The organism is Coprococcus sp. RTP21428st1_C9_RTP21428_210409 (assembly GCF_040227395.1).
Classification (GTDB): Bacteria; Bacillota; Clostridia; order Lachnospirales; family Lachnospiraceae; genus Coprococcus; species Coprococcus aceti.
Genome location: NZ_JBEHVV010000001.1, coordinates 77610 through 125907, shown reverse-complemented (window position 1 = coordinate 125907; position 48298 = coordinate 77610). Strand labels below are relative to the sequence as shown.

At 45.0% G+C, this 48298-nt stretch carries 43 protein-coding genes and 2 tRNA genes; 9 read left to right on the top strand and 36 right to left on the bottom strand.

Annotated elements, in window-relative coordinates; all coding sequences use genetic code 11:
• On the bottom strand, window positions 1-1321 hold a 1321-nt coding region (locus tag ABUA34_RS00530), incomplete at its 3' end, for a metallophosphoesterase family protein (protein WP_349822671.1).
• A 353-nt stretch (window positions 1322-1674) separates the two neighbouring features.
• Here ABUA34_RS00530 and pyrG point away from each other — a divergent pair.
• Window positions 1675-3291 (top strand): CTP synthase, encoded by a 1617-nt coding sequence (pyrG, locus tag ABUA34_RS00525; RefSeq protein WP_015533424.1) that lies wholly within the window; start codon window positions 1675-1677, stop codon window positions 3289-3291.
• A gap of 92 nt (window positions 3292-3383) precedes the next feature.
• Here the strand turns inward: pyrG and ABUA34_RS00520 are convergent, their stop codons facing one another.
• Together ABUA34_RS00520 and ABUA34_RS00515 are read right to left on the bottom strand one after the other, a co-directional pair.
• Window positions 3384-4010, bottom strand: coding sequence for an HAD family hydrolase (locus ABUA34_RS00520; protein ID WP_055147963.1), 627 nt, complete (start codon window positions 4008-4010; stop codon window positions 3384-3386).
• A 19-nt stretch (window positions 4011-4029) separates the two neighbouring features.
• Entirely contained in the window at window positions 4030-4350 is a 321-nt protein-coding gene (locus ABUA34_RS00515; RefSeq protein WP_022216728.1) for an ArsR/SmtB family transcription factor, read from the bottom strand.
• Window positions 4351-4541: 191 nt separating this feature from the next.
• Here ABUA34_RS00515 and ABUA34_RS00510 point away from each other — a divergent pair, with 191 nt between their 5' ends.
• Window positions 4542-4739 (top strand): DUF378 domain-containing protein, encoded by a 198-nt coding sequence (locus ABUA34_RS00510; protein ID WP_015533427.1) that lies wholly within the window; start codon window positions 4542-4544, stop codon window positions 4737-4739.
• Between the two features lie 55 nt (window positions 4740-4794).
• On the opposite strand, the gene ABUA34_RS00505 is transcribed toward ABUA34_RS00510, so the two are convergent.
• The 4 genes from ABUA34_RS00505 to ABUA34_RS00490 are packed head-to-tail and all read right to left on the bottom strand — an operon-like array spanning window position 4795 to window position 7977.
• Window positions 4795-5745, bottom strand: coding sequence for a CPBP family intramembrane glutamic endopeptidase (locus tag ABUA34_RS00505; protein ID WP_161172148.1), 951 nt, complete (start codon window positions 5743-5745; stop codon window positions 4795-4797).
• A gap of 4 nt (window positions 5746-5749) precedes the next feature.
• Complete coding sequence (locus ABUA34_RS00500; RefSeq protein ID WP_015533429.1) at window positions 5750-6130, bottom strand: RidA family protein; 381 nt, start codon at window positions 6128-6130, stop codon at window positions 5750-5752.
• Between the two features lie 42 nt (window positions 6131-6172).
• Window positions 6173-7222 (bottom strand): CvfB family protein, encoded by a 1050-nt coding sequence (locus tag ABUA34_RS00495; protein WP_308936789.1) that lies wholly within the window; start codon window positions 7220-7222, stop codon window positions 6173-6175.
• Window positions 7223-7257: 35 nt separating this feature from the next.
• Window positions 7258-7977, bottom strand: a complete 720-nt coding sequence (locus ABUA34_RS00490) for an acyl-[acyl-carrier-protein] thioesterase (protein WP_015533431.1) — start codon at window positions 7975-7977, stop codon at window positions 7258-7260.
• A 145-nt stretch (window positions 7978-8122) separates the two neighbouring features.
• Here ABUA34_RS00490 and ABUA34_RS00485 point away from each other — a divergent pair.
• Window positions 8123-8195 (top strand) — tRNA-Gln (locus ABUA34_RS00485).
• Window positions 8196-8414: 219 nt separating this feature from the next.
• Here ABUA34_RS00485 and ABUA34_RS00480 read toward each other — a convergent pair.
• Entirely contained in the window at window positions 8415-9266 is an 852-nt protein-coding gene (locus ABUA34_RS00480) for an amidohydrolase family protein (protein WP_015533432.1), read from the bottom strand.
• Between the two features lie 143 nt (window positions 9267-9409).
• On the opposite strand from ABUA34_RS00480, the gene ABUA34_RS00475 reads away from it, so the two are divergent.
• Entirely contained in the window at window positions 9410-10150 is a 741-nt protein-coding gene (locus ABUA34_RS00475) for an N-acetylmuramoyl-L-alanine amidase family protein (protein ID WP_015533433.1), read from the top strand.
• 74 nt (window positions 10151-10224) lie between these two features.
• Here the strand turns inward: ABUA34_RS00475 and ABUA34_RS00470 are convergent, their stop codons facing one another.
• The 7 genes from ABUA34_RS00470 to ABUA34_RS00440 form a co-directional block, all read right to left on the bottom strand.
• A complete protein-coding gene (locus ABUA34_RS00470; protein WP_117875354.1) occupies window positions 10225-11322 on the bottom strand; it encodes a GGDEF domain-containing protein in 1098 nt (365 codons plus the stop codon).
• Window positions 11323-11451: 129 nt separating this feature from the next.
• Window positions 11452-12024 carry an indolepyruvate oxidoreductase subunit beta gene (locus ABUA34_RS00465; RefSeq protein ID WP_055274042.1) on the bottom strand — a complete coding sequence of 191 codons (573 nt, stop codon included), beginning with the start codon at window positions 12022-12024 and terminating at the stop codon, window positions 11452-11454.
• Window positions 12025-12026: 2 nt separating this feature from the next.
• Window positions 12027-13769, bottom strand: a complete 1743-nt coding sequence (gene iorA / locus ABUA34_RS00460; protein WP_055147951.1) for an indolepyruvate ferredoxin oxidoreductase subunit alpha — start codon at window positions 13767-13769, stop codon at window positions 12027-12029.
• 175 nt (window positions 13770-13944) lie between these two features.
• The gene (locus ABUA34_RS00455; RefSeq protein ID WP_349822670.1) at window positions 13945-15783 is read right to left on the bottom strand and encodes a vWA domain-containing protein; all 1839 of its coding nucleotides are present in this window, start codon (window positions 15781-15783) and stop codon (window positions 13945-13947) included.
• A 118-nt stretch (window positions 15784-15901) separates the two neighbouring features.
• Window positions 15902-16612: an SH3 domain-containing protein gene (locus ABUA34_RS00450; RefSeq protein ID WP_022216723.1), complete on the bottom strand. Its 711-nt coding sequence runs from the start codon at window positions 16610-16612 to the stop codon at window positions 15902-15904.
• A complete protein-coding gene (locus ABUA34_RS00445) occupies window positions 16609-17127 on the bottom strand; it encodes an RNA polymerase sigma factor (protein WP_015533439.1) in 519 nt (172 codons plus the stop codon). Before ABUA34_RS00445 ends, ABUA34_RS00450 begins: the two co-directional genes overlap by 4 nt.
• 89 nt (window positions 17128-17216) lie before the next feature.
• The gene (locus ABUA34_RS00440; protein ID WP_349822669.1) at window positions 17217-18158 is read right to left on the bottom strand and encodes a hypothetical protein; all 942 of its coding nucleotides are present in this window, start codon (window positions 18156-18158) and stop codon (window positions 17217-17219) included.
• A gap of 180 nt (window positions 18159-18338) precedes the next feature.
• Here ABUA34_RS00440 and ABUA34_RS00435 point away from each other — a divergent pair, with 180 nt between their 5' ends.
• Window positions 18339-19058 carry a GTP pyrophosphokinase gene (locus tag ABUA34_RS00435; protein WP_015533441.1) on the top strand — a complete coding sequence of 240 codons (720 nt, stop codon included), beginning with the start codon at window positions 18339-18341 and terminating at the stop codon, window positions 19056-19058.
• 124 nt (window positions 19059-19182) lie between these two features.
• Window positions 19183-19256, top strand: a tRNA-Arg gene (locus tag ABUA34_RS00430).
• 124 nt (window positions 19257-19380) lie between these two features.
• Here the strand turns inward: ABUA34_RS00430 and ABUA34_RS00425 are convergent.
• The 3 genes from ABUA34_RS00425 to ABUA34_RS00415 all read right to left on the bottom strand — a co-directional run bounded on the left by ABUA34_RS00425 (window position 19381) and on the right by ABUA34_RS00415 (window position 21699).
• Complete coding sequence (locus ABUA34_RS00425) at window positions 19381-19809, bottom strand: hypothetical protein (protein ID WP_004853714.1); 429 nt, start codon at window positions 19807-19809, stop codon at window positions 19381-19383.
• Between the two features lie 71 nt (window positions 19810-19880).
• Window positions 19881-20648: a hypothetical protein gene (locus ABUA34_RS00420; protein WP_055147939.1), complete on the bottom strand. Its 768-nt coding sequence runs from the start codon at window positions 20646-20648 to the stop codon at window positions 19881-19883.
• Window positions 20649-20787: 139 nt separating this feature from the next.
• The gene (locus ABUA34_RS00415) at window positions 20788-21699 is read right to left on the bottom strand and encodes a hypothetical protein (protein WP_349822668.1); all 912 of its coding nucleotides are present in this window, start codon (window positions 21697-21699) and stop codon (window positions 20788-20790) included.
• Between the two features lie 346 nt (window positions 21700-22045).
• Here ABUA34_RS00415 and ABUA34_RS00410 point away from each other — a divergent pair, with 346 nt between their 5' ends.
• The gene (locus ABUA34_RS00410) at window positions 22046-22276 is read left to right on the top strand and encodes a hypothetical protein (protein WP_349822667.1); all 231 of its coding nucleotides are present in this window, start codon (window positions 22046-22048) and stop codon (window positions 22274-22276) included.
• Window positions 22277-22340: 64 nt separating this feature from the next.
• Here the strand turns inward: ABUA34_RS00410 and sstT are convergent, their stop codons facing one another.
• The 13 genes from sstT to ABUA34_RS00345 all read right to left on the bottom strand — a co-directional run bounded on the left by sstT (window position 22341) and on the right by ABUA34_RS00345 (window position 40428).
• A complete protein-coding gene (sstT, locus tag ABUA34_RS00405) occupies window positions 22341-23591 on the bottom strand; it encodes a serine/threonine transporter SstT (RefSeq protein WP_349822666.1) in 1251 nt (416 codons plus the stop codon).
• 247 nt (window positions 23592-23838) lie between these two features.
• Window positions 23839-24954 carry a 5-methyltetrahydropteroyltriglutamate--homocysteine S-methyltransferase gene (locus ABUA34_RS00400; protein WP_349822665.1) on the bottom strand — a complete coding sequence of 372 codons (1116 nt, stop codon included), beginning with the start codon at window positions 24952-24954 and terminating at the stop codon, window positions 23839-23841.
• 131 nt (window positions 24955-25085) lie between these two features.
• Window positions 25086-26930 (bottom strand): ABC transporter ATP-binding protein, encoded by a 1845-nt coding sequence (locus tag ABUA34_RS00395; protein ID WP_349822664.1) that lies wholly within the window; start codon window positions 26928-26930, stop codon window positions 25086-25088.
• A 3-nt stretch (window positions 26931-26933) separates the two neighbouring features.
• Complete coding sequence (locus ABUA34_RS00390; protein ID WP_349822663.1) at window positions 26934-29126, bottom strand: ABC transporter ATP-binding protein; 2193 nt, start codon at window positions 29124-29126, stop codon at window positions 26934-26936.
• 439 nt (window positions 29127-29565) lie between these two features.
• Window positions 29566-29769, bottom strand: coding sequence for a FeoA domain-containing protein (locus ABUA34_RS00385; protein WP_022216311.1), 204 nt, complete (start codon window positions 29767-29769; stop codon window positions 29566-29568).
• Between the two features lie 283 nt (window positions 29770-30052).
• A complete protein-coding gene (locus ABUA34_RS00380) occupies window positions 30053-31078 on the bottom strand; it encodes a branched-chain amino acid aminotransferase (protein ID WP_004853734.1) in 1026 nt (341 codons plus the stop codon).
• 185 nt (window positions 31079-31263) lie between these two features.
• Window positions 31264-31818, bottom strand: coding sequence for a flavin reductase family protein (locus ABUA34_RS00375; RefSeq protein WP_349822662.1), 555 nt, complete (start codon window positions 31816-31818; stop codon window positions 31264-31266).
• Between the two features lie 136 nt (window positions 31819-31954).
• Window positions 31955-33094, bottom strand: a complete 1140-nt coding sequence (locus ABUA34_RS00370) for an SLC13 family permease (RefSeq protein WP_349822661.1) — start codon at window positions 33092-33094, stop codon at window positions 31955-31957.
• Complete coding sequence (locus tag ABUA34_RS00365) at window positions 33091-33636, bottom strand: domain HDIG (protein WP_022216309.1); 546 nt, start codon at window positions 33634-33636, stop codon at window positions 33091-33093. Before ABUA34_RS00365 ends, ABUA34_RS00370 begins: the two co-directional genes overlap by 4 nt.
• Window positions 33637-33752: 116 nt before the next feature.
• The gene (locus tag ABUA34_RS00360; RefSeq protein ID WP_161172142.1) at window positions 33753-35087 is read right to left on the bottom strand and encodes a glycerate kinase family protein; all 1335 of its coding nucleotides are present in this window, start codon (window positions 35085-35087) and stop codon (window positions 33753-33755) included.
• A gap of 178 nt (window positions 35088-35265) precedes the next feature.
• The gene (locus ABUA34_RS00355) at window positions 35266-37167 is read right to left on the bottom strand and encodes a fibronectin type III domain-containing protein (RefSeq protein WP_349822660.1); all 1902 of its coding nucleotides are present in this window, start codon (window positions 37165-37167) and stop codon (window positions 35266-35268) included.
• A 225-nt stretch (window positions 37168-37392) separates the two neighbouring features.
• On the bottom strand, window positions 37393-38883 hold the full coding sequence (locus ABUA34_RS00350; protein ID WP_349822659.1) for a helix-turn-helix domain-containing protein: 1491 nt from the start codon (window positions 38881-38883) through the stop codon (window positions 37393-37395).
• A gap of 165 nt (window positions 38884-39048) precedes the next feature.
• Complete coding sequence (locus tag ABUA34_RS00345) at window positions 39049-40428, bottom strand: MATE family efflux transporter (protein WP_022216305.1); 1380 nt, start codon at window positions 40426-40428, stop codon at window positions 39049-39051.
• 492 nt (window positions 40429-40920) lie between these two features.
• Between ABUA34_RS00345 and ABUA34_RS00340 the strand changes: the two genes are divergently transcribed.
• Window positions 40921-41775, top strand: coding sequence for an ROK family protein (locus ABUA34_RS00340; RefSeq protein WP_117875367.1), 855 nt, complete (start codon window positions 40921-40923; stop codon window positions 41773-41775).
• A gap of 63 nt (window positions 41776-41838) precedes the next feature.
• Here the strand turns inward: ABUA34_RS00340 and ABUA34_RS00335 are convergent, their stop codons facing one another.
• The 4 genes from ABUA34_RS00335 to ABUA34_RS00320 all read right to left on the bottom strand — a co-directional run bounded on the left by ABUA34_RS00335 (window position 41839) and on the right by ABUA34_RS00320 (window position 45602).
• Complete coding sequence (locus ABUA34_RS00335; RefSeq protein ID WP_015533458.1) at window positions 41839-42819, bottom strand: glycosyltransferase family 2 protein; 981 nt, start codon at window positions 42817-42819, stop codon at window positions 41839-41841.
• A 10-nt stretch (window positions 42820-42829) separates the two neighbouring features.
• Window positions 42830-43978 carry a glycosyltransferase family 2 protein gene (locus ABUA34_RS00330; RefSeq protein ID WP_055280094.1) on the bottom strand — a complete coding sequence of 383 codons (1149 nt, stop codon included), beginning with the start codon at window positions 43976-43978 and terminating at the stop codon, window positions 42830-42832.
• Between the two features lie 117 nt (window positions 43979-44095).
• Window positions 44096-44932 (bottom strand): undecaprenyl-diphosphate phosphatase, encoded by an 837-nt coding sequence (locus ABUA34_RS00325; protein WP_015533460.1) that lies wholly within the window; start codon window positions 44930-44932, stop codon window positions 44096-44098.
• Between the two features lie 157 nt (window positions 44933-45089).
• Window positions 45090-45602: a DNA-deoxyinosine glycosylase gene (locus ABUA34_RS00320; RefSeq protein WP_192934988.1), complete on the bottom strand. Its 513-nt coding sequence runs from the start codon at window positions 45600-45602 to the stop codon at window positions 45090-45092.
• A gap of 239 nt (window positions 45603-45841) precedes the next feature.
• Between ABUA34_RS00320 and ABUA34_RS00315 the strand changes: the two genes are divergently transcribed.
• Window positions 45842-47164, top strand: coding sequence for a sodium-dependent transporter (locus ABUA34_RS00315; RefSeq protein WP_118017645.1), 1323 nt, complete (start codon window positions 45842-45844; stop codon window positions 47162-47164).
• Window positions 47165-47292: 128 nt separating this feature from the next.
• Here ABUA34_RS00315 and ABUA34_RS00310 read toward each other — a convergent pair.
• The coding region (locus ABUA34_RS00310; protein ID WP_349822658.1) for an ATP-binding protein at window positions 47293-48298 on the bottom strand (1006 nt) is incomplete at its 5' end.

The following is a 48298-nucleotide window of genomic DNA, read 5'->3' as shown; positions in this document are numbered from 1 at the left end:
CCTGTGCCCATACCGAGTTAAGCTCACCCAGAACATCAGAGCTGACCTCGTAGTCATTTTGCAGGCTCATATATTCCCTGACCGCAGCGTCCGCCTCGTATGTCTGACATTTCATCCTGAGTATCTGTCTGACCTGTCTCAGTGTATCGTGATAAAGCTCCCTGCCCATTTTTCTGCCCGATCTTGCATACAGCCCCGACACCTCTATCATCATGTCGACCGCAAGTTTTATTCCGTCTCTGCTTTCAAGATCGGCAACATTCAGTTTATCGAGCAATCGGCCAAATTCTGTATTTTTGTTGGCTCTGGCGTATTCACTGTAGTCGGATCGTTCAAATCTCTCACCTTCCACCGCCAGGATTCTGTAATCCTTCAGCATGGATGATATATCGAAGTTCTTCTCACAGCCCGCCATACGGTTCAGGCATATGGAATATATATTGTCACATCCCTCAAGCTCCAGGATACCCAGAATGGCCTCCGTCAGAGCACCGTCCCTTGTATCGTTATCCACCGGATAATCAATTCTTTTATATTCTCTGACCGCAACAGGCACAAACTTAGTCGAAACCACTCCGTCAGACATTTCCCCATAGATATATCCATGTGCGCCTGTTGACTCTCTCGACACAGCCTCCGGACTTCCAGAATAATAAGCCTTGCCCGGAATCTTCATCTGATACTTCTGGCGGCCGCCAAACGCAATGTAATTAAATCCACTGGCACGCAGCCTGTTCCAGTCAACCGGCATCCGTCTCCGGTCACCCCCACATGCGATCAGCACATTACATACCGCTTCATCCTGCGGTTCTGCATCATCCACCACCCTGGCATCCATCTTCCTGTCAAAATAGCTCACGCCGTATATATCAACGTCCTTGTCCGGAAAATGAATATGATCCAGTGCCATGGTCGCCTGCTCATCCCTGACCGCTGTGTACCCCATATCTCCAGTCTGTTTGTCTCCAATCTGTCTTATTCCAGGGCTTCCGATCACACACACACGGGATTTGAAACCATAGTCAAGAAGCGGCGCATCACTTCCCAGATTATCCTGAAATCCAGCAGCATATATGACCACTGTATGCTTTAAGCTTCCAAATATCTCATCAAGCCATACAAGCTCTTCCTCAGATGGCTGATGGTCAAACAGATTGCCTGCAACCAGAAGAAAATCCACGTCAAGCTCCCCGGCACGTGCCACCACAGCCTCAAATGTCATGTATATTTCGTTTTTCCTCTCGCCGCTCCATACACACTCCCTGTCAGGCAGCGCGCCGAGCAGCACATCGGATATATGTATAAACGTTATCTTTTTCATCAATCTGTATATTCCAATCCCAAGCATGAAAATGCATTATAATCCGTATTTGTTATGTGTGAGCATGACGCACGCCCCACATTTACATACTCTTTTATAATTATATTAGTATATGTCGATACACGCAAGTGCAACGACATAATGTATGTCGTGCACAGGTGCGACAGCCTTCACGCATCAGTGTGCTTCATTATTTCATGTCATCTGACCCTAAAACGTTCATTTCAACAGCCAGAGCATTATTTTGCCAAGTTTAATTTGTTTTTAGCTTGTTTTTCTCAATTGACTTTTAGATATGGCTTGCTTATAATATGTTAATGTAGTTTTTTGAAGTATTAATGGAGGATATAATTATGGCAGTCAAGTATGTGTTTGTCACTGGTGGTGTTGTATCTGGACTCGGTAAGGGTATTACTGCTGCTTCTCTTGGACGTCTTCTCAAGATGAGAGGATATAAAGTCACAAGCCAGAAGTTCGACCCTTATATCAATATTGATCCGGGAACAATGAACCCTATCCAGCACGGCGAAGTTTTTGTCACTGACGACGGCGCCGAAACAGATCTGGATCTCGGTCACTATGAGCGTTTTATAGACGAAAGTCTCAACAAGAATTCTAATGTAACAACCGGAAAGGTATACTGGAGCATCCTTCAGAAGGAGCGCCATGGTGATTTCGGAGGACACACAGTACAGGTAGTGCCACATATCACCAATGAGATAAAAGACAGATTCTACAGAAATCCCGATGCAAAGGATACTGAGGTAGCGATAATCGAGATCGGCGGAACCGTTGGAGATATCGAAAGCCAGCCATTCCTTGAGGCTATCAGACAGTTCCAGCATGAGGTCGGTCCTAAGAACTGCATCATGATCCATGTAACTCTTATCCCTTATCTGAAGGCTTCAGGTGAGATCAAGACCAAGCCTACCCAGGCGAGCGTTAAGAATCTTCAGGGAATGGGTATTCAGCCCGATATCCTCGTATGTCGTTCCGATCTTCCTCTTGATCAGGGCATCAAGGATAAGATCGCACTGTTCTGTAACGTGCCGAGCAGAAACGTTATACAGAATCTTGACGTGGATGTTCTGTATGAGGTTCCACTTGCCATGGAGAAGGAGCACCTTGCCGATGTAGTATGTGAGTGCCTGGATATGGAATGTCCTCCACCTGCAGAACAGGCATGGCTCGAGTGGACAAGCATGATAGATGCATGGAAGCATCCTGAGAAGAATGTAAGAGTTGCTCTGGTCGGAAAGTACGTATCACTTCACGATGCCTATATCTCAGTAGTTGAGGCATTGAAGCATGCCGGCGTTGCCAACAAGGCAGAGGTTGAGATCAAGTGGGTCGACTCCGAGCTTGTAACAGAGGAGAATGTCGCTGAGATCCTCGGCGATATAGACGGAATCCTTGTTCCGGGCGGCTTTGGCGACAGAGGTATAGAGGGAATGATCACTTCTATCAATTACGCCAGAACACACAAGGTTCCTTACCTTGGACTGTGTCTCGGAATGCAGCTCACGATAGTTGAATTTGCAAGAAATGTACTTGGATATTCAGACGCCCACAGCTCTGAGTTCAATCCAAACTCATTCCACCAGGTAATCCACATCATGCCAAACCAGCACGATGTAACCGATCTTGGCGGTACCCTCAGACTTGGTTCATATCCTTGTGTGCTTGCAAAGGATTCAAAGTCATACCAGTTATACGGTACAGAATATATCCACGAGCGTCACAGACACAGATACGAGGTCAACAATGACTATCGTCAGGCTCTGACTGACAACGGAATGGAGCTTGTCGGACTGTCACCTGACGGACATATCGTCGAGATGATCGAGATTCCTGAGCATCCTTGGTTCATCGGAACACAGGCACATCCGGAATTCAAATCAAGACCAAACAAGCCACATCCTCTTTTCAAAGGATTTGTAGCAGCTGCACTTGAGCATATGGATAAATAATATATAGAGACAGGGAGTATATCAACTGCTGATATACTCCCTGTTTTTCTGTTTATTATGTTTTATAGCAGGTCTGTAAATGACCTTCCGGATCACTCCACCACGTCAAGAAGTTCCGCAAATGTATGGATCTCCGCATCCTTATCCTTCACACTGCCAAACCCGTATGCCGCGTGAATGAACTTTATCCCGGCAAATCTGGCACTGTCGCAGTCGCCCTGGATGTCGCCGACATATGCAGCATCCTCTATTCCATTCTTCTCCATGAGTATCTTTATACTCTCGCCCTTTGATACCTTTGTATCTCCCCAGCAGAGTATATCCTTAAAATACTTTCCAAACCCGTAATAATCAAGAAATGCCTCTATATATCCACTCTGGCAGTTGCTGACTATAAACAGCCTGTGTGATCCCGAAAGCTTCGCAATGGTATCCTCTACACCATCGTACAGAACGCCACCATGTTCACGGAGATACTCGTTCTCATAGTCTCCGCAGGCATCTATAAGCTGAGTCATTCTGTCCTCCGAATACGCTCCGAACAGCTTGTCGGCAATGGCATCCATAGGCATACCCATAACAGATTTGATATCGGCCTCTGTCACCTTCATGTCCACATCAGCCTGTCTTTCGAGGACTTCACTCCAGGACGCAGCCACATTTGCCGCGCTGTCCCACAGAGTTCCATCCATGTCAAATATAAGTGATTCTACCTTCATATTCTACCTCTCGTATATTCTATTCAAGTATATGGTCAACACCCTGTTTGATGATGGTCACAACGTGCTCATCGGCCAGGGAATATATTATATTCTTGCCCTCTCTTCTGCTTTTTATCAATTTGGCCTGCTTCAGCACCCTGAGCTGGTGTGAAATAGCCGATGCATTCATCTCCAGACGCTCTGCGATGTCTCCGACACTCAGTTCCTGCTTAAGCAGGGCGAACATGATGGATATACGTGTCGCATCGCCAAACACCTTGAACAGGTCTGCCAGATCTGCGAGATCCGACTGTTCCAGTTCATAACTGTCAAAAAAAATATTTTTATCTTCTGCCATATCTATGGTCCTTTCTGCTCCCAAACAAGCAACTCACGTGTTCCATTTGAACAAGTATTCATATGTAAATTTACTACACTTACTTTTTTGTGTCAAGTCACCTGAATCTCATGAATATTTAAAATGATAACTGCACACAATTACATCATACTGAAACGCCGCATTTGGCGCGATCATATTGGAGGTCAAAAATGAAAACATTAAATTGCATATGTCTCACACTGACCATAATCGGTGCTATCGTATGGGGCATTATAGGACTGTTCAGCTACAACATAGTGGACGGCATCTTCGGTGCCGGAACTGCATTTTCCAGAATAATCTATACTCTGGTGGGTGTTGCCGGACTGTATGCCATCTCCTTCTACTGGTTACTCAACAGGGATTAACGGCATTAATATGCAAATGCCCGCACCTATAAAAGTGCAGGCATTGTATTACATATCATAAAACAAATTCTGTTATTATCATAAATCCTATGCATACGCACAGTGCCAGAACAAGCGGCACAGATATGATCCTCGGTCTCTTGACCTCAGCGTTCCTGTTTCTTCTGAACATCGCCAGCATATCCATATGCCTTCCATTCAGGTACGCCAACAACACTATCATCGCCACAGCCGCACACAATCCCATAAATGCAAATGGAATATATATCAATATCGTCTGCTTGAGCTGATCTGCTGCTATTCCCTCAGAAGCCTGTTTCTCCACCATCTGCTTTAGCACGCTGACATGTGATGCTATATAGCTGATGATGACGGATATCTCATTAAAGCAGAAATGGGCATACATGGTCGTAAATATACTTCCTGTCGCCTCGGCAAGAAATCCCAGCATCATTCCCAGAACCATCGCATATGCCATCTGATTGAAATTCATGTGCATGGCTCCGAACATTATTCCTCCTATGATTATAGCCGCCAGTCTGCTGCCATATCTGTAGCTTCCCATTATGACGCCTCTGTAGGCAAGCTCCTCCACGATTCCCGGAGTGACCGCCATGAGAAGTGTTGACACCCACAGCTTATGATTCGACACAAGACCTGTTGCAAGCTCGGTAGTGGCACTCTCCACCCACAGAAGACTTATGGCATTTATGAGTGTCATAAGAGGCTCAAGAGCCACGACGAATGCCGGAACGATGATTATCGCCAGCCAGTGCGTCTTTTTCAGTCTGAGCGTTTCGCGCAGATCACATTTGCTTATAAGAATATATATGATCGTCGGCACGAATATCATGCTCTGGCTCAGGATCAGATTCTGAACCATGGTTATATGTGAGCCGATATTCGTCTTCCACAGGATCATAACAACACACAGATACACACATATCAGCGACAGGAAAAACCATGACGCTCCGTGTACCTTTCTCTGAACATTGTCCTGTCTCATACGCTTACTCTACTGTAGCGATGGCTTCTATCTCTATAAGCACATCCTTAGGGAGTCTTGCAACCTCCACGCATGAACGTGCAGGGAAATCGCTTGTGAAGAAGTCCTTGTAAATATCATTTATCTTGCCAAAATCATTCATATCCTTGATAAATACTGTTGTCTTCACTACCTTATCCATAGATGAGCCTGATGCCTCTATGAGATTCTTGAGATTGCCGATCGCCTGTCTTGCCTGTACAGTGACATCTCCCTCAACCAGTGTATTTGTCTCAGGATCGATAGGTATAACTCCTGATGTAAAAAGCATTCCATTCACGAGAACCGCCTGTGAATATGGTCCTATTGCCGCTGGTGCCTTTGGTGTACTTATTATTGTCTTCATGTTTTGTTCCTCCTGTTTTTTACTATTATATATGATGAACTATTACTCCTCATCCATCTCGCTCAGCTCCGCCATGAGAGCCTTTCTGTTGTTGCGCCTTCCACCATTGCTTCTGGTGAATTTCACAGTGCCTTTTCTGTCTGGCACGGGCTCCGGTGACCGTCTGGATACCGGCTTCTTCGTCTCAGGCTTTGCACGCTTCACAACATCGGCTTTGGTTGTTCCTTTTTTCGCAAGCTCTGCCCGCTCTTCCTCGGACAGTATCTCAATGTTCTTCTCTGTGATCCTTATCTTACCGTCCTTGAGGAGCTTGCCAACCGCCGTCTTAAATGCTCTCTTGCTTATTCCAAATTCCTTCTCTATCACCTTTGAATCTGCCTTGTCATTGAACGGGAGCACTCCATTATATGAATCGATGATATTCAATATCATCTCTGCATTCTCCCTGATCTGCATCTTTATCGGCTTCTGCATGGTGAGGTTCAGCTTGCCGTCTTCCCTGACTGACGCAACCCTGCCCTCAACGTGGTCGCCGGCATATATGGCACTGTGTATCTCCTTCTTCGGGATAAGTGCTGAATATTTGTTGTCCACAGCGACAAATGCACCATACTCGGAGCTGTACTCTATAACTATTCCCGATATAGCATCTCCCTGCTTATATGGGGAATTGCTGCTCAGATACTCATAAACCTTCATGGACACACACAGTCTGTCCGATTTGTCAGTGTACATTCTGACCAGATATTCATGGTTCTCTCTCACCGGGCCAACCTGCTCCTTAAACGGAAGCAGAATATCCTTTTCAAGTCCCCAGTCCATGAATGCACCGATCTTGGTAGTTCCCACACACCTGAGAACAGCCATCTTACCCATAGTTATATATGGAACATTCACAGTTGCAATGAGTCTGTCGTCAGAATCCCTGTATATGAACACGTTGATGTGCTCGCCTGTCTTTATGCCATTCGGGACCTGCTTTCTCGGAAGAAGCACCTCACTGTCAGAATCCGCACATCCAAGATACACACCAAATTCCTTTTCTCTCTTTACTATAAGATCATTCCATTCGCCTATCTTTATCATCGTCATACCGTCCTCTTAATTTTTTCTGTCGACACAGTATATCATATATCCTTACTGCTCCGTTCAAACTGGACAACACACCTTGTCCTGTCCTCTTCATCTGCCAGGATTATCTGAACATATCTGTCGTCAATAAACCTCTTTACTACTATAACATCATCTTTCACATATTGCATCTTATATTCCGCTCTGACTGCAATAATATCCGCAACATCATCCACGTATTCCTGGGCAAGAGCAATATACGCTTCATTATTCATATGATTGTTGGAGTCTATCTGATAAGACATGACCTTTCTGGTATCTATAGTCTCCGCATCGCCCAGCAGTTTTACCTTGCGCGGCGCATACTCCATGTCTATGGCAGGCTCCATCGGATATGCGTCTGACACCTCTTTGTCTATCTTGACAGGTCTCAGCCTCTCGGTGTCCATATAGCTCCAAATGGATGCCGCCTTAACTATGCGTTCTCCATTCTCGTCCAGTATATCTATATTTCTGAATCCCAGAGATGCCTTGAAATCATATGCCCACGTCCTGACCTTGATCTTCTCTCCCATCGCAGGATATCTGACCACCTCTATCTGCCAGGAAACCAGGAACCATGCTCTGTGGTGTTCTGCCAGATAATCCAGCCCTATGCCGACCTCCTCCGACTGCAGTATAGCACAGTCCTGGAAATAGTTCGCTATGGTCGCCATGTTGGATATCTTATTTCCACCAGTCTCACTATACCTGACTATCGCTTCATATGAATACATTACGCCACCTCCATGATGCTCATTTTACTATAATTTTATACCCTATTTAGAGGGCTATCGCAAGGCGAAAAATTTTTTTGAATTTTTTTAAAAAAGTGCTTGCATTATTCTGAGCTTTAGTATATACTACCATTTGTTGAGGCAATGGGCTATCGCCAAATGGTAAGGCACTGGACTCTGACTCCAGCATTTTCAAGGTTCGAATCCTTGTAGCCCAGCTATTAAGACTTGAGATTTATCTCAAGTCTTTTTTATTTCATAAACCGCTTCATATAATGATACTTACAGTGGGCAGTCCGCTCCACAGCACATAAAAAAGACATGTCGTTAGGCTCCGACATGTCTTTCGTGTATTACTATCTGTGAAAAATTTCATTGGCGTAACAAAAATGTAACACATTTTTAAAACATTATCAATAGGTTTTCGCGTATTTTTTCTAAAAATTCAATTTCAATCCAAGCAATTTTCGCGCATTATTCTCAAATATATTGTTTTTGTCCACATCTTCCAGATCAAGGGCCTCTATGTCCGCACATGACTGTTCCTGATCAGACCATGGGCTGTCCGTTCCGAACAGGATCTTGTCAGACCCGTGAGCTGCCACTATCTTCTTAAACATGTCACCATCAAGAAGCTGCCATCTGTGCGATGCCCCCTCCCGCCAGTCTATCTGTCCATAGGAAAATGCCGTGTCAAAATACACATCTCTTCCGCAAAGTCTGTTCAGCACGTCATCCCACATCTGCCATCCACCCATATGGGCAAGCACAAGCTTGTCAGGCCCAACCTCATCCAGCACCTCCTCCGCCATTGCAGGAGTGCAGTGAGTCACATCAGGAAGTCCTATGTCTGTTCCCGCATGTGTCACCACGATAAGCCCAAGCTCTGTGGCATAGCTGATTATCCTTTTATATCTTATATCGTTGAAAAAAGCCCCCTGGTAGTCAGGATGGATCTTTATCCCCTTCAGACCTTTGTCGCATATATCCCTGAGTATCTCTTTGTAATTGTCATTGTCGGGATGTATCCCTCCAAACGACCACACATGTGTCTCTGAAAAGCGCTCATTCTCCTCAACTGCGAATTCATTTATATGCTTATATTGTTTCGGAGACGTTGCCACCGGAAGTACCACAGACACATCCACATGTCTGCTCCTCATGTCATTCTCCAGTCCGTCAAGTGTGCCATCCGAATGTGCCCTTGTACCGGATCTGCTCTCCAGAAGCCCTACCGTCTTGGCTGCTATCCTGTCGGGATACGTGTGTGTGTGAAAATCTATTATCATAAATATTCCTCCTGTACATTTATACTGCGTAAGCGCAGAACACCTCTGCTGCGGCCATGCTGTTCACGTTCTCCATATCCACAGTTGAAAAACATCGGATTTTGAGGTATCTTTATCAAAGATATTTCCACGAAGGAGAAAACATGAGCAAACGAAAAAAGAAAATGACGCTGAAACAGATGCGTTCCCTCGTCGTCTTTTTGGTCGCCATAAACATCATACTATTATTGTGCATACTTGTCATGGGATTTTTTCTGGCAAAGGCACAGATCACCAAGGGGAAAGGACAGACTGTCATGCTCCAGAAGGCCAACGACACATACACGGTGTGTGTGGATGCTGGTCATGGAGGAAGCGATGTAGGCGCTGTGGGACTTGACGGAAGCTACGAGAAGGACGACAATCTCCGTCTTGCGCAGGAGGTTGCCAAAGCCCTGAAAAAGAGCGGCGTCAACGTCATAATGACCAGATCCGACGACAGCGACACACAGCTCGACTCCCGTTCAAAGATAGCAAACAAGGCCAAGGCTGATATCTTCGTTTCGCTACATCGCAATTCAACAGCCAACCCAAACACCACAAAGGGCATTGAGATATGGATACACAGCTCAGGATCTGAGCGCAGTTATGCGGCCGCAGATGACATTCTGAGCAATCTCGAGGAAGTTGGTATAACCGCCAACCGAGGGGTGCGAATCGGAACCCAGGGAGACAGCGATGATGACTATGCGGTCATCAGAGACACCGATATGACAAGCATGATCGTTGAGATGGGCTTCATGACCAACCAGGACGATCTGGACTATTTCAATGAAAATCTTGAGAACTACGCCAAGGCAATATCCAACGGTGTGGTTCAGTGGCTGAACGATTATGTCCAGTAACGCCGGACATATCATAACATTTGAATAATTCCATAAAAAAATAACACATTGAGCACAGCCCAATGTGTTATTTTTTATTCACTTATAACTGTTCTGTTTCTTCCTGATTCCTTCGCCTTATAGAGTGCTGAATCCGCTCTGTTGAACCATGCCTTGGAACTCTCTCCCTTGGTGTACTCAGCGACACCACAGCTACATGTTATTCCATCCTTGTTCATAAAGTGGAAATAGTAGCATCTGAACTCTGTTCTTATGTCCTCAACAACATTCATGACCTTGGACAGTTCCACATCATGGAACAGTATCACGAACTCCTCACCGCCGTATCTGAAGGCAAGTCCCATATCCTTCGACTTCTCCTTCATCATCTTACACAGCGCCTTGATAACTATATCTCCATTGCTGTGGCCATATGTATCGTTGACTTCCTTGAAATGATCTATATCAAATATGGTGACATAGGACTTCGCCCCAGTCTGCTCCACATTCTCGATCTCCTTATCAAGGCTCTCCTCAAATGATCTTCTGTTGTACAGGCCTGTCATCGGATCAACCATAAGCTCACTCATCAGTGTTACCTGTCTGTTGTAGCTTCCGGCAATCGATTCCATAAGTGCCTTCGTGTGCTTGTTGACGACCATAACCATCGCACACATAACAGATACTACCAGTATGTATATGAGCAGTGCTCCAACCCAGTTCATCTGTGTGGCAAGCTCACCGACATTCAAATGTAATCTCACAACATTGATGACCATGAGTGCAAGCACCGCAACTCCCGACCATACCGTCAGCTCCTGATCTGCAAATAACGCCGTGGCAATTATGGTGACACACGGAATAAGTATAAGCGGGTATATGGTGCAATATGTAAATGCTATAACACCGACACATACATATATCATACCTGTCACGACATAATTCTTGTGCTTTATGTCCGCCTCATCGTGCTTCATATAAAAATAGCAAATTGTGATCGCTATAGCCTGTACTATCATCGGCAGCACGATATACTTTACTATATATGCGCCTGCTCCTATGCTCTTATCTACTCTGTATACTCCAAATAATATCCATGAAATAACAAAAGAAATACTGCATATAACTATCATCATACGCCATACCAGCATATGCCATCTTGCGTCAATCTCATCCTTGTTAATATCATTCATGTGTACGCACCCCGCAAACCATCATATGTGTTGATTTTACCATATGAGGGTCCTTTTTTCCACCATTAATCAACAAAAGACGGACTTTTTTTATGCCAAAATCCGTCTTTTGTACCAAAAATCGTCAAATTACTTAAGGTTGTAGCCAACCTCAAATGCCTCAAGATTCTTCTCCACTGTCTTAGGTGGAACTGTGTTCTTGATAACCTCAACCCATGCATCATGTGAGAAATCCATGTGCTGTGCCGCGATTCCTATGATGACTGTGTTAAATACCTTGTTGTTGCCAAGCTTCTTTGCCTCATCCATGGCATCCACTGAGATAACCTTGTACTTGCCGCTGAGCTCCTCGATGATTCCATCAGGATACTGTGCAACACCTGTCACTACAGTGATAGGATCTATTCTCTGGTCATTGACGATTATAACTCCATCCTTCTTCAGGAAGTGTGCATATCTGAGCGCCTCAAGTCTCTCAAATGCTATGAGGACATCTGCACATCCCTCTTCCACGATAGGCTCATTTACCTTCTCACCATATCTTACATATGTAACAACACTTCCACCTCTCTGGCTCATTCCGTGAACCTCTGAGAGCTTTACATCATAACCTGCTGCCGTGGTGATTCCACCGAGTATACGGCTTGTGAGAAGTGTTCCCTGTCCGCCTACGCCGACGATCATAATATTCTTTGTCTCCATGATTAGAACTCCTCCCTTTCTATAGCATCGAACTTACAACGCTTCATGCACAGTCCACAGCCTGTACAGAGTGTGTCATCTATACGGATGGTTCCATCCTCCTGCCTGATAACTGCAGGGCATCCAGGCTTTAAGCACATACCGCACTTCTTGCACTTCTCAGGTATTGCCTTGCATCTTCCTGTTATCTTAGTCGTCTTCAAGAGTACACAAGGTGACTTTGTGATGATGACTGATACCTCATCCTTTGCTGTCTCCTCCTTGATGAGCTTCTTAAGACCTTCTATATCAAATGCATTTATCTCATGGACGCTCTGGATTCCCAGTGCCTTGCAGAGATTGTAAATATCAATGGCATATGTAGGATCTCCCATCAGTGTCTTACCTGTTGCGGCGTGATCCTGATGTCCTGTCATACCTGTTGTCGAGTTGTCAAGTATGATGACTGTTCCTGTACTCTGGTTGTATACCATGTTCATGAGTGAGTTCACACCTGTGTGAAGGAATGTTGAATCACCTATGACCGCTACCCAGTTCTTGATATAATCCTTACCCTTTGCCTTCTCCATTCCATGAAGGGTAGAGATAGATGAACCCATGCAGACTGTTGTGTCAATAACACTGAGCGGTGCGACAGCTCCGAGTGTGTAACATCCGATATCTCCTGCAGCGTGGATCTTCAGCTCTGAGAGGACTGAGAATACGCTTCTGTGTGGACATCCTGGACAGAGGATAGGTGGTCTGGCTGGAACCTGAGCAGCCTCGACTGTCTCTACCTTCTCGCCGAGAAGCTTCTCTCTGAGCATATTTGCGCTGTACTCACCCTGAACTGTAAGCAGCTCCTTGCCGACTGCATCTATTCCCCATGATCTGACCTGAGTCTCGATATGCGGCTCAAGCTCCTCGATGACATACACCTTGTCTACCTGTGCACAGAAGTCCTCGATCATCTTTCTTGGGAGTGGATTTACCATGCCAAGCTTTAAGACTGATGCGTTTGGCATAGCCTCTCTGACATACTGGTAAGGGATACCGCTGGTGATGACACCCACACTCTTGTCTCTCATCTCAACTCTGTTGATCGGCATGTCAGCTCCGTCTGCTGCCATGTCCTTGAGTCTCTGCTCTACAAATACATGACGTGGTATAGCGTTACCAGGCATCATGACATATTTCTTTATATTTCTCTCATATGGCTTGTCAGGAATCTCCTGTCTGTCACAGAGCTCTACAACGCCCTGTGAGTGTGAGAGTCTTGTGGTTGTACGGAGCATTACAGGAGTATCATACTTCTCACTCAGCTCAAATGCATACTTTGTGAAATCCTTTGCCTCCTGGCTGTCTGATGGCTCAACAACTGGGATCATGGCTGTTCTTGCTACAAGTCTTGAATCCTGCTCATTCTGTGATGAGTACATTCCAGGATCATCTGCTGCAACAAGTACCATACCTCCGTTCACACCTGTGTATGCTGCGGTGAACAGCGGATCTGATGCCACGTTCACACCTACATGCTTCATCGACACTATTGATCTCACTCCCGCAAATGATGCACCGATCGCTACCTCTGTGGCTACCTTCTCATTTGGTGACCACTCTGAGTAGATATCTCCTTTGTACTGCACCATGTTCTCACTGATCTCTGTACTTGGTGTTCCAGGATATGCCGCTGATACCTTGACACCCGCTTCATAACAGCCTCTGGCGATGGCTGCGTTACCAAGCATAATCTTTTTTTCGCCCATGAATCTTACCCTTCCTGTCTATATTGATATTCTTGTTTTTATTTTTTCGTCTTAATTGACACTCTAATTTGTTATTATACAAGAATTATCAATAAAATAAAAGAGTTTTATACAATGTGATTACAAAGTGTGATTACAAAGCCATATCGAACAGCTCCTCTTATCGACATTTTTCCTAGTCAGTTATATTCTGCGTCTGACGTACCATGTCTGCAAAGCCCTGCCACTGCATATCGATAATATCGCCACTGCCGGCTGAACTGTCCACCTTACCGCCAACAAGAGCCATAACCATATCAAAATCTGCAGAACCCACATATTCACTGTTTTTGAGGATCATACCATAGGCCGCCACGGCACTTGCCGCACTCATGTCAACGGACATTCCGCCGTTGTAGCTGTCTGTCTTCACCACACGGCTCACAAGACTGCTCTTATCCCCATCCGGCTCCTTGTATCTTACGTTCACTGTCGCAAGCTCACCGGTATAGTCCTCTGCGCTATCAGACTTATCCTTAACGTCTTGTGATGCAGTCTCCGATGTATTTGCCTGATTGGAATCCTGTCCGTATTTGTGCTCGGCTGCAGGCACATCGAAGTCTGATCCCGCAGGCACTATCTCATAGAGCACCGTCACCATATGTCCTGCGCCTATCTCGCCGCCGTCCACAGCGTCATTTGCAAAGTCCGCATCCGCAAGGGCGCGGTTCTCATAACCTATCTGCCTGTAACCCTTGACATTTGCCGGATTGAACTCTATCTGAAACTTCACATCCTTGGCAACGGTGTTCAGAGTTCCGCCCATCTCGTCCACCAGCACCTTCTTTGCCTCATACGCAGAATCTATAAACGCATAGCTTCCATCACCATTATCAGCAAGAGCCTCAAGCTTGTTGTCCTTCAAATTGTCCGTTCCAAACCCAAGCACGCTGAGAAAAATGTTGTTTTCCTTCTTCTCCTCGGTTATCAGATCCACAAGGTCGCTCTCACTGGTAAGCCCCACGTTCAGATCCCCGTCCGTTGCAAGTATGACACGGTTGTTACCTCCCTCTATAAAGTTCTTCTCCGCCAGCTCGTAAGCTGTGATGATGGCATCGCCGCCGTTGGTACAGCCCTCGGCTGTCATACTTGAAAGCGCCTCATTTATCGTGTACTGCTCTGAGCCGGATGTGCCCGAGAGCACCACCGTATCCTCACCCGCATATGTGACTATGCTCACCTTGTCGTTCTCATCCAGATTCTCCGCCAGCATGGCAAATGACTGCTGCACGAGTGGGAGTTTGTTATCCTCATACATGGATCCCGAGGTGTCGATCAGGAACACCAGATTTGAAGGCTTCTTGTCTCCAAAATCTATTTCATCCGTGTTGATCCCAACCATCATGAGCTTTGTGGCCTTGTTCCACGGGCAGTCCGAATATTCTGTGTATATGGAGAACTTCTCTCCATCCTCAGGCTTCCTTCTGTAGTCATAGGTAAAATAGTTCAGCATCTCTTCTATTCTCACCGCTCCGTCCGGTGGGAGACAGCCTGACTCTATATACGACCTGACGTTGCTGTATGATGCCGTATCCCTGTCCGCCGCAAATGTGGAGAGAGGTCTGTCCGCTGTGGATACAAATCCATTCTCCGCCACGCTGTCATACTCTCTCGTATCGTAGGCGATCTCTGTATACATAGAATTTGAAGTATCTGTCACCATCGCTGTATCTCCAGCGACTGTTGCCACATCACAAGCTTCCTCCGCATACATAACATCATTCGACGTACTGTTGAATATTCCACTCAAGCCATTGTCCTGCAGCGACTTCTTTTTTTGCTTACTTTCTTTTTCCCTGTACTTTTCTGCGATCCCTGTTATCTCTGTCTTATCCCCATTTTGTTTTTCAAGGCGCATTCCCCTGCCATCTACTGCATCATCGTTACCGCAACCCGTAAGACCTCCTACCATCATAATCCCTGCCATAACTGCGCATATGGATCTTGCAAATATTTTTGAATTATATTTCATCATAAAAAATCCCTCCGTAATATGAATTTCAAGCTACCGGTCAAGCTTTATATTCTATATACGAAGGGATTATTATTTTTTATGGTAATTTCTGTATTTTTTAATTTTTGATTTGTTTGTGCTATTCTGCCCTCTCAAATCTGTACCAGTTGCCCTCAACCTTCACTACAAGGCTACCATCATCACACACAATGTAGGCTGAGTTTCTGGATGGGTTCATGTCAAAGTTGACCTCGCCGTCATTTGCCGGCACGCCATCGGTGTAGCTCTCAGCGTAGGCCGCTTTGCTCTCATCCACGCTGTCAGCATCGACCATGTCGTATGTGTCCCTGTAGAGCACACCATCCAACATGATCATGGGGATATAGTCAGCACTATTCACAGAATTCTGAGCATCAGTATTTCTCTGTACATCATAACTCGCCGTGGCGTTTTCTGCCATTTCAGCAGCATCGCTTTGAATATCGTCTGCCGCAGCCGCGTCACTTTCTTGTGCATAATAACTTTCATCCGAAGTCACCTTCACACTGTTGTCCTGCGCTGTCTTATCGCTTGCCCTCTTACGGCTGTTCCTTAACGGTCCGGCTACGATCAGCACACACACCACTGCCGCTGCCACAAGACCGGAAACGATCTGGATGGTTCTTCTGTTCCTGTCTTTACGGTCTTTCTTGACTCCAAACTTCTTATCTCCAGATTTCTTATCCTGCACCCGCTGCGCATCCACCGCATCAAGTCCTGCCTCTATTTTTCCCCAGAGATCAGGTGCATCCATATTCTCTATATATTTGTCAGCTATTTCCTTTTCCAGTTCATCTTCATGTCTGTTCATAGTCTGCACCTCCTAAGTCTCTTGATCGCACTGTTGTAAAGCCACGTGACTGTTCCCATCGGCTTGCCAACTATCTCTGATATCTCTCTGAAGGTAAATCCTCCAGCCACCTTCATATCAACTATCTCCCGCTCATCAGGCTTAAGCGACTCCATGGCCACCTTCAGTGACACGCTGTTCACAACCTGTTCCTCCATGCTGCCACTCTGCCCGGTCTCCGGTATCTCATCCACCAGAGCCTCACGGTCTATCTTCCTGATCCTGTCCACCGCCATATTCCGGGCGATCGTGACCAACCATTTCTTATGTCCATTTCCCGGCTTATAGCTTCCCGCAATGCTGTACAGCTTGATGAAGAATTCCGATGTCACATCCTCAGCCTCCTCGCGCTGTCCTATGGTGTCGTACACCACAGCATATATGAGCTTCAGATACGCATCATATATGTGCCGCAGGCTATCCCTGTCGCCCGCCGCCATCGCAGACATGCACTGTTCAAATTCTCTGTCTGTCATAGCTCCCTCCTCATGATAATATACGTTATATCAACTGATTTTTATGGAATGTCATTTAACTTTTTAATCTTTTCCGCCTATTTACAACATCATATCTTCCGCATGGCGGCAAATCCCATCATGTAATTTTTTCTGCCACCGGCCGTGTCAAATGGCCATACCATATGGCGGCTGTCAACCAGCTCCACGTCATAGTTCATATGAAGCGACATATCCTTCATGAGCTGTGCCACACCTTCTATGTGCTCCACCGACTTCATCGTCTCCACATCCCGCCTGTCAAATGCATTTGCAAGCTTCTCTGCGCATGTCTGATCCTCACATGCAGCGACCTCATATCCATATATGAGGACATCCTTTGTCATATGGTACATGTAGTCATTGAGTCTCTCCACCGCCGCCTCGTTCAGCCCCGAGATGGCACTGCTTATGAGTCTAAGATCCTCGTCATGATAATTGTCCCTGTAGTGGTAAAGCAATGCCGCAAATCTGGAATTGAGCTGGCTGTGAAGCCCGACCGCCACACTGTAATCAAATATATCAAGATACCTGTCGGTGTCATTTACTATATCCCCAGATTCCGTTCTGCCAATATATTTACCGGAATTGGCAGTCGCTATGCCTGTCAGGAACTCAAGTATGTGCTCGGTGTCCTCACAGTCCTCAAGCATCGCCTCATACAAGCGGTACTGGTCATCGTCTACATGCCAGAATGGAATATCCGCTATTATATAATCCTGTTCCTTCAACCCATATTCCCTGACTGCCGAAAGCACAGCTTCCCTGTCTCTGTCTATGAGCACCAGCCTGTAATTATCTGCCAATCTTCCTATATCTATATCGCCGGCCGGCCCTATTCCCCACAGTGCAAGCACAGGCTTTGAATTCGCTGCATCTGCATCCTGCCCGGATTCTTTTTTTACCCGGCAGTTATTTTCTATATATTCCGTCACCTCACGTCTGTACTGTTCCCATCCCACATAGGAATCCGGTATACGCTCCGTGGCGATCATCTCATCAAAATAGCTCATTGTCTTCTCCTGACTCTGTGAACTGACAAATAAAGCAAAAGGGTTATGCCTGTCAGTATTTATTGATCGTTCACAGGTATTTTATAAAATTTTATTTTTAAGCACAAGTGGAATGTAGTATAATACACATAGTTGTGCAACAGGACACACCATTCCAGTTTTTTACATTTTGGAGGAGTTATGGAATCAATACAGACAAACGCTCTGAACAGCAAATACATCAATTCACTCCTGCGCCCGGAGGAAAATCCTTTCATGCAGGAGATGCAGAGTTTTGAGGAGATCATGATGATGTATTCATGTGCCATCAGAGAGGTGAAGACAAAATTTGAAGTGCTGAACGATGATTTCAGCGTAAGATATAAGAGAAATCCTATAGAATTCATACAGTCAAGGATCAAAAAGCCTGTCAGCATTGCCAAAAAGCTTGCAAGCAAGGGCTGTCCGGTTACATGTGCAAGTATACTGAACAATCTGGATGACGTCGCTGGAATAAGAGTCATCTGCCCATTCATCGATGACATATACATGGTGGCAGAAAAGCTCATAAGTCAGGACGACATCACCCTGATCGAGGCAAAAGACTACATATCGCATCCAAAGCCAAATGGCTACCGCAGTCTGCATGTCATAGTCGAGATTCCTGTGTTCTTCGCAGACCACACAAGGAATATGCGTGTGGAGGTACAGATCAGAACAATCGCGATGGACTTCTGGGCGAGCCTGGATCACCAGCTCAGATATAAGAAGGATATCCCGAACGTAGACATGATATCCGCAAGACTTAAGAAATGCGCAGATGTGATATCCGCAACAGACCTTGAGATGCAGTCCATCAAGAACAGCATATATGGTCAGAGGTATATTCCTGAACTTAAGAGAGAATCACCTGAAGAATAACTACAGTTATTTATTACTGATATTTTTCAACCTCAGGTTGAATGAAAAAATTGAAATATTTGCAACTTTTTATTTGACATTTGCTCAAACCTGTTGTAATATAACTGATGTTGTTAATCAACATGTGTGCATAGCTCAGCTGGATAGAGCACTTGGCTACGGACCAAGGTGTCGGGGGTTCGAATCCTCTTGCGCACGTGACAGAAGCTGTCTGAATTATTTCAGACAGCTTTTTTGTTTCATCAAAACTACTTTATAACAGCCAAATATTATTCATAAAAAGAGTCAGGGGTGCGGCTATAAGCTTTATTTACATAAAGTGCTACTCCCTGCTCCCCAGATATTCTTCCACCTTCTCCGGCGTATCCAGTCTCAGCCGTACAATAGTCATCATGATCATGTATCGCAGGACTTCCTTTAATATCTCTTCGTCAAACTGCGACTTCATATTTTCCGGATACGCATGTACGAGAAAATGCACATTGTAGGCATCGCCCTGTCTTGAGATAAATGCACTCACATAGAGGCCATTCATGACCGCTGTTATGATGTCGTCATCCGTGATCTGTATATTTATCTTATACATCTTTGATATAAACTTTACCGTCTTGTCTTCTTTTACGAGAAAACGCCTGTCTGTAATCTCTCCTATGGAAAAGTTCTGTTTATGGAGTGTTATCGCCTGCAGGAATTCTGATTCCCTGTCATTCTCAATTATATAATCATATATATCATTCGGTGTGTATGCCATATTGTTCAAGTTATCCTTTCATCTATTTGTCTATATGCTAAGCGCTTTTGTCTATCACTCGTCCGGAGTCGTCACGTCACACTGCCCATCGTAAGTCCGATCACAAATACCACAAATGCACCAATCGTAAGCACATACCACTCGATAACACGGACTGTAAGTTCCCAGTCAGACGGCTCAACATCATACAGGTTTCTCACCCTGGGCCACATGGCCAATCTGAAAAGTTCATCTGGAAACAGCATACTTACGACCGCAATGATGCATATAATGATTCCGAATATATATAATACTATATTTCCTCTGTTTGTAGTCTGCGGACCAGTAATAAACTTCACTATTTCATAAATATCCGGCGGATTTGCATAATAATCTCCTAAAACCACATCAAACTCGTTGGTCATCGTGCCGTCCGCATTGTATACCATGTATCCATCTTTTGAGACAGCGCCTCTAAAAAACACCTTATCACCCGCCATGATCTTTACTCCGATATAATCATCAGATGATAACATGCCGTTCTCCGTCCCTGCCGGTATGGCAGAATAATCCTCCATCCAGCTATATGGTCCATATGTTACGTCTCTATACCCATCTCCTGTAAATCGATGATAACACTTAAATTCTATGCTCTGGTCATCATATACTATGATACTTGTATGTCCATCTGTATATGTCACATTTCCCTGTTCTTCTTTTCGGGTCAGAAAGTCACCCCTGAATTCTATTCCCTTTATGGACATTATAATCGGATAAATTATGGAAAATGCTATGATCATTGCCACTATAATGCTCATCAGAACCTTTTGCGTCCTGGATAAATTCTTTATTCTCTCCATATACATTTCCCCCTTCGATCAGGAATTTTCTGTTATCTCCACGAGCTACGAAACATACTCTGCAGATTTCAAATACATATCGACTGCCTATATTATCCTCCCATGCTATCCGCAGCCCCTGACTACTGCCCGCGCGCGCCTAGAACAGATCCAGCGTATTGTCAAGATATATCTCTTCTCTTACCCTCAGCTGGTACTCTGGCTTTGTCATATAGTATAGCAGAAATTCCAGCACTATGGCACTTCCAAGACCTCTTCCCTCTATCTTGAAATTGGAAAACCCCAGTGGCAGGTAAATGTTCTTTATATCATCTATACCTATAAATCCGGGATTCTCCATCGCTTTGGAGAAACGATAGCCACCTGCTGCGTTCGGCGATGTACAGTGGTGAATTGATTTCTCACCGAGAGCCATACGGCTCACATCCTCATAGCAGGCTTTCCTGTCCTGACAGGAGAACCAACAGCATTCGTTGCACAGGAATTCCACCTTGTCTTTCTGCTTTTGCGAAAGCGCCCCCAGCCTGTCAAATGCTTTGTTCAGCCGGAAATCCGGCACAACATATCGGAATTCATCCCGGTCAAGCTCTGCCGAAAACTGGTCAAAGTCCGTAATGACCTTTGTTGTAGATGAAACCATATATAGTCCCGGATAGTTCTCCTGCAGATAGTCAAGCAACAACTCCGAATGGACTATGACACCGTTTTGAATATCACCCTTCTCATACGCTCTGCACAAATCATTACACCGTTTATCCGCAAGATGTTCCGGTCTTAACAATGAGTTACTGAAGGTCAGCCTCGCCGATATTCCATACTCTCTCATAAGTTCCAGCACATCTCTGGCACCGCTGTCACCATATCCCACTCTGCCACCGCCCCAGAGGCAGTCACCCGGTGCGCCATACACCGAGCCGATATCACACCAGTCGTAAAAATATTCCCTGTGCTCACGGTATAGTGGCAGGAATACCTTGTACAGCTCGTAGAATTCAAAAAGTCCGGGCAGATGGTAATGTGCCTTGTATTCTGTTTTGTTATTCTCTGTCATTGATCTGCCAGACAATGGCTCATTCTCCATAGTGTTCATTTTCCTGTTTTTCTTTCAGTTTCCATATGTTATCTTCGCTTCCGCGTACTGTCTACAATTATATAAAAGTTCTTCATCTGTTGCAATCCAAGTTTAGGATATTGTATATTTGAAAGAGTCATCGACCACCCAAAGATCAAGAAGAGGAAGAACGTCGATGCGGAGCTGGACAAGTTTCTGTAGGCTATTAATGTCATTAATACTATTTGTAGTTTCATATTGCATTTAAAGATAAACCTGTCGTTTCTTCCATTGTTATTAACGATGTGTTAAACTAAAAATACAAGCAATTTCAGTGGAGGTTATTATGGGAAATACATTTAGGGAAGTTAGGTGTTTCAAATGCGGACACATTTTTATGTGGCAGAAAGATGGTATAGAATATCAGTCTGAATATCGTCTGGAAAGCACCAGCGAACTGCTGGGAATTGCGGCATGTCCTAAATGCGGAACGGATATTTTGGTAGTTCCACATGTTCTTGAGGGAATCTCTAAAGATTCAAATGGAATTGTGGAATCAGGGATACGGGGAATATAAAGACAAAAACAACCGGGTATGTTTCTTCCTGAACATGCCCGGTTATTTTTTATATGAAAATATCCTACTCATCCGGATTCACGATGGCGCCTATCTTAAACTCTCTGCCGTCCTTTTGCCACTGTCTGTACTCCGCTGTAGCGGCAAAGAGTACATCTCCTGATGAGTTGATCGCTGTCTCAAGTGAATCCTGGACCACTCCGATGATCATTCCGACGGCAACAGCCTGCATGGATATATCCTGTGGAATTCCAAACAGTGAGCACGCCATAGGAATGAGCAACAGCGAACCTCCCGCAACACCTGAGGCACCGCACGCCCCAAGGGTTGCCATAAGACTGAGCATGAGTGCTGTCGGAACGTCAACCGACACTCCCATGGTATTTGCAACGGAAAGCGCCATTATAGTTATAGTGATGGCGGCACCATCCATATTGATGGTCGCGCCAAGCGGTATGGATACCGAATACACATCCGGGTCAAGTCCAAGTCTTTTGCAAAGTGACATGTTCACTGGGATATTTGCCGCAGAACTTCTGGTGAAGAACGCCGTCACACCTGACTCTCTGAGGCATCTCCACGCAAGTGGATATGCATTTCTCCTTAAGACGATAGTCGCAAGGAGAGGATCTACGATCAATGCAACCGTAAGCATGGCGCCCACAAGCACAAGCAGCAATCTGCCATATTCCTTGAATATCGACAATCCACTCTCCGATACTGTCGTGAACACAAGTCCCATGATTCCAAATGGTGCGCACCCGATGATCCACCTCACGACGGTTGATACCGCATCCGATATGGATACAAGTGCAGATTTTATAGACTTGCTTGTCCGTCGCATGGCAAGTCCAAACAAAAGTGCCCATGCAAGTATGCAGAGATAATTTGCGTTGAGTATCGCATTTACTGGATTATCGGTGATGTTGAGCAAAAGATTCTGGAGGACCTCCATGATTCCCGATGGGACGACATCCGCCTGATATGATTCAAGGTCCAGTGTCATGGTTACAGGGAAAATAAAACTTGCGCTCACCGCCACTATCGCTGCGCACAGCGTGCTGAGCATATACATGATCGTCACCATACGGAACTGCTGGCCATTTCCCTTTCCTGCATTTGCAATTGAGCTGATGACAAGGGCAAACACCAGTATCGGCGCAATTGCCTTGAGCGCCCTGACGAACATGGTTCCGATCAGGCCTATTCCCGTTGCCCCCGGCACCAGAAGTCCCAGCACCGCACCGATCACTATTCCAACCAATATCTTCGCGATCAGCGACACCCTATTCCACATCTCTACAATCTTTTTCATGAATCTAACTCCTAACTATATCTATATTTCTGCTTTTTAACATACATTTTCTTTAGCATTCTTCTTTCTCAGAAGAAGTATCCTCACGAGCAAAAGCACTGGGAATATAACTCCCGCAAGGATTCCGCGTTTCTTAATAGTATCATATATCGATCAGGCTTGTATATAACAGATTTCATAACACAAAAAAGCGGCGAACAGATTCTTGCTTCTGTTCGCCGCCACTTCACTTTTATAATACTCTATTTTATGACCATACTTCCTCTGCTATCTCCTTAACGAGCTTGAGCTTTGCCCACTGCTCTTCCTCTGTCAGCTTGTTTCCGATCTCACAAGATGCAAATCCACACTGAGGGCTCAGGCATAATCTGTCAAGTGGTACATACTTTGCAGCCTCATGGATCCTTGCAATGACCTTCTCCTTATCCTCAAGAACCGGAGATTTTGTTGTGATAAGTCCGAGCACGACCTTCTTGTTCTCTGAAACCTTTGCAAGAGGTGCAAATCCGCCCGATCTCTCATCGTCATACTCAAGGAACAGCGCATCTACATTCTCATTTGCAAATACATAATCTGCAACTGTGTCATAAGGACCGCTTGTGAAGAATGTTGAGTGGTAATTTCCTCTGCAGATATGTGAAGTGATGACCATATCCTCCGGCTTTCCTTCAAGGGCAAGATTGTTCACTGCAAGCAGCTCCTTCTTGACATCCTCAAGTGATATTCCAAGCGACCTATATCTCTGCTTTGCTGCATCCCCCACTATGGCTCCCCATGTACAATCGTCAAGCTGCAGGTTTCGGCATCCAGCATCATAGAACTGCTTAATAACATCCTGATAAGCCTTTCCGATATCCTGGATAAGCTCCTCATTTGTAGGATAGAACTTCCTTGTGTTTGCAATATTGTCAGGTACTATCATCTGCTGGAATGTCTGTGCAGGAGCCGGTATCGTATACTTTGCAACTGTATTCTCATCCTCGAACTGCTTTAGGAACTTGAAATATTCAACAAATGGGTGCGTCTTTGCCTTTATCTTGCCTACAAGATAAGTGTCGTCAAGAACCGCAAGCTCTGCATCGAATTTTACACCATTTCCAGTGTTCTCATGGGCAACGCCCTCAAATCCCCACATGAAGTCAAGATGCCAGAATGTTCTTCTGAACTCGCCATCTGTGATCGCATGGAATCCAAGTTCCTTCTGCTTTGCAACAACCTTGGTAATCTCCTCATTAACAACTTTGTCGAACTCCTCCTTGGTGATCTTTCCGTCCCTGTATGCTGCCTTCGCATCCTTGAGTGCCTGTGGTCTCAGAAAGCTTCCTACAAAATCGTATCTGAAAGGTGTCTGTAATTTGCTCATATGTCTTTATCCTCCGTAGTGTTTTCTCGTTTTCTTAACTTGAGGATATTCTAGCAGGATAGGCTGTCCATGGAAAATACTATTATTTTGAGACTCGTCATAGTTTTAAGCTATGGGTATCTATAAATCCTTTAACTCCACTGAGAGTTATACAGATCCGCATAGAATCCATTCTGAGCCATAAGCTCATCATGGTTACCCTGCTCTATGATGTCACCGTCCTTCATAACAAGGATGATGTCTGCATTCTTGATGGTTGACAGTCTGTGGGCTATGACAAAGCTTGTCCTGCCCTTCATCAGATTGTCCATGGCTCTCTGAATCCTGTGTTCTGTTCTCGTATCGACTGACGATGTAGCCTCATCGAGGATCAGGACCGGATTGTCAGCAAGAATTGCCCTTGCGATAGTTAAGAGCTGTTTCTGTCCCTGGGATATATTTGTTATCTCCTCGTTGAGCTCCATGTTGTATCCACCCGGAAGTGCCGAGATAAATCTATGTGCATGAGCTGCCTTTGCCGCTGCAATTACTTCCTCATCCGTGGCATCCAGTCTTCCGTATCTGATATTCTCCATGATAGTGCCCTTGAACAGCCATGTATCCTGAAGCACCATGCCAAATACATCCCTGAGTTCACGCCTGTTGAAGTCCTTAATATTGTGTCCGTCCAGAAGTATAGCACCGCCATTCACGTCGTAGAATCTCATGAGCAGCTTGACCATGGTGGTCTTGCCCGCTCCGGTAGGTCCGACTATGGCTACCTGCTGTCCCGGTTTTACATGGGCTGAGAAATCCTTGATGATGATCTGATCCGGATTGTAGCCAAACTTTACATGTTCAAATGTAACTTCACCCTTGATTCCCTCTGTGGATACAGGATTCTCTACTATCTGCTCCTCTTCTTTCTCTTCAAGAAGTTCAAATACTCGCTCAGCGGCTGCTGCCATCTGCTGCATCATATTTGTGACCTGGGCAACCTGCTGAACAGGCTGTGTGAGGTTCTTCACGTACTGTATAAATGCCTGGATATCACCTATCTGGATAGTTCCTCTGATCGCAAGAGCCGCACCTGATATGGCAACTGCCACATAGCCCAGATTGCCGACAAACATCATGATAGGCTGCATCAGTCCTGAGAAGAACTGTGACTTCCATGCTGACTTGTACAGAGTCTCATTTGTCTCATGGAACTCTCTTCTAACGTCGTTCTCCTTATTGAACGCTTTTATGACATTGTGTCCGCCATACACCTCTTCAACCTGACCGTTTATGTGTCCCACGTATTCCTGCTGCTGCTTGAAGAATCTCTGGGATTTCTTGATGACAAACATCATGAGCATGATACTTATCGGAAGTATCAGCACTGATATAAGTGTCATAAGCGGGCTGATCGTGAGCATCATCACGATTACACCGATGACCGTACTAACCGATGTGATGAGCTGTGTGATACTCTGGTTCAGACCATTTCCCATGGTGTCTATATCATTTGTGATCCTTGAAAGTACCTCGCCATAGGTTCTGCTCTCAAAGTAGCTCATCGGCATCCTGTTGATCTTCTCGGACACCTCACGTCTCATCCTGTAGCACACCTTCTGTGTGATACCGGTCATGATGAAGCCCTGTACAAAGCTAAATGCCACACTCAGCACATACAGACCAAGACAGAACAGCAATATCTTACCGATATACGTGAAATCAATTCCGCCGTTGCCTGTTATCTTGTTCATGATTCCCTCAGACAGGGCTGTTGTTGCCTTGCCGAGTACCTTCGGACATACTACGTTGAATACCGTACTTCCAATTGCAAATATAGCAACGACAACAACCGCTGCCTTGTACTTGCCTATGTATCTAAATAACTTTCCTATCGTTCCCTTGAAGTCCTTGGCTTTCTCGCCGCCCATCATAGGACCGTGGCCTCTTCTAGGGCCTCTGAAACTTCTCTGATTATTTGTCTGATTCTGTTCTGCCATGTCCTACACCTGCCTTTCTGAGTCAGTTCCAAGACTGGCTGCTATCTCCGATGGGGAAAGCTGCGACTCGGCTATCTGCCTGTACTCCTCACAGGTCTGCATGAGTTCCTTGTGAGTTCCCTTGCCGACTATCGTACCCTCGTCAAGCACAAGTATCTGATTTGCTGAGAGTATAGTGCTTACACGCTGTGCAACGATAAATACCGTGCTGTCATTTACGTGCTCACCAAGTGCCTTTCTGACTGCCACATCCGTCTTGAAATCAAGCGCTGAAAAGCTGTCGTCAAATATCAGGATCTTCGGCTTTCTCGCTATGGCTCTGGCTATAGCAAGACGCTGTTTCTGACCACCGGACACATTTCCACCGCCCTGGGCAACCACACTGTCGTAACCGTGCTCCTTCTCCTCTATGAAGTCAGATGCCTGGGCAATCTCAGCTGCAAGCTTGACATCTTCATCAGATGCATCCGGTGCACCGAATCTTAAATTGGACGCAATCGTTCCCGAGAACAGAATTCCCTTCTGCGGAACAAAACCGATATTCTGTCTCACGCTCTCCATGGTGAGGTCTCTTATATCCTGTCCGTCTATCGTTATCGAGCCCTCCGTAACATCATAGAATCTCGGGAGGAGCTGAACCAGTGTACTCTTACCACAACCGGTACTTCCTATGATCGCCGTAGTCTGTCCAGGCTTGGCCTCAAATGAGATATTCTCAAGTACATTCTCATCTGCGCCCGGATATGCAAATGCGACATTGTCATACTTTACGACACCCCTTGGTGCTTCAAGCTTCTTTGCTCCGGCTGCGTCCTGAACTGTCACATCCGTATCTATGATCTCCTGTATTCTGTCTGCTGCCACGCTGGCACGAGGGAGCATGACTGACATCATGCTGAGCATAAGGAATGACATAATGATAAGCATTGTATATGTAATAAATGCAGTCATTGATCCTACCTGAAGGACACCCGCATCGATCTTGTGGGCTGCCACCCACTCTATAAGTATGCTTATTGCATACATGATGAACATGAGTATAGGCATTGCAAATGTCATGACTCTGTTGACGAACAAGGTGTTCTTCGTCAGGTCTTTATTTGCCTCATCGAATCTCTCTTCCTCGCGTTCCTCTCTGCCAAATGCCCTGATAACCGGGATACCTGTAAGTATCTCTCTTGACACAAGGTTTACTCTGTCCACCAGTGTCTGCATAACTTTAAACTTTGGCATGGCAATGACCATAAGCGTTCCCATGAGGATCACAACTGCTGCTATACCGATGAATATTACCCAGCCCATTCCGGCTCCGTTCTCAACAACCTTGACGATTCCTCCAATAGAAAGTATCGGTGCATATAGAACCATTCTGAGCATCATAACTGTAACCATCTGTATCTGCTGGACATCATTTGTAGATCTCGTTATAAGAGATGCAGTTGAGAACTTGTTGATCTCAGCATCCGAAAATGCGATAACCTTGTTGAACACCTTCTCTCTGAGTCCGCAGGCAACGCTTGCCGCAACCCTTGACGCCACAAGTCCTATGAGAACCGCAGCTGCTGCCATGAGAAGTGACATTCCAAGCATCTTCACCGCTGCCCACTTCAGATATGACATCTGTCCTGCCTTATAATCGTAGCCAAAGCTGTCGTAGCATATCCTTGTACATGCGATGGCTGTGGATTCCATATAATCCTCCCCCATGCTATCGAGCATGCCGTCAACCGTAGGTTTCATCTGTTCACCGATCTGCGCCCACATCTCCTCCGGCATCTCGTCAAGGGTGATTCCCATCTTATCAAGTCCTGCCTTGATCTCATTGTCCTCGTCAGAGTTCACCATCTGATATGGATAGTAATACATCATAAGCCCCTTCATACAGGCACTATCCACTTCGTCTATGTGTTCCTCGCCGTCTTCTGTCAGGTAATAATAACCATCCGAACCATCTTTATAATATTTCTCCCATACGGCTTTCTCATCGTCATCCATAAATCCGTCTATCACTTTGTAAGCTTTCTCCGGGATCTGTTTCGGACTGCAGTTCTCTATACCATAGTTCTGTATACCGGTATCTATGAGCTTTGAGGTGTAGTCCGGAAGTGACAGATCACAGTATGCCTGCAGAACGAGGAGCAGGGCTATGATAATGACCGACTTCCAATACGGCTTCAGATTTCTGAATATCTGCATGTCATTTCCTCCTTGAACAATTATTGACCAGATGAATGTATCCCCCTCTAGTCTTTCTATGTGCACAACATAACATCACCTGTACCGGATCGCTCCCGCTCATTTCGGCCTACAGCGGTACTAAGAACCGGTGGCCTCAAATGTCCTGTACAGGTGATGTTATGTTGTACACGTTAATATACATTATGCAGGGATACATTCATCTGATATCTACGCTTTCTTCTGACGGAGAAAATGCCATGCTTTAGCTGACGTTGTTTTCCCCTTTACATTTCCAAGCGTATTCTTACTTTATTTGAATATCTTTGAAAGTTTATCATTGCATATATTCTCAGTCAATTAAATATCTATAAAGATTTAATAATTTTTATGACAAAAAACCGGCAGCCGCTGTTCTCCAGCAACTGCCGTTTTTTCCCCGTTTCTTCTGACTTTCAATCTAAGCCAGCTTTATCCGCTCCGCCGCATCTCTTGTTATAGCAAGTCTTTTTCCCTTTGCCTTGATTATCACATTGCCAAAGTAAGACGATACGACTTGCACCTGATCTCCGGTCTCAAGCTGACATGCGCCGAACAGTGATCTGTCCGCACAATTCCAGGCTATCTCACCTGAGAAACCGTTTACTGCATCTGATAATGACATCACAGTAACCACCCCTTCAAAATAATAGATTTCATGAATCATCTTATGTATCAACGCACTATCCGATATACAATTTATCTTTCGTTTCTTCTATTGTCTACACAATTATAACTCTTCAGGGTCGGTGCAAGTCAATTCTAATTGTTAGTATATGGGGCTAATCTTTCTTACACCGAACTAACTTGGATACACAAAAACCCCACCGACATCCGACTTACCATCAGACATCAGTGGGGTTATAATGTTCTCAATATTTATTATCTTACACCGAATTACTCGATCATTACTCGATTACCTTGAGCCATCCCTCTGGGCCTTCGATTCTGCCCATCTGGATTCCTGTAAGAGTATCATACAGCTTCTGGATAACTGGTCCCATCTTCTCCATACCGCTTGGGAAGCAGATCTCCTTGCCGTGATCGTTGATCTTGCCTACAGGTGAGATAACTGCTGCTGTACCGCACAGACCGCACTCTGCAAAATCCTTAACCTCATCGAAGTATACTTCTCTCTCCTCAGCCTCAAGTCCAAGGATATCCTTTGCAACTACCATCAGTGAACGTCTTGTGATCGATGGGAGGATACTGTTTGACTTAGGTGTAACTACCTTGCCGTCCTTTGTAACGAAGATGAAGTTTGCTCCACCTGTCTCCTCAACCTTTGTTCTTGTAGCTGCATCGAGATACATATTCTCATCGAATCCCTCTTTGTGTGCTGTAACTATTGCATGAAGGCTCATTGCATAGTTAAGACCAGCCTTGATGTGTCCTGTTCCGTGAGGTGCTGCTCTATCGAAATCTGAAACCTTGATTGTGATAGGCTTTGCGCCGCCCTTGAAGTAAGGACCAACTGGTGTTGTGAGGATTCTGAACTGATACTCGTCTGCCGGCTTAACACCTATAACTGGATTTGAACCGAACATATATGGTCTGATATATAATGTAGCACCTGATCCGTAAGGTGGTACATAATCAATATTTGCCTTTACTGTATCTACTATTGCCTGTACAAATCTATCCTCTGGGAAAGGTGGCATCTCAAGTCTTCTTGCTGAGTCTGCCATTCTGCTTGCGTTGAGGTCAGGACGGAAACATACAACACGTCCATCCTCTGTTCTGTAAGCCTTCATTCCCTCGAAAACTGTCTGAGCGTACTGAAGAACACCTGCGCACTCGTTTAATACTACGTTAGGATCCTCTGTGAGTGTACCCTCATCCCATGCTCCATCCTTATAATTTGCTACAAATCTCTTATCTGTCTGAACATAGCCAAATCCAAGGTTTGCCCAATCGATATTCTTCTTATCCATATCTACATCTTCCTTTCACTTTAGCTTGTGCTTTTTTGTATGTGTCTGTTATATCACATTATTTCGCCTTTTTCCATATGTATATTGAACATTTGCTTGAAAAATTAAGGTTTTTCTTCCAAAAATGGCTAATTTTTTCATGTTACAATGTACAATTTGATGATTTTCCCAAGTTACAAGCTTTCCTACTTCAACTTATTACCCTCTGAGAAAGCATCGCCAACCCTGTCGCCGAGTGCAAAATATCCATGTCCGATGGTGTCAAACACGATCGGATGGAACTCTTCATATGTGATCTCGCCGTCATCGCCCAGGATACGGTCGTCTGCAACAACATTTACAATCTCGCCGAGGAACTTGTCCCCGTCTATGATCTCCTTGAGCTTGCACTCCATTGTCAGTGAAAGCTCGTTGATGACTGGAGCATTTACAAACTCGCTCTTTCTGGTTGTAAAACCAGCCTTCTTCATCTTGCCTGGCTCGTCATTTGCCGACACGATTCCCACATAGTCACAGGCTGCCACATGCTCTGCATCAGCAATGGCAACTGTGAACGCTTTGTTCAGCTTTATATTCTCGGTAGTCTTATGACTTCCAAGGTCAAATATGATCTCATTTGCTCCGACTATTCCGCCCCATGCCGCATTCATGACATTTGCATTGCCATCGGCATCGTATGTTCCGATCATCATGACCGGTTGTGGCACCAGCATAGGTTTTGCACCAAGATTCTTACTCATATTATCTGCCTCCTTAATTTGAAGAAACTTACCTTTCTATTTTATGACTACTGCCATCTAAGGGCAATAATTTTTTGGCTAAAATAGTCTTACACAATGTACGACAGCAGTGAATATTGTTCATCGTAAGGCACGTTTATTTTATTATATTCCAAATGCATATTAGTACCGCCAGGAACAGCACATTTGCAAATGTGAAGTATGCCAGATATCTTCCTCTGGCGCCCTTGTCCTGTCTCGCCACGTATTTGAATGAGATCAGACTTGCCATGGATGCAATCAAAGTTCCGAGTCCTCCGAGATTGGTACCGACTATCAGATCTGTGTATTTATCTGTAAATCCCGACAATAACACCGCCGCTGGCACATTACTTATGACCTGACTTGCAAGTACTGATGTGATCATCTCATGCCCGCCAAGAACACTCTCCACAAATGTCCTAAATCCTTCTATTCTTCCCATGTTTCCGATAAACACGAAGAATCCCACAAATGTGAATATCAGCGAATAGTCTACCTTCAGCAGCAATCTTCTCTGGCATATAAGGACTACCACAAGCACTACCGCAAATGTCACCCAGTATGGGACGATCCGCGCCACGGTGAGCAGCGACAGCACAAATAGTATGCTATATATACCCACCAGCTTCCTGTTCACCTGTATATCACTGCCTGAGAGTCTGATCTCAAGCTGCCTGTTTTTTCCTTTCATGCATACTATGACACATATTACAAGAAGCGCTGCCGATGCCACTGTATATGGCAGCATAAGCAATACAAACCTGCCTGCGCTGATCCCTGCAAGTCCGTACAGATACAGGTTCTGCGGATTGCCTATGGGTGTCAGCATACTGCCAAGGTTCGCAGCTATGGTCTGGAGGGTTATCACCGGCACCATCCATCTGGTAAGTACTTCCTCTCCTGCCATACCAAGGACCGTGAGTGTCATCGGTACAAATGTTATGAGCGACACATCATTTGTGATAAACATGCTGAAAAAGAAACACATGAATATCAGGACAATTGTCACCGCCCGGAGCGAACCCATACGATTTATCATACTTTTCGCTATGATGCCAAACATCCCCTGCTGTGAAAATCCCGCGACCACTGTCATAAGACAGAAAAGTATCGCAAGTGTCCTGAAATCTATGTAGTCCACATACGCGCTGTCCGGAGGCACGATAAATGCCGATATCACCGCCAGCAGAAGTGCCACGGTGAGCACTGTCTCTTTGCGGACAAATTCTCCGATTTTCTTTATACCCCCGATCATGGTCTGAATGTCCTGAGTGCCTCTATAGTCTTGGTGATCAATTCATCAAGTGACCAACCAAGCATATCTGCACCTCTTTCGATGACCTCCCTGGAGCATCCCGCAGCAAATCCCTTGCTCTTGTATTTCTTCTTAACTGACTTGAGTTCCAGATCTTGAACACTCTTTGATGGTCTCATAAGTGTAACCGCTCCGATAAGTCCTGTAAGCTCGTCCACAGCATAGAGAACCTTCTCCATCTCATGTTCTGGTTTTATGTCAACCGTGATACCATAGCCATGGCTTGCCGTCGCATGTATGATCCTCTCGTCAACACCGTGCTCTCTCATGATCTCCTGGGACTTGATGCAATGCTGCTCAGGATACTGTTCAAAGTCCAGATCGTGAAGCAGTCCGACTATTCCCCAGAACTCTTCCTCATCGCCATAACCAAGTTCCCTTGCAAAATACCTCATGGTTCCCTCTACGATCTGTGCATGCTCCAGATGAAACTCATCCTTGTTGTACTCTGTGAGTAATTCCCACGCTTCTTCTCTTGTCATCTTTGTCTCCTCCTCGTATTATATAGTAGTAAATTTATTTTCTTGCATATCTCTTCATTTTTTGCAGAAAAAATTCACACGCCTCTGATTCTGTTTCAAACAATTTAATACCATATCTATCTAAGCCGTGCAGGTCTGCACACACGTGCCGACATCTGTTCCTTAAGTTCTGTGATCTTTGCGGCACACGTCGTCAGATTCGCCGCAGCATTTTCAGGCTTCATCGCCGTTCTCACCTGCTCCGGATCACTGTCATCTATCCCAAGCACATTGTTTACTGCATAGCACTCATTGAACACTCCTTCTTTGACGCAGTTCTCCGCGCCATCCCCAAGACATCCTCCTATGGCGATCACATATTTGCCGTGTTTCTTTGCAAGCTTTGCGACTCCCAATGGGGTCTTGCCCATCATGGTCTGGGCATCTATCCTGCCCTCACCGGTTATGACAATATCTGCCCACTCTACATCCGCCTCAAGCCCTATCTCTGACAGAACTATATCTATTCCCGGCATAAGTTTTCCACCTAGGAACATGAGAAACGCATATCCAAGTCCGCCCGCAGCGCCAGCACCCGGAGTGTTTCTGTCAGACTTTCCCTCAGCTGATCTTTCCACAACGTCAGCATAGTTTTTCATGTAGCCATCCATGATTTCCACCATCTCCGCATCTGCACCCTTCTGCGGTGCAAATACACGGCTGCACCCTAGCTCCCCCACAAGGGGATTAGTCACGTCACAGGCGATACTAAATGTACAGCGTGATAGTCTGGATGCAAAGTCATCATCATCTACACATGACTCATCGACAGCACCTGCACCAGATATCGCAGCAGTGCCTACAATTGGCGTATCGACAGGATCTGCTACAGCCAGCTCTGATGAATTCTTACGGACAAGCATCTTCCCCGGAATAACAATCCTTTCAAGGACTCCAAGCCCCTCTGCCCCATATGGCACCTCATGACCATCCGCATCAAGACAGTAAAATCCAAGAGCCTGAAGCATTCCTATCCCGCCGTCATTCGTTGCACTACCACCTATCCCGATGATAAAACGCTCACATCCCTTTGAAACGGCATCATTTATCATCTCACCGACACCATATGTAGTCGTATGCATCGGATCTCTCCGGTTCTCCGGAACAAGTGGAAGCCCCGCCGCCGCTGCCATCTCCATGACAGCAGTTCGCCCGTCTGCGGCATTATATATTGTATATTCCGCAGTGATCCTATCACCAAGCGGTCCGGTCACATAACATCGCTCTCTGCTGACACCATCTCTTCCATATATAAGAGCATCAGTAGTGCCCTCTCCGCCATCAGCCACAGGGCGTACCCTGACCTCTGTATCCGGTAATATTGACTTTATTCCTTTTTTTATGGCATTCCCCGCTTCAAGACTCGTCATGCTTCCCTTGAAAGAGTCAACCGCCACAAGTATCTTCTTCATAATAACTCCTGTCTGTATACTGAAGCACCAGTCATCCATCTTTGTACATGGCTGAAGCTTCACATCGCCTTTGTATATTATAATACCATCTGCCTGTTTTGCACACCAAAAGTGGGGCGTATACAAAACTGTTGTTATGTTCTGTATACGCCCCGTTGTTCAAAATGATGTAATTAAGCTATTTTACTTTAACAGATTTCGCCTTGCTCCACGCAGAGTAAAATGTCACTGACTTTCCATTTATCTTTACTGTCTTGTAGGTTCTCACACGTACATAGTATGTCTTTCTACTCGCAAGCTTCTTGACACTTGTTCTGATCGTCTTGTTCTTGCTTACAGTCTTTACCTTTGTGCCACTTCTGAAATTCTTATTTGCACAATACTGTAACTGGTAACCTGTTGTCTGTGTCATCTGCTTGTTCCATCTGACTGTCATGCTGCCCTTGCCGGACGCAGTCGCAGCAATGGTGGTTCCCTTCGGATTGATGGTGAAATACATTGTCTTCGAATCCTTATATTTATTTCCGCACAATGTGACCTTGACCGAATATTTTCCTACATTTTTTCTCCCCGCACTGTAGGTGGCCTTGTAATCCTTATTCTTTGTCAGAATATTCCCAGCGGCATCTTTTACTGTAACCGCCGGTGTTCTGACCTTTCCATTATATACATACGAAGCCGCATTAAGCTTAATTGTAGACACCTTGGATATTCTGGATGTCGAAAGCTTTTTGCCGCATGACTTACACGTTGTGGTGATGACGCCAGCCTTCGACATTGTTGCTTTTGTTGTCACAGTGTTCACCTTTGTGGCGTGCTTACATACGGTCGTCTTTGCTGTGAGGACGCCAGACGCAGCATTACTATACACCACGTAAGTGTTCTGTATATATTCAAGCTCACCGGATACCTTGTAACCCTGTGACAACATATACTCATTGCTGTAATACTGGTCTCTTGTAAATGAAACATTGTCTTCTGACTTCTCCACCATACAATATGATGACACATTTCCATACTTGTCTGTCACATCGCCAAGTACACCTGCTATGTCATATTTGAAATATGCATAATCTTTGTAGTTATTATCTATTGAATTATATAAAAATACACACTTATCGCCCGTCTTCTCCTCAATGTACACATATGCAGGTGAAGAGGATCTGAAAGAATATCCGGCAACAGATTCTTGTGTATCGGTGTATCCACACTCCTCAGCGTTGAATGTACCCTCTGTAGTCTTCAGCTCATGCATATAATACTTTCCATCGTTTCCTGGTATAGGCATGAGCTCATACTCTGTATATATACGCACATTCTCTGCCTTTATCGTTCCATCTGGATTATACTCGGTACGCACCCCCTCCGTCACAGTATACAATTTCTTATCATCAGCTTTTTTGTACACCTGACAAATGTCACCTTCACCGCTCAGATCAATCTCTATGCTCTGTATCTGCTCATAGTTCATTCTGGTTGCCTGTGTCTTCTGAAGACCGGTCAAACCATTTACAGCAAAACAATCTGCAACCGTTGTGTTCATGGCCAGAACAAGGTTGCCGTCCGTCTTTCCCGCAAATGCGTGTACCTCAGCATTTCCACTTATCTTGAAGTATGATCTTGTTCCCTCCGGCTGTAAAACTATTGCGTCAGTTGACTTCTGCTTCTCGTTGACATACAATTTACCGTCACCAACGATTTCCACAGAACCGCCATATCCATCTCCCCATGCATACAATGCACTTACATGACTCGTTCCCACGAGCTTGATCTTAAAATCATCGCCCATCATATTGGTAACGACCCTGTAATCCGGCAAATTACAATTGGTGAGTGTCAAAGTGTTCGTACTCTTGTCATACACCGCACCTTTGGCACTGGTAGTTGTTCCTGCCTGCGGAGTCCTGAAGCTGTACACATATATCGCTTCGTTATTATCCGGATTGTAGAACTCAACATATGCAAAGCTCCACTCCTCATCCTCACACGGGCCATTGTTTGCGGCCATCGCCGCGACACCGCCTACCGTCAGAATAAAAATAAACGACAGCAGAAATGTCAATCTCCTGAAATGCTTCATAGTCATTCCCCCTTCTATGATATTCTTCGTCTACAGGTAAGTAACTCACCTGTTGTTTTATGTCATAGATTATAGTCATCTGCTGTCGTTTTCATAACGTTACATATGTCTCAATATGTGCTATATATTCAATTTTACATTCATTCATCACTTTTATATAATCCATGTGTGTATTTTCAATCTGGCATACTTATACTTCCATAGCAATCAACTCTCACGCAATCATCATTCCTCATGCCATCCATAATAATACTGAATAAGGCCTACTCTGGTCTTCGTTCCAGTCTTCTCATTCATGGAAGATATATGCCTATATAGGGATGCCCTTGATATGTACAGCTCATCCGCTATATCCTGTACACTGCCATCAGATACAAGCAGCTTCTGCAACACCTCCCGCTCACGTCCAGTGAGGTGATGAGCATCTGCAAAGCATTCAAAATCAACCTCAACTCTTGCGTTAGAATTCTCCGCCGATTTCGTCACTTTTTCTTCATCATATCGTCTATATTGTTCCTTCTGTAGATTTTCAAGCACAAATACCGCAATGCTTATAAGTACGAGCAACAATATGACCACTACACTCATAACCATGATTCCGGGGGAATCTATCAGCATATATGATATTATTCCCACAATACCCGCACCAATGTTGTTGACTGCCCTTCCGGCACCAGACCAAAGCGCTGACCAACGCATTCCATAGGATACATTTATGAATCCTGTCGTGAAATACACTACGAAGAATCCGGCTGCAAGATAGAATACAATCAGACCTATGATAAATGCCCCTCCAAACTCTATGATAAGCATGGCTATAACGGACAACACTGTAACGCAGTACATCATCTGATTCATAAAGCGCTGATCTTTTATATCAAACAAGAAGCCTGCTGCAACTCCGCTTAATGCGAGAAACAACCTTGGCCATTGCCCCACATCTGCCCCGCCCTCAGCGTGGACAACGGTCACAACATTATCCAGTGCGGAAAATATAAACGTCATAAGAAGAACAACCATCACAAGCGCCACAGCCACCGATCCGCTATCAGGAGTTGTTTCGTCACATTTTTCTTTGCAATCCGTTTTGTTCCGCTCATCTACCATGTATGTGTCCACTTCCGCTTCTGCGTATTCATCTCTGGCCAGAAAAAGTATCACTGCAAGTGCCACTATGGCCAGCGAGAACATAACCATACGCAGGATCACATTGTCTATAAGATTATAATTGATATACTGCAGAAGCAGTCCAAGTGCATATGAAATTCCCACAATTACCGTAAGATGCTTTCTATCCGTATAATCGCGGCTCACATCGTGATACACGCGTCCTCCCATAACACCACACACAATAAAGAATATAATTCCATATAACAGTATCAATTTGCCGGAACACAGTATTATCGCTGCGAGCGCGGCAACCTCCACTATATTCAAAGTAATAATTATTATCTGCTTGATTTTGCTGCCGACATATCTCTCAATCAGTGCATATATGAATAGTCCCACCGCACTGGCCAGCAGTATCACGCTCTGATACAACAGAACACTTCTGGCATCCACAAACTCCGCAGCCCTGCTGTCGAAGAAGAATTCCATACCCAGAAATACAAAGCTGAACAGAGCCAGCGAGATCACACTTCTGATATGCGCCGGTTCAAAGCCTTTTTCATTATTATTTATTTTTTCAACATCCACTGATCTTTCCCCTGACATATATGGTCATCTCCTGTTTATTCTGTATTAAAGATAATATAGCGCTGAATTTTTGTCAAAATATAAAGTATGCTAATTCATAACACCTATATCCCTTGGAATATCAATGTGATTGAATCGAAGAAGGACGCCCCCAAAAGGCGTCCTTGCTATATTAATTATTATCTATGCATTTTCCGTACCGTCATCTTCTCTCTGACACTTTCTTATATACACAGAAAATCTCACAGATGCGGTGAGTGCTATCACAATCCATGTAAATATATTCGTATACCACACTCCCCAGAATCCCATCTTTAACACATACATCAGTATCAGTGCAAATACTATCCTTCCTCCCACCTCAAGAGCACCATTCAGCATGGAGAACACCACATCCCCCATTCCATTTAATGCGCCTCTCATGGTATATATCGTTCCAAGTGCAATATACATACTTCCGGATATCACAAGTCCCTTTGCGCCAAGCCTTATGACATTCTCCTCCGTCACGAAAAATCCCACAACATTTTCCCTGAAAACTGCTACCAGACAGAACAATGCTGCACCAAGAGCCAGCGTGATGAGCTCTGTCTGCCATACCGCTCTGCGCACCCTTTCGTACTTGCGTGCGCCACAGTTCTGTCCTGCAAATGTAGACAATGCAAGTCCCAGAGAACTAAACGGCTGGAATATGATTCCCTCAACCTTTCCTGTTGCAGTATATGCAGCCATGACCTCCGGACCATATCCATTTATAAGGGTCTGCAGTATTGAGCAGGATATTGATATCATGGAAGTCTGAACCGCCATTGGTATACCGATACTGAAATCTTCCTTCATTATATCTCTGTCAAACTTGAAATGGCCTCTCTTCAGTCTGAAATAGGGATTGGTTTTCACCGCATAACATATAGAGCCAACGCTAGACAGGATCTGACTGAGAACCGTTGCATATGCGGCACCGGCAACGCCCATATCCATGTATATGACAAACACTATATCAAGCACAACATTTATGGCAGAAGCAATCATGAGAAATATAAGTGGGGTCTTTGAATCCCCAAGTGCCCTTAGCACAGCAGAAATTCCGTTATAAATAGCCACCGCTATCGTAAATCCACAGGTGATCCTCATGTATGTATATGCGTAGTCAAATGTTTCTGCAGGGGTCTTCATGAGCCTTATAATAGGCCCCGCAAAACAATATCCCAGTATACTCATGAGTGCACCAACCGCCAATATGACAAACAATGCATTTGCTATGGCTTTTTTTACCTGCTCTTCTTTCTTCGCTCCAAAATATCTTGATATGACAACACCTATTCCAGATGCCATTCCATTGCACAAAGAAAAAAACAGGAAACTGATCATTCCAACTGATCCCACACCGCCAAGCGCATTTGCCCCTAGATGACGACCAACCACTATCGAATCAACCAGGCTGTATACCTGCTGAAATAGATTGCCTATAAGTAGCGGAACTGAGAACTTCATGATCAGTTTCATACTGCTTCCCTCTGTCATATCCATAACATATTCTTTTTTGTTCAATACCTTTTCCACTATGTTTGCTCCTTGTATATATTTAGATTATCCATGATATACAAACTCATGAATCACCTTGCAGATTTTCATAGCAGCACCATCCGTATTGTAATCCCTGTGTATTAACCCATATGCCTCATCATAACATAAGTTATGCTAAGGTCAAGAAGCTAAATGGCTAATCTTCTATATACTCAACATAATCTCTTTCATCAGCGAAAAGCTGGTACTCTCCGTCCACATATCCCATATACCCTTCCGAAACAAAATATCCTTTTATCATGATCACGCCTCCTGTACACTTTATCTTCCAAGCTTCAAGCCTCTATCAAGCTCCTTAATATGGCTCTATCTTATCTTGTCAAGTGTCCAAAAAAGCGTACACCAATTCTCTTTTATATTTCACAAGTACCGACGCAAATCCGGGCTTGAAGATAAGTGACACGGCATATATAATGTATATAATTTTGAAAAATTTCTGCCATATAAACATGGCACCAAGGAGGAAATATGTACTACGGCGCACTTGAAGCCGGTGGCACCAAGATGGTTTGTGCCATAGGCGATGCAGACAAGAATATAATAGACAGAATATCCATACCGACGGGCACACCTGACCAGTCCGTGCCTGCCATGATAGATTACTTTAAGAAATATGACATATCCGCTCTCGGAATCGGTACATTTGGCCCGGCCGACATCAATCCTAATTCCCCTACCTACGGCTCCATCATGAGGAGTCCCAAGAAAGATTGGGAGGGATTCAGCCTTTACAAAGCATTTACGGATGCGCTTGGCTGCCTGGTTGTGGTGGACACAGACGTAAACGCAGCAGCCTGGGGTGAATACCTGTATGGAGCACTGAAAGGACTCAACTCGGGAATGTACCTCACTGTTGGAACCGGCATCGGCGGCGGTATAATATCCGATGGCAGACTCATTCACGGCATGGAACACCCGGAGACAGGCCACATCCTCATCCCTAGACGAACCGGAGATGATATACCATGTACCTGCCGATTCCACCAGAGCTGTGTAGAGGGTCTTGCATCCGGCCCTATGCTTGAGCGCAGAACCGGAATGAAAGGCAAAGACATCCCAGCCGACTCACCGGTATGGGATCTTGAAGCATTTTATATAGCTGAGGCACTGGTCAACTACACCATGTGCTACTCAGTTGAGAGGATCGTCCTTGGCGGCGGAGTCATGGACAACAAATTCCTGTTCCCTATGATCCGCAATTACTACACTGAACTGCTGTCGGGTTACATTGACATGCCACAGGTCAAGGACACCGACACATACATTGTTCCCGCAGGGCTCGAGGGAAATCAGGGCATCATAGGTGCTATGAACCTGTTCTGATACACACATTTGTCCACAAAAAAACAGTTTCACCGATCGACTGGTGAAACTGTTTTTTCTTTTCTATGCTGTTGCCTTCTCGTACTCCTCAAAGGTCTTATCCATTATAACCTTGTACTTGCCATACTCGGTCTTGTTGTAGAAGCACTCCTCTGAAAGACTCTTGATACCAAACTCCTCGAACCACTCTTCCTTAAGCTTGTTGAACAGAACCTCCTTCTTTGGTCCTGTGATGGTCTCCAGATGCCACAGACTGAAATGCAGTGCATAGTTGATGTAATCCTGCTCATACTCCCAGAAATTGCCGTGGGCTTCAAGCGCCGCCTTGAGTGCCACAAGAGCCTCGTGGAAGCACTGCCATGACTTCTCTCTGGTGTTGGACAATGACTTTGGATTGTTTCTTCTCTGGTGTGCAAGCACCTCGTCCACTATCTCTATATTTGTTGCAAATGCTATCGCTGAAAATACGAACAGCATATCATTCGAAGTTCTGAGCTGCTGGAATCGGAAATGGTTCTCCTCAACATATTCCCTGCTGAAGAGCTTATCCCAAGCCCATCCCACAAATACCTTGAATATATTTCCCGTGAAATTACGAAAATACATTGGTCTGTACGGTGGAAGCTCCTTCTCGTGAAGTGTCCATCTGACCTGAACAAATTCCTGAAGATCCTCTCTATACTGATCTGATCTGAACACAACTACCTGAGCTCTGGTCTCGTGAGCCTTGCTCCATGCCTTTTCCAGCATGTCCGGCTCAAAGAAATCATCGGAATCCAGAAATGAAAGATACTCTCCGGTCGCGATCTCAAGACCTTTGTTTCTCGCTGCCCCGGCTCCGGCATTTGCCTGCTGTATAACCTTTACACGCTGATCCTTCGCCTCATATTCCTTCAATATCGCCAGAGAATCATCTGTGGAGCCATCATCCACGCAAATGATCTCTATATCCTTAAGTGTCTGACCCACTATGCTGTCCATGCACTGGCGCAGATAATCAGACACATTGTAAACAGGAAGAATAACTGATACCTTTGTACCCATAGCTTTACCTCTATTTGTTTCGACTAAATAAACTCTTGATCTTTCTAGGTATGAACATAATGACCGCACCGATCCTGAATGTAGGTGTCTTCTTCACTCTGTCCAGATCTGCACGGGTCTGATGAACCAGACCACGGAGTCTCCTGACTTCTCTCTCAAGCTTGCGCTCACGATCTGTACATGCGATTCTTGTATAATAGTAATCGTCAGGGGACTTGATGATAAACTGGATGTTCGCCCACTCAAGCTTTGTAAATATAGTCTGATCAATCTCCTGCATCTCCATTGCTCTCTTGAACTCGGAGCTGTATCTTCTTATATAATCCTTCTTGAATTCAGGTCCGATTCTCCTGATCGTCTCGTTGTAATTGTGGTATTTCTTGAGCCAGTATACGCCTCTGAAACGCTCCCAGATCTCGGGATCCTTTACAAGTATATCTCTGATGTGATCATACTCAACATTGACACAGTATACCTTCTCTCTGCTGTGAACAGATGAATTCGGGTTATCTCTGCGGTTCATATAATATGGCTTGTTCACTATCATAGCTCTCTTGGCATATATAAATGTCTGGAACCAGAAACCATTGTCCTGGAATGATGCTCCCGGAGTCTCGTTGTGTCTGATATGATACTCCTCTATGAAGCTTCTCTTGTAAATTCCACTCCATGTGTTCATAATGAAACGGATCGCACTTGGTGTCTCGCTTGGATTGAACACAACATTATAATCCTCTGCATTCGGTGACAAGTGGTTGTACACCAAAGTCATGTTGCCATTGTCATCGTTGCGCTTAAATCTATAGAAATCTGCCTTTACAAGGTCAAGGTCGTTCTCAACCGCCTTGTTGTACAGTTCCTCATACATATTAAGTGGCACAAAATCGTCAGGCTCAACTATACCAATATACTCACCTGTAGCCTTATCAAGACCGATATTCATGCCTATTCCATAACCGCCATTTTCCTTGTCAACAATAATGATACGGTCGTCTTTCTCCGCATATCCCTTTAATATTTCAAGTGAACTATCTGTAGATCCGTCATTGATACATATGATCTCTATATCCTTCAATGTCTGATTTACAACACTATCCATACACTCCACCAGATACATCTCTACGTTATATGTTGGAATGATGATTGAAACCTTTGCCATCTTTCTTCTCCCATAAAATTTTATCACAATGTTAATATGTGCTATAATGCACAATTCATGGGCATTATAGCACATACTATATATATTATGCAATTTTTGATTTTATTTATTTATAAGCTATGCAAATAAGGCAAAATATGCAAGAACTATAACTCCGAGCACGATCCTGTACCAGCCAAATATCTTGAAGTCATGCTTCTTGATGTAGCTCATCAGGAACTTGATGACAACAATGGATACAAGGTATGCAACGACACAACCTATAATAAGTATAGCGAACTCAGCACTTGTAAATGACAGTCCGAATTTGATCATCTTCAGAGCACTGAGTCCGAACATAACCGGAACCGCAAGGAAGAATGTGAACTCCGCTGCTGCCACTCTTGATACACCGATGAGCAGAGCGCCTATGATGGTGGCACCTGAACGGGATGTACCCGGTATGATGGAGAGCACCTGAAACATACCTATAAGAAATGCTGTCTTGTATGTTATGTCGTTCAGCGTCTCAACCTTCGGTGTTCTGGTCTTGTTCCAGTTCTCAATCACAATAAATGCTATTCCATAGAAAATAAGGGCAATCGCTATGACAACCGCTGTGTGCAAATGCGCCTCTATGTAATTATCAAACAGTATCGTAACTATCGCTCCAGGTATACATGCAACAACTGTCTTGAACCACATACTCCAGGTATCTTTCTTCATGACAGGCTGTGTCTTGTCTTTGAGCTGGAAAGGCCACATCTTATTCCAGAATATGGTCACGACAGCAAGTATCGCTCCAAGCTGTATCACCACGAAAAACATTTCCTTGAAATCAGTGCTCGCATTCAGTGAGATAAATTCATCCACAAGAAGCATATGTCCTGTGCTACTGATCGGGAGCCACTCTGTGACTCCTTCCACGATACCAAGGAATACTACCTTAAGTATCTCGATAAAACTTAATGCCATCTCTTCTCTCTCCTTTTAACTTCATTATGAGTATTCTATATTCACAGCGGATATCTGACTCCATCCGGCTGCGGTCTCTATGATAACATATTCTCACTCGTTGTACATCATTCTACAGAAAGCTTTTGAAAATGTTATGTATGAGTTTATCTTCTGTCTATAATTTGCATATATCCGGTATCTCAGCACCCCAGATGTCAACCAGCTTATCCACCGAAAACGCAGCATTTGCCGGGCTTGTGGACGGAAGTACAACAGGTTCTATGCCAAGTATCTTCTGCTGATATTTTGCATAATACTTTCCTGAGGTCTTGCCGTTGCATATCACTTTTGTGACCTTGGAAGCTTCCACTATCTTCGACAGATCCGTGGGCGTAACATTCTTTATACTGCTGTCGCTTGAACCTATGATGTCACAACTGTAGATCGCATCCCACAGGGCTATGTGGTGTGCATGCAGCATGGCTTTCTTCTCATCTATGGTCACCGGAAGTTTCTCGCCAAGCACTCTGCTGATGACCTTCCAGAATCTGTTCTGCGGATGTCCGTAGAAGAACATCTGCTCCCTGGACTTCACCGATGGCAGGCTTCCCAGTATGAGTATCCTTGATTTCTCGTCGTATAGTGGGGGAAATGGATGTACTATATGTTCATATCTGTCCTCTGTCAATCTTCTCACCTCTCAGATAATATTCAAATAACTTTTTCCATTTTTCTGGTACATTGTACGCCACCTGCCGGTTATTTTTCAATTAAATTCTTGCTTTTGCAGCTATGTTTTAAGTCATGTCCACATTATTTAATTTACTTCCAAATGATATTCATGTATATTAATTAAGTTAACGTAATTTACGGACTATGAGAGAGATCCGCCAATGCGGTAACGAACACATTTGGGAGGAATTATACATGAAAAAGAGAGAATCTTTTAACAACAAATGGGGCTTCATCCTGGCCTGCATCGGCTCTGCCGTGGGCATGGGCAACATCTGGATGTTCCCTACAAGAGTCTCCATATACGGCGGCGGATCCTATCTCATACCATATTTTATATTTGTGGTACTCATCGGATTCACCGGAGTTATCGGAGAGATGAGCTTCGGACGAGCTACAAGATCCGGTCCAATCGATGCATTTGGAATCGCCATGGAGAAAAAGGGCAAGCGAAAGCTCGGTGAACTGCTGGGCGGCATACCTGTGCTCGGCGCACTGGCAATGGCCATCGGATACACGGTCGTCATGGGCTGGATACTGAAATACATGATCGGAGCTTTCACCGGAAGCACACTGTCACCGGAGGATATAGACGGCTTTGCTTCAAGCTTCGGCGGAATGGCATCTTCATTTGGCAACAATGCATGGCAGATCATTGCACTTGCCATCGGAATCACCATCCTTATGTTCGGCGTGGGCAACGGTATTGAGAAGGCCAACAAGGTCCTGATGCCGGCGTTCTTCGTATTGTTCATCATCCTGGCCATATATGCGGCATGCCAGCCGGGAGCCATAGAGGGATACAAATACATCTTCCGAATAGAGCCAAAGGTACTTGCAGATCCAAAGACATGGATATTTGCGCTGGGACAGGCATTCTTCTCACTCTCAGTTGCGGGAAACGGAACTCTGATATACGGCTCATATCTGCCAGACGATGAGGATATACCGGAGGCTGCCGGACGTGTTGCACTTTTCGATACGATTGCTGCCATGCTTGCCGCACTGGTAATCATACCTGCCATGGCAACTGCCGGAGCACAGCTCAACCAGGGCGGCCCGGGATTGCTGTTCATCTATCTGCCATGCCTGTTCAAGTCCATGCCTGGCGGTTATATTGTTGCCATACTCTTCTTTGTGGCTGTGTTCATGGCGGGACTGTCATCACTAATCAACCTGTACGAAGCACCAATCGCAACGGTGCAGGAGAAGCTTGGAGTTGGCAGAAAACCTGCATGTGCCATCATCGGTGTCATAGCAGTTGTGGTATCCATCTGTATACAGGGTATCGTATCTGACTGGATGGATGTACTGTCCATCTACATCTGCCCACTTGGCGCAGGACTTGCCGGAATCATGTTCTTCTGGGTATGTGGCAAGAAATATGTTGAGACACAGGTCAACACCGGAAGGGAAAAGAAGTTCACAGAGAAGTTCGTGCCTATATGCAAATACATCTACTGTCCTGTATGTCTCCTTGTATTGATACTTGGTATCCTTCTCGGAGGCATCGGCTAGACAGACATTTCAATATAATTAATAAAAAGCAGTCTGACGGATCATCACCATGTATAACACTGGCGATGTCCGCAGACTGCTTTTTACTTACTGTATCATTATCTCTTTAATCGTGTATCTTATTGTGTTTAATGTCTGTATCCCGCAATTATATGTAATGCCTTATCCTCATCAAGTGGCTTTGCTATGTGCTCATTCATGCCCGCCGCCTTGCACTTCTTCACATCCTCTGCGAATACATTTGCAGTCATGGCAATGATCGGAATGGTTCCGGCATCCTCAAGGTCTGAGCTTCTTATCTGCCTGGTGGCCTCAAGGCCATCCATCTCCGGCATCATCACATCCATGAGTATCACATCGAAGCTTCCAGCCGGATGTGATCTGTATATCTCAACAGCCTCACGGCCATTTGCCGCAGTTGTGGCAACAGCACCAGCCGTCTCCACCATAAATGTTGCTATCTCCATGTTGAGCGAATTGTCCTCAACCAGCAGTATCTTCATTCCATCAAGTCTGACTGCCTCGTGATCCTCTGGCTTCTCCGGCTCAACGACATCTGTACAGATCTCAAATGGTATCTTCATGGTAAATGTAGAACCCACACCCGGCTTACTATCAACCTCTATGCTTCCACCCATGAGGTCGAGAAGCTCCTTGGTAATAGCCATGCCAAGACCTGTTCCCTGATACTTTGTTCCCGCATCAGTGTGCTCCCTTGAAAATGGCTCAAACAGGTGGCTGATGAACTCCTGGCTCATTCCAACTCCTGTGTCAGCTATCCTGAACACATAATTGGAATGCCTGCCGTCTACAGGTATCTCGTCCATCCACGCCTCTACCGTTCCGCCCGGCTTGTTGTACTTGATGGCATTTGTCAGTATATTGAGAGAGATCCGCTGAAGATGAAGCGGACTGCCTATAACCATGTTGTGCTTTATATTGAAATGAGCACCCGTAAGCTTCACATCGTTCTCCTGTGCCATGACCAGGATTGGATCATATCCACTTCTCAAAACCTTTATTATGTCAAACGGTTCACTGGTGAGCTCCGTTCTTCCGCTCTCAAGTCTGCTCATATCAAGCACATCGTTGATGAGCAGTTCAAGCTGTTTTCCAGCATCATCTATCTTGGAC

What these genes read in the sequence shown, in the direction of transcription:
- pyrG (WP_015533424.1), top strand. Translation starts at nt 1,675, where the DNA reads ATGGCAGTCAAGTATGTGTTTGTCACTGGTGGTGTTGTATCTGGACTC.
- ABUA34_RS00520 (WP_055147963.1), bottom strand. Translation starts at nt 4,010, where the DNA reads ATGAAGGTAGAATCACTTATATTTGACATGGATGGAACTCTGTGGGAC.
- ABUA34_RS00515 (WP_022216728.1), bottom strand. Translation starts at nt 4,350, where the DNA reads ATGGCAGAAGATAAAAATATTTTTTTTGACAGTTATGAACTGGAACAG.
- ABUA34_RS00510 (WP_015533427.1), top strand. Translation starts at nt 4,542, where the DNA reads ATGAAAACATTAAATTGCATATGTCTCACACTGACCATAATCGGTGCT.
- ABUA34_RS00505 (WP_161172148.1), bottom strand. Translation starts at nt 5,745, where the DNA reads ATGAGACAGGACAATGTTCAGAGAAAGGTACACGGAGCGTCATGGTTT.
- ABUA34_RS00500 (WP_015533429.1), bottom strand. Translation starts at nt 6,130, where the DNA reads ATGAAGACAATAATAAGTACACCAAAGGCACCAGCGGCAATAGGACCA.
- ABUA34_RS00495 (WP_308936789.1), bottom strand. Translation starts at nt 7,222, where the DNA reads ATGACGATGATAAAGATAGGCGAATGGAATGATCTTATAGTAAAGAGA.
- ABUA34_RS00490 (WP_015533431.1), bottom strand. Translation starts at nt 7,977, where the DNA reads ATGTATTCATATGAAGCGATAGTCAGGTATAGTGAGACTGGTGGAAAT.
- ABUA34_RS00480 (WP_015533432.1), bottom strand. Translation starts at nt 9,266, where the DNA reads ATGATAATAGATTTTCACACACACACGTATCCCGACAGGATAGCAGCC.
- ABUA34_RS00475 (WP_015533433.1), top strand. Translation starts at nt 9,410, where the DNA reads ATGAGCAAACGAAAAAAGAAAATGACGCTGAAACAGATGCGTTCCCTC.
- ABUA34_RS00470 (WP_117875354.1), bottom strand. Translation starts at nt 11,322, where the DNA reads ATGAATGATATTAACAAGGATGAGATTGACGCAAGATGGCATATGCTG.
- ABUA34_RS00465 (WP_055274042.1), bottom strand. Translation starts at nt 12,024, where the DNA reads ATGGAGACAAAGAATATTATGATCGTCGGCGTAGGCGGACAGGGAACA.
- iorA (WP_055147951.1), bottom strand. Translation starts at nt 13,769, where the DNA reads ATGGGCGAAAAAAAGATTATGCTTGGTAACGCAGCCATCGCCAGAGGC.
- ABUA34_RS00455 (WP_349822670.1), bottom strand. Translation starts at nt 15,783, where the DNA reads ATGATGAAATATAATTCAAAAATATTTGCAAGATCCATATGCGCAGTT.
- ABUA34_RS00450 (WP_022216723.1), bottom strand. Translation starts at nt 16,612, where the DNA reads ATGAACAGACATGAAGATGAACTGGAAAAGGAAATAGCTGACAAATAT.
- ABUA34_RS00445 (WP_015533439.1), bottom strand. Translation starts at nt 17,127, where the DNA reads ATGACAGACAGAGAATTTGAACAGTGCATGTCTGCGATGGCGGCGGGC.
- ABUA34_RS00440 (WP_349822669.1), bottom strand. Translation starts at nt 18,158, where the DNA reads ATGAGCTATTTTGATGAGATGATCGCCACGGAGCGTATACCGGATTCC.
- ABUA34_RS00435 (WP_015533441.1), top strand. Translation starts at nt 18,339, where the DNA reads ATGGAATCAATACAGACAAACGCTCTGAACAGCAAATACATCAATTCA.
- ABUA34_RS00425 (WP_004853714.1), bottom strand. Translation starts at nt 19,809, where the DNA reads ATGGCATACACACCGAATGATATATATGATTATATAATTGAGAATGAC.
- ABUA34_RS00420 (WP_055147939.1), bottom strand. Translation starts at nt 20,648, where the DNA reads ATGGAGAGAATAAAGAATTTATCCAGGACGCAAAAGGTTCTGATGAGC.
- ABUA34_RS00415 (WP_349822668.1), bottom strand. Translation starts at nt 21,699, where the DNA reads ATGACAGAGAATAACAAAACAGAATACAAGGCACATTACCATCTGCCC.
- ABUA34_RS00410 (WP_349822667.1), top strand. Translation starts at nt 22,046, where the DNA reads ATGGGAAATACATTTAGGGAAGTTAGGTGTTTCAAATGCGGACACATT.
- sstT (WP_349822666.1), bottom strand. Translation starts at nt 23,591, where the DNA reads ATGAAAAAGATTGTAGAGATGTGGAATAGGGTGTCGCTGATCGCGAAG.
- ABUA34_RS00400 (WP_349822665.1), bottom strand. Translation starts at nt 24,954, where the DNA reads ATGAGCAAATTACAGACACCTTTCAGATACGATTTTGTAGGAAGCTTT.
- ABUA34_RS00395 (WP_349822664.1), bottom strand. Translation starts at nt 26,930, where the DNA reads ATGGCAGAACAGAATCAGACAAATAATCAGAGAAGTTTCAGAGGCCCT.
- ABUA34_RS00390 (WP_349822663.1), bottom strand. Translation starts at nt 29,126, where the DNA reads ATGCAGATATTCAGAAATCTGAAGCCGTATTGGAAGTCGGTCATTATC.
- ABUA34_RS00385 (WP_022216311.1), bottom strand. Translation starts at nt 29,769, where the DNA reads ATGTCATTATCAGATGCAGTAAACGGTTTCTCAGGTGAGATAGCCTGG.
- ABUA34_RS00380 (WP_004853734.1), bottom strand. Translation starts at nt 31,078, where the DNA reads ATGGATAAGAAGAATATCGATTGGGCAAACCTTGGATTTGGCTATGTT.
- ABUA34_RS00375 (WP_349822662.1), bottom strand. Translation starts at nt 31,818, where the DNA reads ATGAGTAAGAATCTTGGTGCAAAACCTATGCTGGTGCCACAACCGGTC.
- ABUA34_RS00370 (WP_349822661.1), bottom strand. Translation starts at nt 33,094, where the DNA reads ATGATCGGGGGTATAAAGAAAATCGGAGAATTTGTCCGCAAAGAGACA.
- ABUA34_RS00365 (WP_022216309.1), bottom strand. Translation starts at nt 33,636, where the DNA reads ATGACAAGAGAAGAAGCGTGGGAATTACTCACAGAGTACAACAAGGAT.
- ABUA34_RS00360 (WP_161172142.1), bottom strand. Translation starts at nt 35,087, where the DNA reads ATGAAGAAGATACTTGTGGCGGTTGACTCTTTCAAGGGAAGCATGACG.
- ABUA34_RS00355 (WP_349822660.1), bottom strand. Translation starts at nt 37,167, where the DNA reads ATGAAGCATTTCAGGAGATTGACATTTCTGCTGTCGTTTATTTTTATT.
- ABUA34_RS00350 (WP_349822659.1), bottom strand. Translation starts at nt 38,883, where the DNA reads ATGTCAGGGGAAAGATCAGTGGATGTTGAAAAAATAAATAATAATGAA.
- ABUA34_RS00340 (WP_117875367.1), top strand. Translation starts at nt 40,921, where the DNA reads ATGTACTACGGCGCACTTGAAGCCGGTGGCACCAAGATGGTTTGTGCC.
- ABUA34_RS00335 (WP_015533458.1), bottom strand. Translation starts at nt 42,819, where the DNA reads ATGGGTACAAAGGTATCAGTTATTCTTCCTGTTTACAATGTGTCTGAT.
- ABUA34_RS00330 (WP_055280094.1), bottom strand. Translation starts at nt 43,978, where the DNA reads ATGGCAAAGGTTTCAATCATCATTCCAACATATAACGTAGAGATGTAT.
- ABUA34_RS00325 (WP_015533460.1), bottom strand. Translation starts at nt 44,932, where the DNA reads ATGGCATTAAGTTTTATCGAGATACTTAAGGTAGTATTCCTTGGTATC.
- ABUA34_RS00315 (WP_118017645.1), top strand. Translation starts at nt 45,842, where the DNA reads ATGAAAAAGAGAGAATCTTTTAACAACAAATGGGGCTTCATCCTGGCC.